This is a genomic window from Kitasatospora sp. MAA4, from assembly GCF_029893355.1.
Taxonomy (GTDB): domain Bacteria; phylum Actinomycetota; class Actinomycetes; order Streptomycetales; family Streptomycetaceae; genus Kitasatospora.
Genome location: NZ_JARZAI010000010.1, coordinates 56153 through 113372 on the forward strand (window position 1 = coordinate 56153; position 57220 = coordinate 113372).

Below are 57220 nucleotides of genomic sequence, written 5' to 3' on the forward strand. Positions count from 1 at the left end.
CCCGCTGCGTACGTCCTGCTCGCCGAGCTGCCGCTGACGCCGAACGGCAAGATCGACCAGCGCGCCCTGCCGCTGCCCACCGTGGCCGCCTCGTCCGTTGCACCTCCGCTGAGCGGTCTCGAGGAGCAGATCGCGGCGGTCTGGCGGGAGGTGCTGCGCACCGACCGGGTCGGCCCCGACGACAGCTTCTTCGACATCGGCGGCCACTCGCTGCTGCTGGTCCAGGTGCAGCGCAGGCTCGCGGACGTGCTCGGACACCCGATCCCCGGCGTCGCGCTCTTCGCGCACCCGACCGTGCGTCGGCTCGCCGCCCACCTGAGCCCTGCACAGGACAGCACCGACGCCGACGACGCCGACGACGCCGACCGCGCCGACGAGCGCCGCAACGGTCGCGCCCGGCTCCAGCAGCGCCGCGCCCGGCAGTCCTCGGGCGGTGCCCGTTGAGCACCGAGCCGCAGTACGTCGATCCGGACAGCCCCTTCCTCGCCGTCGTCGGGATGGCCGGCCGCTACCCGGGCGCCCGCAACCTGGACGAGTTCTGGACCAACCTGACCAAGGGCCAGGAGTCCATCACCCGCTTCCCCGGCGACGCCTGCGTCGACACCCCCGAGTACGTGCCCGCGCTCGGAGTGCTCGATGGCGCGGAGGAGTTCGACGCGGCCTTCTTCGGCTACTCGCCGCGCGAGGCGCTGATCCTCGACCCGCAGCAGCGGCTCTTCCTGCAGTGCTCCTGGGAGGCGCTGGAGGCGGCCGGCTACGACGCGAAGACCTGCCCCGGCGCGATCGGCGTCTACGCCGGCAGTAGCCAGACCTCGTACTTCGACACGCTGATGGCCAACCGCGAGCGGCTCGGCCCGGTGAGCGAGTGGCAGCTCCGGCTGGCTACCGGCATCGACTTCCTGACCTCGCGAGTCGCCCATCGGCTCGGCCTCACCGGGCCCGCGATCACGGTCCAGACGGCCTGCTCCACCTCGCTGGTGGCGATCCACGTCGCCGCGCAGGCGCTGCTCTCCGGCGAGTGCGACCTGGCGCTGGCCGGCGGGGCCTCGGTCAACGTGCCGCTGCGCTTCGGGGAGTACTCGGAGGGTGGCGTCATATCGCCCGACGGCCACTGCCGGGCCTTCGACGCGCAGGCGCGCGGGACGGTCGGCGCCAACGGGGTCGGCATCGTGGTGCTCAAGCGGCTGTCCGACGCCCTTGAGGACGGCGACCACATCCACGCCGTGCTGCGCGGGACCGCGGTGAACAACGACGGCCTGGACAAGGTCGGCTTCACCGCCCCGGGCGTGAGCGGCCAGGCCGAGGTGATCCGATCGGCCCACCTGGTGGCCGAGGTGGAACCGGCGAGCATCGGCTACGTCGAGGCGCACGGAACCGGCACGCCGCTCGGCGACCCGATCGAACTGGCCGCGCTCACCCAGGCCTTCCGGCGCGGCACCGACCGCACCGGCTTCTGCCGGATCGGCTCGGTCAAGACCAACATCGGGCACGCCGACGCCGCCGCCGGGGTGGCCGGCTTCATCAAGGCGGTCCTCGCCGTCGAGCACGGCCTGATCCCGGCCAGCCTCCACTACCGTGCGCCCAACCCCGAAATCCCGTTCGGGCAGAGCCCGTTCGTGGTCAACGCCGAGCTCTACGAGTGGCGGCCGGACGGCGGCGCGCCCCGGCGGGCGGGCGTCAGCTCCTTCGGCATCGGCGGCACCAACGCCCATGCCGTGCTGGAGGAGCCGCCCGTGCGACGGCGCACCGACGCCCCGCCGGCGGACCAGCTCCTGGTGCTGTCCGCCCGGACCGAGATTGCGCTCGGCACCGCCGCCGTCCGGCTCGCCGAGCACCTCCAGCGTCACAGCGAGCAGTCGACGGCCGACATCGCCTGGACGCTTCAGAGCGGCCGCCGCGCCTTCGAGCACCGCCGCTTCACCGTGGTCGCCGACCGTGCGGAGGCCGTCGAGACGCTGATCGCGTCCGAGGCGTCCGTCCGATCGGCGCCCGGCGAGCGCCCGGTGGCCTTCCTCTTCCCCGGGCAGGGCGGCCAGTACGTGGGCATGGGACGGGAGTTGTACGAGAGCGAGCCGGCCTTCCGGGAACAGGTCGACACCTGCTGCGCCCTGCTCGGGCCGGTCCTCGACCTGGACCTGCGCGAGGTCCTCTACCCCGTGGGCGAGGCCGCCATCGAGGCGGCCCGGGAGACCCTGCGGGACATGGGCGTGGCCCAACCGGCCGTCTTCGTGGTCGAGTACGCGCTCGCCCGGATGTGGCAGCACTGGGGAGTGCGGCCCGCCGCGGTGGCGGGCCACAGCCTCGGCGCCTTCGTGGCCGCGTGCGTGGCGGGCGTCATGACGCTCCCGGACGCGCTGCGCCTGGTCGCCGCGCGCGGCAAGCTGCTCCAGGGCCTGCCCGCCGGGGCGATGCTCGCGGTCCCGCTCGCCGAGCACGAGGTGTCCGAACTTCTGGTCGAGGGAATCGAGTTGGCCGCGGTCAACGGGCCGAGCCAGTGCGTCCTCTCGGGTCCGCAGGAGGCCGTCCAGCAGCTCTTCGAGCGGCTGACGACGGCCGGGGTCGACGCCCGGCGACTGCACATCGCGGCTGCCGGACACAGCGCCCTGGTCGAGCCGATCCTCACGGAGTTCGCCGCCCTGGTCGGCGAACTCGACCTGCGGGCACCGGCGTTGCCATGGGTGAGCGAGACCACCGGTGGCTGGGTGTCGATGGACGAGGCGCCGGGCGTGGAGTTCTGGACGGCGCACATGCGCGAGGCCGTCCGCTTCGGCGACGCGCTGTCGACGCTGCTCGCCGATCCCGACCGGATCCTGCTCGAAGTCGGCCCCGGGCGCACCCTGAGCACCCTTGCCCGCCGCCACCCGGCGCGCACCGAAGAGCAGTTGGCGCTGCCCAGCTTGCCTCACCCGTCCGACGACGTCTCGGCCCGGCGGACCGCCCTGGCGGCGGCGGGTCGGCTGTGGGCGGCCGGCACCGCGCTCGACTGGCCGAACCTGCACGACGGGAACCGCCCGCGCCGGACCCCGCTGCCGACCTACCCCTTCAGCCGGGACCGCTACTCACCGCTGCCCGGCACCCCGGCGCCCGCGGCTGCGGTACCGCCCGCGGCTCCGGTACCGCCCGCAGCGGCGGCCCCGACTGCCGCCGCCGAAGGCAGTACCGAGAGCCGACTGGCCGCGCTCTTCGGCCAGTTGCTCGGCCTGGCGGACGTCTCCGGGCACGACGGCTTCTTCGACCTCGGCGGCGACTCGCTGATCGCCGTCCAGCTCGCCGGCGCGATCCGGACCGCCTTCGGCGTGCGGGTGAGCGTCAAGCAGGTCTTCGGCGCCCCCACCCCGGCCCGGCTCGCCCGCCTGGTCGACGCGGCACCACGCGGTTGACCCACCGCCCCGACAGCACACCGACCTGAGAGAGGACCCCCATGTTCGAGAACGACGGCGACCGGCAGTACGACGTGGTGCGCAACGCCGAGGATCAGTACTCCCTGTGGCCCACCGGCCGTACCCTGGCGCCGGGTTGGGAGCGCGAGGGCAGCACCGGGAGCACTGCTGAGTGCCTGGCGCGGATCGAGGTTCTGTGGACCGACCTGCGACCCCTCAGCGTGCGCGAGCGGGCCGCCCGATGACGCAGACTCCGGGTGGGCTCTGGCGCCACCGGGGCTTCGTACGGCTGTGGAGCGCCCAGGCGGTCAGCGTGTTCGGGGCCCAGGTCACCGAACTCGCCCTGCCGCTGGCCGCCGTGGCCGTGCTGCGGGCCACCCCCTTCCAGGTCGGTCTGCTGGTCGCCGTCCAGTACCTGCCGTTCCTGCTGATCGGGCTGCCGGCCGGCGCCTGGGTCGACCGGCTCCGCCGGCGGCCCGTCATGATCCTCGCGGACCTGGTGCGCTTCGCGGTTCTGCTGGCCGTGCCGCTCGCCTCGCTCTGCGGGGCCCTGCGCCTCTGGCTGCTCTACCCGGTCGCCTTCGTGATCGGCGTGATGACGGTCTTCTTCGATCTCGCCGCGCAGTCCTTCCTGCCCGCGCTGGTCGGCGAGGACCGCCTGGTCGAGGGCAACACCAAGCTGCAGATCGCACAGACGGCGGGTCAGCTCGCCGGGCCGAGCGCCGGCGGCTTCCTGGTCCAGTTGGTCAGCGCGCCGCTGGCGATCCTGGCCAACTCGCTCGGCTACGCGCTCTCCGGGCTCTTCCTGCTCTCGGTGCGGGCCCACGAGGAGCAGCCGGTGCGCAGCGCCGACGCGCCCGGCCTGCTGGCGGAGGTCCGGGACGGGCTGCGGTACGTCTTCCGGCATCCGCTGCTGCGCCCGATCGCGCTCAGCGCCGGCATCGGCAACCTCTTCGGCCTGTTCGGCATGGTCCAGGCGATCCTGGTGCTGTACGCGGTCCGCGACCTCGGGCTCTCCCCCGCCGGGCTGGGCGCGGCGCTTGCGGTGGCCAACGCGGGAATGCTGGCGGGCTCGTTCGCCAACGGGCGGCTGGTGCGGCGCCACGGCGTCGGGCCGGTGATCGCGGGTGCGACCTTCGTGATGGGCTTCGCGATCCTACTGCTGCCACTGGCCTCGAAGGCCACCGCGCTGCCGGTACTGGTCACCACGATGGCCCTCTCCGGGGCCTGCGCGGCGGTCTTCAACGTCAACCAGGTCAGCCTGCGGCAGTCCGTCACACCGGCGCCGATGCGCGGGCGGATGACCGCGACGCTGCGCTTCGTGGTGTGGGGCGTGATCCCGGTCGGGACCTTCCTCGGCGGCCTGCTGGCCGGCCCGCTCGGCCTGCGCGGCGTGCTCTGGCTGGCCGGCGCCGGCAGCGTGCTCGCCGGGCTCCCGCTGCTCTCCTCCGCCGTCCGGGCGCTGCGGGTGATCCCGCAGGCCGCACCGGCCGGCCGTCCCGACCCCCAGGAGGCCGTCCATGCCTGATCCTCTCGACCACCCCCCGCGCTGGCTCGTCACCCGGCGCCGACGCCCCGAGGCCGCCGTCCGGCTGTACTGCTTCGCCCACAGCGGCGGCTCGGCGGGGGAGTTCGTCCGCTGGGGCGACGACCTGCCCGAGGTCGAGGTCTGGGGCGTCCAACTCCCCGGGCGCGGTTCGCGGTTCGACGAGGCGCCGTACACCAGGGTCGCGCCGCTGGTCGACGCGCTGGTCGAACAGGCCGCCTTCGACGGGCCGTTCGCCTTCTTCGGGCACAGCCTCGGCGCCCTGCTGGCCTACGAGACCGCCCGCGCCCTGCGCGAGCGCGGCCTGCCGCAACCCGAGCAGCTCATCCTCTCCGCCTACCCGGGCCCGCAGCTGCCCCGCTCGATCCCGCCGATCCACCACCTCAGCGACCGCGAGCTGTTCGCGGCCATCCAGGGCGGCTACGGCTCGCTGCCCGCCGAACTTGCCGACGACCCCGAGCTGTTGGCGCTGGTGATGGCCTCGCACCGGGCCGACTTCGAGATCGTCGACACCCACCGGCACCGCGCGGGCGAGCCGCTGGACCAGCCGTTCCACGTCGTCGGCGGCATCGAGGACCGCCTGACGGCCGAGGACCTGGCCGGCTGGCAGGAGCACACCCGGGTCCCGCTGAGGCTGAGCCTGCTGCCCGGCGGCCACTTCTACCTGCGCGATCAGCGCGCGGCCCTGCTCGACCTGATCCGCGACGCGCTGTTCACCGGCGCCCCCTCCGACCTGTGAAGGCAGCCATGACACACCCCACCACCACTGCCACGGGCTTCCTCGCCGAGCTGCACCTCGGCCGGCTGCGCTGGGACCTGCTCACCCCCTTCCCCGAGCAGACCGAGGCGGACCGCGCCCAGGGCGACGCCGCCGTCGCCGAACTGATGCGCTTCCTCAAGGAGACCCTGGACCCCACCGAGGTCGACCGCACCGCACAGCTCCCGGACGGCTTCCACGACGCCTGCGTCGCGCGCGGCTACTTCCGCCTGCAGGACGACACCGCGGTGGGCGGCCTCGGCCTCTCCGCACTCAACGCCTTCCGGATGATCCAGGCCGCCGCCAGCTGGTCGGTGACCGCCTGCTACGCGATGTCCGTCCACCTCGGCCTGGGAGCGGGCGCCTACCTGCCGATGCTGGCGGACGGCGAGCTGAAGGACGAGCTCACCCGCCTGCTGGAGGCGGGCGCGATCTCCGGCGACGCGGACACCGAACCCGCCGGCGCGATCAACCGCTCACGCGCCACCACGGCGGTGCCGACCGAGGACGGCACCGGGTTCCTGATCAGTGGCGAGAAGGTGTTCATCCAGAACGGGCCGATCGCCGGGCTGCTGCGGGTCTCGGCCACCGTCCACGAGAACGGGCGGGAGCTCATCCGGCTCTTCTTCGTCGACACCGCCGACCCCGGCTTCCACGTGAAGTCCTGGCACGAGTACCTGGGGCTCAAGGGGCTGCCCAACGCGGCGCTCACCTTCGACCAGGTCTTCGTCCCGCACAGCCGGGTGTTCAGCCTCAAGGGCCTGAAGTCCGAGGGCGAGTGGCGCCAGGCGCCCGAGCTGCACACCGTCAGCGTCCGCGGCCGGATGTACCCGATCTCGGCCCCGGCGCTGGCCATCGGCCGGCTCTGCCTGCACTGGTCCAGGGAGTTCATCCAGCGGCGCCGGGTCGAGGGCCGCGGCCTGGAGCAGTACGACGAGATCCAGCGGATCGTCGCGGCCACCCTGGCCGAGGTCTTCGCGATGGAGAGCGTGGTCGAGTGGTGCCTGCTGGCCGAGCAGCAGCACCCGGGCATCGACCTGGACGCGGAGCAGACCGTCGCCAAGAACATCAACTCCATGACGAGTTGGCGCATCGTCGACCGGACGCTCTCGCTGCTCGCCGCCGAGGGCTTCGAGACGGCGCGCAGCAAGGCCCGGCGCGGCGCGCAACCGCTGCCGGTGGAGCGGTTCTTCCGCGACGCGCGCGCTCTGCGGGTGGCAGGCGGCGTGGACTTCATGGTCGACCACTGGGCGGCCCGGCGCCTGCTCTCCCGGCACTATCCCGAGCCGCAGGCGATCGCCGAGGCTCCCACCGACCTTGCCGGCCAGGACCGTTCACTCTCCGAGCGCAACCGGCGGCACCTGCGCTTCGTCGCCGAGCAGTCCGTGGAGTTCGCCGTGCTCTGCCGCTCCCTGACGGACCATCATGGCGATCCGGAGGAACTGTTCGCCAGGGAGCGGACGTTGATCCTGCTCAACCAGATCTCTGCGGAGATGTTCAGCATGTCCGTGGTGCTGGCCAGGGCCGCCCGACTGCACCCCGAGGGCAGCGGCCCGGCCCAGGATCTCGCCGACGTGTTCTGCGCCGAGGCCCGCCACCGGATCGCCGACGCCCGGCGCCGCCTGGACGACGAGCAGCAGCCCGAGCACGCCGGGCTCTGCGCCCAGTGGCTGCACGGCGACGGCCTGGAGTTCCTGCTGCGCGACACCGTCACCGACACCCCGCCCGTGACCTGCGACGACCTCCGACCCGGAATGAGCCGATGATGTTCAACCTCTCCCGCTCGCAGGAGATCGTCTGGCTGCACGGGGAGCTCTTCCCCGACAGCCGCGCCTACAACTTCACCGCGGCCCTCGACCTGCGGGGACCGCTGGACGAGCCGGCCCTGCGCCGGAGCCTGCGCACGGTCCTGGACCGCCACGAGGCCTTCCGGCTGGAACTCCTCCCGCAGGACTTCCCACCCAGGCAGCGGGTCAGCCAGGACTGCGAACTGCGCTACCGCCGCCACGACCTGAGCGGCGCGGCGGACCAGGCGGCGGCCTTCGAGCGGCTCTGGCGCGAGCAGCACGACGATCCCTTCGACACCGCCGACGCCCCTATGGTGCGCTGGGGCCTGGTGCGCCTGGGCGAGGACCACCACCGCCTGCTGCAGACCGAACACCACCTGGTGCACGACGGCTGGTCCTTCGGGCTGGTGCTGCGCGACGTCTTCGCCACCTACCGCGAGCTGGTCCAGGGCGTCCCCGCCCAGCTGCCCCCGGCCCGCTCCTACGCCGAGCACGTCCAGGAGTCGGTGGCCGCCCAGGCCTCGCCCGACCACCAGCGCGAGGCGCTCGCCTACTGGCGCAGCACCCTGGACGGCGCCGCCTTCGACCTGCCGCTGCCGGGTCTGGTGGACCCCGGGCGCGTTCGCGACGTCCCGCACGGCGAGCAGCTGCGGCAGCTGCTCGCACCGGAGTTGGCGCAGCGGCTGCGGGCTGCCGCGCTGCGCGACGGGCACACCCCGTTCGTAGTCCTGCTCACCCTCTTCGCCGAGCTGCTGCGCCGGCACAGCGGTCGGACGGACCTGGTGGTCGGCAGCGCGGTGGGCAACCGTCCGCCGGGCTTCGACGAGACCGTCGGCATGTTCGTGAACACCATTCCGCTGCGGATCCGGCTCGCCCCCGCGGACAGCGGGCTGGACGCGGTGGACGAGGTCACCGACGTGCTGTTCCGCTCGCTGCCGCACCAGGGCGTCCCGATCCAGGACCTGGCCCGCGAACTCGGGCTGCACTCGACGGCCGGCCTGGACAACCCGCTGTTCCGGGTGATGTTCAGCGCCCACGACGCGCCGATCCCGCACGTCGAGGGGCTCGAACTCGAGGTGTCCATCCACGAGGGCTACAACACCGGCACCTCCCGCTTCGACCTCGACGTGGTGCTGATCCCGGACTCGCGGCGCACCGTCAACGCCCGCACCGAGCCCGGCGGGATGCTGCTGATCTGGGACTTCGCCACCGACCTCTTCGACGTCCCGCAGATCGACGCGCTGCACGCGCAGTTGATGGCGCTGCTGGAGGCGTATCTCGCCGGATCGGACGCGGCGTTGTCGGACCTGGCCGCCTGACCGACCCCGACCGACCCCGACCGACCGAAAGGGAAGACATGATCACCGAGACGCTCAGTATCACCCACGGCCCCGCACCCGCACCCGCCCCCGGGGAGGGCGCCGGGCCACTCGACTGGTTCGACAGCTGGCTCGCCAGGCAGCCGGACGCTCCCGCAGTCGTCGACGGTCCGGCGGTCTGGAGCTACCGCGAGCTGGACGCCGCCGCCGAGCGGCTCGCGGTGGCCCTGTGCGAGCTGGTCGAGCCCGGCGAGCTGGTCGGCGTCTGCCTGGAGCGCTCCCCGCTGCTGGTCGCTGCGGCGGTGGCGGTGGCCCGGATCGGCGCGGTCTACCTGCCGCTCGGCGCGCAGCCGGGCCAGGAGCGCCTGCGGGCGCTCACCGAGGACGCTGGGATCGGCTGCCTGCTCACGGACGGCGCCCTGGCACCGCCGTCCGGTTGGAGCGTGCAGCCGGTGGACGGCCTGGACGGCGCCGGTGTCGCGGTGCGTCCCCCGGGGCCCGAGACGCGGATCAGCGACGCCTTCTACGCGGTCACCACCTCCGGCAGCACCGGCCGGCCCAAGATCGTCCTGGTGCCGGAGCGGGCCCTGGTCAACCTGGTCGGCTGGACCTGCGACCGGCTCGACCTCGGTCCCGGCGCCCGGGTCAGCCTGCTGATCGGCACCACCTTCGACCCGCACCTCAAGGAGCTGTGGTCGGCCCTGTGCTCGGGCGCCGCGCTGCACGTCGCGCCCCAGGAGGCCCGAGGGTCCACGGCCGAACTCTTCCAGTGGTGGCGCGAGTCGTCGATCACCCACTGCATCCTGCCGACCCCGCTCGCCGAGCTGGCGTTCGCCCGGCCATGGCCCGAGGGCCTGGCCCTGACGCACCTCAGCGTGGGCGGCGACCGGATGCGGGTGCGGCCGCCGGCCGACTGCACCGCGACCGTCCACAACATGTACGGCCCGGCCGAGGCCACCGTGGTCACGACCACGCACGAGGTCGGGCCTGCGACCGACGGCCCGGCGCCCGCCGTGCCGATCGGGCTGCCGATGAGCGGCGTCACGGTGCTGGTCACCGACCCCGACGGACGCCTGCTGCCGCGCGGTGAGGCCGGCGAACTGCGGATCGGCGGCGCCGGGTTGGCGCTCGGCTATCTGGATCCGCAGCGCACGGCCGAGCGGTTCGGTCCGGCGCCGGCCGAGCAGGGCGTAGTGGACCGGGTCTACCTGACCGGCGACAAGGTGGTGATGCGCGCGGACGGGCTGCTGGAGTTCCTCGGGCGGCTGGACGACCAGGTCAAGATCAGCGGCGCCCGGATCGAACCGGCCGAGGTCGAGGCCGCGTTGGAGGCGCACCCGTCGGTACGGCACGCCGTCGTGGTGGCCGTCCCCGGCGCGGGGGGAGGTCTGCGGCTGGCCGCCTTCCTGTGGTCGGCCGAGGGTGCTGCCCAGGACCGGGCAGCCGTCCTGCAAAGCGCACGCGCCCGGCTCATCGAGCAGGCGGTGCCCGCTGTGGTGCGGTTCGTCGACGAGTTCCCGCTGAACGCCAACGGCAAGGTCGACCGGACCCTGCTGGCCGGCCAGGTCTCCCCGACGGCCGCCGAGCAGCAGAGTGCGAAGGAGTGCGACGGCGCCGGCGACACGGAGCTGTTCCTGCTCGCCACCTGCCGGCAGCTGCTGGACCAGAACGGCCTGGCGCTCGACGACAACTTCGCGACGGCGGGCGGGACTTCGCTGGCCGCCGCCCGGCTGCTCGCGGCGATCGAGAGCACCTACCGGATCCGGGTCAAGGCAGCGGAGGTGATGCGTCAGCCCGACCTGCGCACCCTGGCCGCCCTGATCGCCACCCGCCGATCGGCCGCATCCGCGCAGCACTGAGAGGACTCCCCCGATGGACCGCTCCACCCTGACCGAGCTGTACCTCGCCCAGGTCCGCGCCCACGGCGCTGTGGCGTCCGAACTGATCGGCCGCCAGAGCGAGATCGAGCTGCTCACCCGCAACTACCGCACCGGCTTCCTGTCCCGGCCGCTCTTCCTCGGCCACCAGGAGCGCGAGCAACTGACCGCGGACCTGGCGGTCTTCCGCGGCGCGTTGCTCAGCCTGCCGGACAAGCTGTTCGACGGTGACCTCGGTGCCTTCGCCCGGGCTGCCGGGATGGCCGAGGTGCAGGTCGACGCGATGCTCCGCAGTCGTGGCAACTCCCTGACCAGGATGACCCGTTCGGACCTGTGCGTCGACGAGTCGGGCTTCCGGCTGCTCGAGGCCAACATGAGCAGCGCGCTCGGCGGCATGGACAACGCGGTGATGGCCCGGGCGCTGCTGGAGCACCCGGTGCTCGCCGACTTCGCCGAGCAGCACAACCTCGGCGTGCTGGACAGCATGGGCGAACTCGTCCGCACCATGTACGCCGAGACCGGCTTCGCGCCGGACGCGACCCCGGTGGTGGCGATGGCCGACTGGCCCAGCAGCTACCTGAACTCCTTCGGTCCCTACCTGGAGGAGTACTGCGCCCACCTGCAGGCGATGGGCGTCGACGCCCACCCCTGCCACATCGGGCAGTTCGAGTACCGCGACGGCCGGGTCTGGCTCGGCGAGCGTGCCGTGGACATCATCCTGCGGATCTTCATCAACGAGGACCTGCTGGAGTCGCCGGAGGCCGCCGCGGTGATGGACCCGGTGCTGAACGCGGCGGCGGCCGGCCAGGTCCACCTGTTCGCCCCGCTCGACGCCGAGCTGTTCGCCAGCAAGGCCGCGCTCGCGATGCTCTCGGACGAGCGGAACCGGCACCTGTTCAGCCCCGAGGAGCTGGCCGTGCTGGACCGGCTGCTGCCCTGGACCCGGATGCTCAGGCCCGGCAGCGTCACCCTGGAGGACGGCAGTCGGGTCGACCTCCTCCAGTACGCGCTCACCCACCAGGAGGAGCTGGCGCTCAAGCCGACGGTCTCGAGCGGTGGATCGGGGATCGTGCTGGGCTGGGACGCGGCCCTCACCCCGCAGCAGTGGCACGAGCAGCTCACCGCCGCGCTCGACGGCCCGTACGTGCTGCAGCGCCGGATCCGCCCGGTCACCGAGCTGTTCCCGGACGAGAACGGAGAGCTTCAGCCGTGGCTGATCGTCTGGGGGGTCTTCACCATGGCGAACGGCTTCGCCGGCGTGATGGCGCGCGGCACGCTGCTGGAGGACGGGGTGGGGGTGGTGAACATCGCCAACGGGGCACTGGCGGGGACGGCGCTGTACGAGCTGGCGCCGGCCACCCGCAGCTGACCGTCGATACTGGGGGGACATCGTGCCATCCGGCGCCCGAGAGCCAGTGAGGAAAGTCAGCGTGCAGATCCTGTTGCTGGGCCCCGTCGAGCTGTGTGCCGAGGACGGCACCCCGCTGGACATCGGGGGCGCCAAGCGGAGGGCGGTCCTGGCCGCACTGGCGCTGGAGTTCGACCGTGTGGTCCCGGTCAGCGGACTGATGCAGCTGGCCTGGGAGGGCGAACCGCCGCCTCGGGCCCGCGCCGCCCTGCAGGGACACATCGCCGCTCTGCGCAAGGCCCTCGGCGACCAGGGGCTGCAGCTGCTGACCCAGGACGCCGGCTACCTGCTGACCGGGGACGCCCAGCGGATCGACGTGCACCGCTTCGAGACCCTGGTCACCCGGGCGAGCGCCACCGACGAGCCGCGGATCAAGGCGGGGCTGCTGCGCGACGCGCTCGACCTCTGGCGCGGCAGCCCGTTGGCGGACCTGCCGCCGACCGACTGCCGGGAGACGGTGGTGGGCCGCCTGCACGAGCAGTACCTGCGGGTGATCGAGGCCTGGGCGGAGTGTGAGCTGGGCCTGGGGCGGGGCGGTCGGGCGATTCCCGTGCTGGACACGGCGGTCCGGGCCGAGGGCCTGCGGGAGTCACTGGTCCGGGTGCTGGTCCTCTGCCTCTACCAGGACGGCCGTCAGGCCGAGGCGCTGGACGTGTACCACCAGGCGCGCGAACGGCTGGCCGACGAGCTCGGTGTCGAGCCGGGTCGGGGCCTGCGCGAGGCGTTCGAACAGGTGCTGCGGGCCGTCCCCGTCCCGTCGGCCGCTCCTCCCGCTGCCTCTGCGGCCCTCCCCGTGGTCGTCCCCGCAGCGCGTCCGGAGCCCGCCCCGGCCGGTCGGCCGGTGCCGCGCCAACTGCCGCGCGCGGTCGGCGGATTCGTCGGGCGCACGGACGCCGCCCAGTGGCTGGACGAGGTCGAGGCGGCCGAGCCCGGCGAACCAGCGCTGGCCGTCGTCGTCGGCCCGGCCGGCGTCGGGAAGACGGCGCTGGTGGTGCGCTGGGCCCACCGGGCCGCCGAGCGCTACCCGGACGGGCAGCTCTTCGCCGACCTCCAGGGGTTCGACGAACGTGCGCCCGAGGAGCCCGGCACCGTGCTGGGCGGCTTCCTGCGCGCGCTCGGCGTCCCCGACGCCGAACTCCCGGCGGGCTGCGCCGAGCGGTCCGCGCTGTTCGCCGAACTCACCCTGGACCGAAGGCTCCTGGTGATCCTGGACAACGTCCGCGACGCCGATGACGTCTGTCCGCTGCTGCCGGCGGGCGGCGGCTGCACGACCGTGGTGACCAGCCGCTCCGCGCTGACCCGCCTGATCGCCCAGGAGGGCGGGGCCTGGCTCTCGCTGCCCCTGCTCGCGCCGGAGGAGGCGGTGCAGCTGCTGGCGGCGGCGATCGGCGTCAACCGCGTCGAGGCCGAGCCCGAGACGGCCCGGCAGCTGGTCGACCTCTGCGACCGGCTGCCGCTCGCGCTGCGGCTCTCCGCCTCCCGGCTGGCGGCCCGCCCGGGCTGGCCCATCGCCCACCTGGTGCACGAGATCGCCGACGAGCAGGGGCGCCCGGGCAATCTGGAGCACCCGGGCGGAGCCGGCGTCGCGGCCGCGATCGGTCTCACCTGCCGACTACTGCCGGGCAACGCCGCCCAGTTGTTCGCGCTGCTCGGCGCCCACCCCGGTGCGGAGGCCGACACCTACAGCGCGGCCGCGCTGCTCGGCTGCGGTGTGGTGGAGGCCCGCCGCGCGCTCGGCAGCCTGGCCGGCCGTCACCTGGTCAACGAGTCCAGGCCCGGCCACTACAGTCGGCACAGCCTGGTCGAGCTGTACTGCCAACAGCAGTTGGCACAGCAGTACGGACCGACCGGACAGCAACTGGCGGTGGCCCGACTGCTGGACTACCACCTCGCCGCCTCCGCCGCAGCCGCGAGGCAGCTGTCTCCCTATCCGTGGCTGCTGGCGGGCCCGGTCGAGCACCATCCGGTCGATCTTCCCCCGATGCCCACCAACGCCGCCGCGCTCGCCTGGTTCGCCGACCAGGAGCCGATCATCCGGGCGCTGGTGAGCACCGCCCTGGAGCACGGCGAGGCCGACCGGGTCTGGAGGCTGACGGAGAACTGCTGCACGCTGTACTACCACCTCGGCCACCAGGGGCGCTGGAAGGCAGCCGCCGCTGTCGGACTGCGGGCAGCGGAGCGCGCAGGCGATCCACGGGCCGTGCTGCAGATGAACCGGGTGCTCGGACTGGCCGAGGTCGGCGCCCGCTCCACCGCCGCCGGGCTCGCCCACCTGGAGAGCGCGGTACGGGCAGCCGACGGCGACGACTGGCGCCTGCGGCTGCCCGCCGTGATGACACTGGGACAGGGCCTGCTGGTGGCCGGACAGTCGGCGTCCGCCGTGGCGCCGCTGGAGGAGGCCATCCGACTGGCGAACGGAGCCGCCGAGGCCCGCACCGCCGCGGCCGCCCACTACCACCTGGCCGGGGTGCTGATCGCCGCCGGCGACCCGCAGGCCGCCCTGGACCACACCCGGCAGGGCCAGCGGCTGATCCGCGACTGCCCCGAGGCGGACCAGGTCTGGCTGGTGTACACCGAGGCGCGCGCACTGCACGCGCTCGGCCGTGCGGAGGAGGCGCTGGTGCCGGCCCGTCGGGCGCTCGACCTGAGCGACCGGCACGGACCGGTCAGCCAGGAGGCGGAGATCCGGCGGCTGCTCGCGCGCCTCCTGGTCTCCCTCGGCCGACGGGTCGAGGCCGCCGACCACCTGGTCCGGGCCGTCGCCCTGCTTGACGCGGCCCCCTACTCGGCCAGGTCCGAGGCACGCCGGGAACTCGCGGCGCTCGTGGAGGCGGTCGCAGCTCGGCCCTCCTGGACCGACCGGTCCTAACGCCGGCAGCTCGCCTCGATCCGGGACTTCAGCCCCTCCACCGGCCGTCCCTGGCCGGCTGACAGGTCCAGCGCGCGCTCCCAGTACGCCCGCGCCTCCTCGCGCCGACCCTGGTCGAACAGCACCTTGCCGACGAACTCCGCGCAGTACGACTCGACCCGCAGGTTGCCCTGCGCGCGTCCCAGTTCCAGCGCGCGCCGGCTCTGCGAGAGCGCCGCGTCGGCCTGGCCGAGGCCGTGCAGGGCCTCGGCGTAGGTCTGGGTGGAGATGACCAGGAACGGGTCGGTGGTCCGGCCTGCGAGTCGCCGCAGCGACTCCTGCGCGTACTCCAACGCGGCTGCGGGCCGGTCCAGTCGGAGCCAGGCGTTGGCCAGGTTGTTGAGCGACTGGGCGATCAGCCGGTCGTCGCCGAGCTCCCGGGCGGCGGTCAGCGCCGAGTCCAGCTGCGGGACCGCCTGTTCGGGAGCCCCGGACGCGACCAGGCCGTTGGCCAGCCGGTTGCGCAGGAGGTGGCGCAGCGCGGGATCGGACGAGCGGTCCGCCAGCAGGCAGGCGCGCCCGAACCGGCTGACGGCCCGTGCGTGGTGCCCCTGCTCCAGCAGCGCCACGCCGTGGTCGGAGTGCAGCCGCGGCCACTCGCCGGAGGTTCCTGCGGCCTCGGCCGCCTCGAGCGCGCGCCCGGCGGTCAGCTCCCACTCGCGCAGCCGGGCCCCGTCGTCGTAGTAGAGGAAGCCCGCGTTGTCGGCCAGTCGGCAGCCGTCCCGGTGGAGATCCCACCCGGCGCTCAGCGTCACCAGTTCGCGGATGGTCGGCTCCTCCCGCCGGAACCACTGCAGGGCGTGTACCGGGCCGGCGAACGGCGGCACGCCGGCGGGCAGCGGGCGGGCGGGCTGATGGCACCCGGCGCTCGGGCGGGCGGTCAGGGCGGCAGCCGCCGTGGCCGCCAGGTAGTAGTCCAGCAGCCGCCTGCGCGCGTTCTCCCGGACGGCCGCCGGAAGGTCGTGTGCCGCCTGCCGGGCGTAGAGCCGGACCAGGTCGTGCCGAGCGTAGCGGCCGGGCACCGTCTCCTGGACGAGGTGCGCGGAGTCCAGCGCGAGCAGCCCTGTCCGGACGGTGCGCAGGTCGGTGTCGGCCAGCGCGGCCGCGGTGTGGGCGTCGATCTGCTGGCCCGGGTGCGTCCCGAGCAGCCGGAAGAGCTGCGCGGTCGGCTCGGGCAGCGTCCGGCAGGTGAGTTCGAGGGCCGCTTCGATGCTCAGCGGTCCCGAGGCGCAGAGGGCGGCGAGCCGTGACTGCTCGTCGGCCAGCTCCTCGGCCAGCGCGCCGAGCGACCAGCTCGGGCGCGTCGCCACCCGCGCCCCGGCGATCCGCAGCGCGAGCGGCAGCCGTTCGCACATTTCGACGATCCGGTGGGCCGCCTCCGGCTCCGCCTCCAACCGCTGCCGGCCGGCCACCCTGGCGAGCACGTCCAGGCCCTCCTCGGCCGACAGCACGTCGAGTGCCAGCACGGCCGCCCCCTCCTGCGCGACCAGCCCGGACAGGCGTTCGCGACTGGTCACCACGGTGACGCAGCCGGGCTCTCCCGGCAGCAGCGGGAGCACCTGCTCGGTGCTGCGGGCGTTCTCCAGGACGATCAGCGCCCGCCGGTCCGTCAGCACGGTCCGGTAGAGCGCGATCCGGTCCTGCAGGGTGGCCGGTACCGCCGTGTCGGCCACCCCGAGCGCGCGGAGCAGGCCTGCCAGCGCCTCGGTCGGCTCCAGCGGCTCGGTCTCGTCGAATCCGCGGAGGTTCACACAGAGCCGGCCGTCGGGGAAGGTACGCGCGAAGCGGTGGGCCCAGCGCAGCACCAGTGCGGTCTTGCCGACCCCGGCCGGGCCGGTGACCAGCAGCAGCCCGTCACCGCTCGCGCCGCCGCGCACGCTGCCGTGCTCGTCGAGCCAGGCCAACTCGGCGCCGCGGCCGATGAAGCCGCCGGCCTCGCGCGGCAACTGAAGGGGGCCCTGATGCGACTGCCGCGCCGCGCCGTTGCCGGTGGCTGTCTCACCCGTCCCCGTCCCCTCACCGCGCAGCACTTCGGCGAAGGCGGCCTGCAGGTCGCCGCCGGGGTCGACGCCGGCCTCCTCGGCCAGCCGCGCCCGCAGGCCGTGATAGGTCGCCAGGGCCTCCGCCTGCCGACCCTCCCGGTGCAGCGCGAGCATCAGCAGCCGGGCCAGCGACTCGCGCAGCGGATGGGCCTCCAGCGCCTGCGACAGCTCGGCCGTGACCAGCTGCACCTGGCCGGCCCGCAGCAACCGCTCGGCCAGCTGCTCCAGTGCGCGCAGCCGGGTGCTCTCCAGACCCTGCACCGACGCCTCGCGCAGCGCGGCCGATCCGCAGTCGGCCAGCGCCGGCCCGCGCCACTGCCCGAGCGCCTGGCGCAGCAGACGGACCGCCGTGGGGTCCTCCGCCGCGTCGGCCCGGGCCAGCAGCGCGCGCTGGTGGTGGGCGTCGATCCGGTTGGGGTCGGTCTGCAGCACGTACCCCGGCTCGCGGGTGACCAGCCGTACGGTGTCGTCGAACATCCCGCGCAGGCTTGCCACATGCCCCTGGAGCACGGCCTTGGCGCTCGGCGGCGGTGCCTGGTCCCAGACCATGTCCAGCAGCCGCTCGACCGGAACGACCCGGTTCACGTCCATCGCCAGCGCGGCCAGCAGTGCACGGCGCCTGGCACCCCCGACGTGCACGACCGAACCGTCGTGCGTCCGAAGCTCAACCGGACCCAGCAGCATGATCTGCACGCGGACTCCCGCCCTTCCCTGAACTCGTTCCGTGGAACGGGCGGGCTGTCCTCCGGGTCCCGGCACGACGCTTGCCCGACCGGCCTGTAAGGAAACCTAACTCACTGTTCACGTTCGGGAATGTACGGCGAGTAAACACATGGTGTACTGCCGGTTCCCACCCCGGACGAGTAGCGGACTGCCGTCTCAGTTCATCAGCTCGGGCGCGAAGTAGTCACGCAGGCGAGCGATCTTCCCGTCGCGGACGCGGAAGATCTGCACCAGCGAGACAGACACCTCGGCTCCGTCCCCGTCGAAGACGGTGTCGATCTCGGCGATGAACACGTCGGGGTCGGCGGTGGTGTGCAGCACGTATCCGGACTTCTCGAAGTTCGGCGAGCCGGCGCCCTTCACCGGTTGCTCGTAGTACGCCGCCATCGCGGTGCGGATCTCCTCGCGGCCCGCCATCCTCCTGGGGAAGGCGCGGTCGGCGGGCATGAGCGGCGCCTCGAAGACGCCGTCCTCGGTGAAGCAGTCAGCCAGGGCATCGGCGTTGCGGCTCAGGGTCCCGGCGTGGATGTAGCTCTGGAAGATCTCCTGCGGCGTTCGGGACACGGCGGCCTCCATCGACTCGGAGGGCCAGACAACCACAAGGACGCGGCGACTGTCCGTAGGACCTGGCACGGTGGAGGCATGTGCGGTCGCTTCGTCTCCACCACCACTCCCGCGGACCTGGTCACCCTGTTCGGTGTGAACCACTGGGACGCCGAGGAAACCCTCGCGCCCAACTGGAACACCGCTCCCACCGACAGCGTGTGGTCGGTCCTGGAACGGGTGGACCACGCCACCGGCGAGCTCACCCGCCAACTGCGGCCGCTGCGCTGGGGGCTGGTGCCGTCCTGGGCGAAGGACCCGGGCGTCGGCGCCAGGATGATCAACGCGCGGTCGGAGACCGTCCACGAGAAACCCGCCTTCCGCAAGGCGTTCGCCTCGCGGCGCTGCCTGCTCCCAGCCGACGGCTACTACGAGTGGGTCGCCGTCCCGGCCGCCGACGGGCGCAAGGCGTTCAAGCAGCCGTACTTCATCACGCCGTCGAGTGGCGGTCTGCTGGTGATGGCCGGGCTCTACGAGTTCTGGCGCGACCACACCCGCCCGGACGACGACCCGCTCGCCTGGCTGACCACCACCACGATCATCACCACCCGGGCCACCGACAGCGCCGGGCGGGTCCACGACCGGATGCCGCTGGCGATCGACGGCGCCGATACCGACGCCTGGCTCGACCCCGCCCGCACCGACCCCGCCGAACTCCACCGGCTGCTCCACACCCCCGGCGGCGGCGAGCTCACCGTCCGGCCGGTGTCCACGGCCGTCAACTCGGTGCGCAACAACGGCCCCGAGCTGCTGGACGAGGTCCCGGACCCCGCCCCTGGTGCAGCGCCGCGTTGATCCTGTTGCCAGCGCCCGGGCCGAGGCCGGAAGGTTTCCCCGTCCAGGGTCCGGACTCCGACCGGTACCGGACAGCCCTTGCCGACCCGCTCCACGTGCGACGGTGCTCGCCCGCAACCCCGGGCGGGAGGATGTCACAGGCTCGAACCGGCCGCGGTATCAGGCTTCATGGATTCGGTCCTGCGGCCGGGTCGGAAGGAGTGTCCCGTCGCGGTGATCCAGACGAGCGCCGCGCACGTGAAGGCCACACCGGCGAACACCAGCGGGCGCGCGATGGAATCCTCGCGCCCGCTCGCCGGCAGCGCTGCTGCCGCGGCGAGGGCCAGCGGCGGCAACGCGCGGGAGCGGCGTGTGCCGCCCCGCTCGCCACGTTCGCCCCGCTCACCCTGCTCGCCGCGTGGGAGCAGGGCGGTGGCCGTGGCGTGGCAGACGCAGGCCAGCAGGGTGGCGCCGAGGACGTCGCTGGGCCGGTGCCAGGAGAGTGCTTGCACGGCGCCGGCGGTGCCGGCGAGCCAGAGTGCGCCGAGGGCCGCGACGTACGGTCGGGCACTTGGGGAAACGACGACTGCGGCCCCGAGAGCGAGTCCGGCCGTGATGGCGGTGGTACCGCTGGGGAAACTCGCGCCGGTGAGTCCCTGCGACGCTGAGACGAGCCCGGGACGGGGCAGGACGGCGTGCAACGTCATCGTGGTCGCTACGGTGGCCACCGCGATCCCGATACCGGCGACACCCTCGCGCCAACGTCGGCGTAGCAGCGCTACCGCCGCGATCAGGACGACGCCCGCGGCCAGCGCCGCCGACCCCCGCTTCAGCGGCGGCAGGCCGGCTGCCAGGCTCCAGTGGAGGATCGACGCCCGGCCGGTCTGCCCGGCGACCAGCGCGTTCTCCGTTGACTGCCCGATCACGCTCCAGACCGCGAGGCCGTAGAGGCCGGCGAGCGCGAGCAGGAACCACAGGGCCGGTTTCAGTCGGGTGACCCGCCTGTGGAGCGAAGCCGACTCATTTCGACGACCCGATCCGGCACTAAGCCCCGCCGACGCGGCGTCGGATCGCGTTTGGGTCGCGATGGGCTGTTCCTGGTCGTGCATCGTTACCTACTCCTCGTCTGTTCGACGCGGACAGTCCTGGCCAAGCCCTACCGCTGGACCTACGACGGCACCCCGCTCAATCCCACATGATCCCCGAAGGGGGAACGCGGCACTGCACTAGCCCGCAGTAGGGCGCCCAGGGAACCACCAGTTGGCGCGGCCGAGCAGGGTCATGGTGGACGGGACGAGCACCATGCGCACCAGCGTCGCGTCGATGACCACGCCGGCGGCCAGGCCCATCGACAGCATCTTGATCACGACGGTCGGGGAGGAGGCGAAGGAGAGGAAGACGGCCGTCATGATGACGGCGGCACTGGTGATCACCCGGGCGGTGCGGGCGAGTCCACTGCCCACCGCCTCGGTGTTGCCGCTTCCGCCGTGCCAGGCCTCGGCGATGGAGGAGAGCAGGAAGATCTCGTAGTCCATCGACAGGCCGAAGACGATGGCGAACATCATCATCGGCACGTAGGACTCGATCGGCACGGCCTCGTGCACGCCCAGCAGCGGGCCGCCCCAGCCCCACTGGAAGACCGCGACCAGCACCCCGTAGGAGGCGGCCGTGGTGAACAGGTTGAGCAGCACGGCCTTCAGCGGGATCAGCAGGCTTCGGAACACCAGCATCAGCAGCAGGAAGGAAGCGGCCAGGACCAGCCCGATGATCAGCGGCAGGCGTCGGGAGATCGTGTCGCGGAAGTCGAGCTGCCCGGCGGTAGGGCCGCTGACGTATCCGGTCGCCTGCGTGCCGCGCAGGGTGTCGGGCAGCGTGTGGTGCAGGAGTTGCTCGTACAGGGCGCTGGTCGCCGCCGACTGCGGGTCGGTGGCGGGGGTGACGGTGCTGGTCAGGACGGTGCCGTCGGCGCTGGGACGCGGCGCGGTGGCGCCGGCGACGCCGGGTGTCGCGCTCAGCGCGCCCGACAGCCGGGTGGATATCGTCGCGGCCGGCTCGCTCGCGCCGCGCAGGTCGACCACGACGGTGAGCACGCCGTCGGCGCCTGGTCCGAAGCCGGGGCCGTGCGCGTCGGCGACCAGGTCGTAGGCCGTGCGGGAGGTGGAGCCGACCGGGTCGGCGCCGGCGTCGATGTGGCCCAGGCGCATGGCGCCCAGCGGCAGGGAGAGCGCAGCGATCACGGCCAGGCCGCCGACCAGGAACAGCACCGGCCGGCGGGCGACCAGGGCGCTGTAGCGCTGCCAGCCGTCCTCCTCGCCGGAGGTTTCGGCCACCGGTCGGCGCACGGCAAGCCGGTCGATCCGGCGCCCGATCAGCCCGAGCCCGGCCGGGACCAGCGTGACGGCCGCCGCCGCGGCCACCACGACGCTGATCGTCGCGGCCAGTCCGAGCCGTCCGATGAAGGACAGGCCCGCGCCGTACAGGCCCAGCAGCGCCACCGACACCGTGGCGGCGGCCAGCAGCACGGCGTGCCCGCTGGAGGCGATCGCCCGTCCGGCGGCCCGTTCGGGGTCGTCGCCCTCGACCAGGTGCGCGCGGAAGCGGGTGGTGACGAAGAGGCCGTAGTCGACGCCCACGCCCAGCCCGATCATCGCCGCCAGTGTCGGCGCGGCGGTGGCGAGGTCGACGGCGGCGGCCACCAGGCCCACCACCGACAGCCCGGTGGCGACCGCGACCAGGGCGCTCGCCAGCGGCAGGACGGCGCCGGCCACGCTCCCGAAGGCGAGCAGTAGGACGCCCAACGCGGCTGCCAGGCCGACCAGTTCCGCTGCGCGGTCGTTGCCGGCCGGGCGGGTCAGCTCGTCCAGATCGCCGCCGTAGGCAACCTGGAGGCCGGCCCGGCGGACGGCGGCGGTGGCCCGGTCGAGTGCGGCCGGGTAGCCGCCGCCCAGCGTCTTGGGGCGGACGTCGAAGTCCAGCCGCCAGTACGTCGTCGCGCCGTCCGTGCTGGTGAGCAGGGACGAGACGGAGGTGACGTCGGGCAGCGCGGCCAGCTCCCGCGCGGTGTCCGCCGTGGCGCTGAGCTGCCCACCGACGCTGCCGGTCGGGGCGTGCAGGACCACCAGGCCGCTGTACTTGGTCGCGCCGGGGGTGGCGCGGGCGAGCAGCGTGCCGCCGGTGTCCGACTGGCTGCCGGGCAGGCTCACCGCGTCGCTGTAGGTCGGGTGGGCGAGGTGCTGCCCGGCCAGGGCCAAGCCGAGCGCCAGGAGCCAGAGCACGACCACCGGGATCGGCCGCCGGGAGCAGGCGGCGCCGAGCCGGTGGAGCGGGGAGGGGCGGGTGGGCATGGGCGTCCTCACGGTCTGCTGCGGAGTGCTTCGGGGTGGGCGGCCGGGCCGGGCGACGCCACACAACCAAGAAAGTGGCAGAACTGTCAATTGACAGTCATGACAGGTTTGCTACCATCGCGTCCATGAACGACTCCCCCGCCCCCGAGACCGGACTGCGCGAGCGCAAGAAGGCGCAGACGCGCGCGCTGCTGCGCGACACGGCGCTGCAACTGTTCGCCGAACGCGGTTTCGCCGGGACCACGGTCACCGAGATCGCCGAGCGCGCCGGGGTCTCGGACCGCACGTTCTTCCGCTACTTCGACAGCAAGGAGAGCGTGCTGCTGCCCGACCTGGTCGACCTCTTCGACCAGGTCGAACAGGAGCTGGACGCAAGGCCGTCGGACGAGGCGCCGGCCGCCGCGGTGCGCGCCGCGCTGCTGGCGGCGGTGCGGAGCCCGGCGGCCTGGCGGCTGGCCGCGTTCGCACACCCGGGAGAGGACGTGCAGGCGCTGGTGGCCGCGCGGCTGGTCGAGGAGTTCGTCACCTTCGAGGAGCGACTGACCGCCGCCGTCGAGCGCCGCCTCCCGCCGGGCCCCGACACCGACCTGCACGCCGCCGTCGTGGCCGGCACCGCGCTCGCCGCCGCGCGCGCCGTCATCCGCACGGCGCGCCGGCGACGAAGCGAAGGCCCCTACCCGGTGGGGGCGTTCCTGCCGCTGCTGCCCGTCGCGTTCGACCTGATGACCGACTCCTGACTTCAGCCTCGCCGGCCGTCCGGCGGCGCAGGCGACGGGGGGAGCGGGCTGTCGGGCTGCGGCCTCGTGAGCTCGGCGGCCACGGTGGCCAGGGTGGCGCCCAGGGGTAGCGGGACGGTGGCGCTCGCGTAGGCATCCCCGCGGGTCGGGCCCTGGTTGACGATCACCACGGGCTTGCCGGCGCGCGCCGCGTGGCGCACGAAGCGCAGGCCCGACATGACCGTCAGCGAGGACCCGAGGACCAGCAGCGCGCGGGCGGCGTCGACCAGGGCGTAGCACTGCTCGACGCGCGGCTTGGGGACGTTCTCGCCGAAGAAGACCACGTCCGGCTTGAGGATGCCCCCGCACCGCGCGCAGGGCGCGATCCGGAAGGCGGCCACCAGCGCGTCCGGGAGTTCGGCGTCGCCGTCCGGGTTGAGTTGCGCGGCCCGGTCCCGGAAGGAGCCGTTCAGCGCGTGCAGGCGCCGGTCGAACTCCTCGCGCCTGCTGGTGCGCCCGCAGTCCAGGCAGATCACCCGGTCCAGGCCGCCGTGCAGCTCCACGGCCTCGACCGTGCCCGCCGCGCGGTGCAGTCCGTCCACGTTCTGGGTGATCACCGCCGAGACGTGGCCGCTGCGGCGCAGCGCCTCCACGGCCCGGTGGCCGGCGTTGGGCTCGGCCCGGGCGATCGCGCGCCAGCCCGCGTGGCTGCGGGCCCAGTAGCGGCGGCGGCCGTCCTCGCCGCCGACGAACTCCTGGTACGTCATCGGCGTGCGCCGGCGCAGACTGCCGGTGGCACCCCGGTAGTCGGGAATGCCGGACTCGGTGGACAGGCCCGCGCCGCTCAGGACCGCGACGCCCCCTTGGGTCAGCAGGTCCGCGACCGCCTCCGGGCCGACGGCCCTCGGGACCGGTCCCGCGACGGCCGGAGCGTTCAGCATCGGATGCACGCGCATGCCGCCAGGTTACTCAACCGGGACGGCGCAAGGGCTACTTGCGCTTTCTCTTGACCACGCTGCTGAGCAGTTCCAGCACCGGGTTCAGCGCCCGGATCCCCTCGTCGTCGAGTTCGGCGACCCGCCGCATCGCCACCTTGCGCGCCCCGACCTCCTTGAACACGCTCAGCAGGGCGAGATCCTCGGCGACCAGGGCGGCCGCCTTGTCGTCGAAGAAGAAGTAGTCGGCCGGCACGCCGGACGCGACGGCGAACTCGCGCAGCCGCTCGCGCATGCCCTCGCCCCACCGGTCGGCTCGCAGGGCGGCGATGCAGGAGAGGGTGATCCGGCCGCCCCGCGAGCGGATGGCCTCGGCCAACTCCTCGTCGCTCGAAGGAGCCTGTCCCCTGGGCTGCACCGCGCTCAGCAGCGTCATCAGCCGGCCGACCACCACCTCGCCGTGGGGCGTACCGACCTCGGTGGAGGAGGCGGCGGCCGGCTGCGGTTTGGCGGCCAGCAGGCTGTCCGGCCCGTGCTCGAAGAAGTACGTGACGGGGACGCCGTAGACGTTGGCCAGCGCCTGCAGGGCGTTCACCCCGACATTGGTCACGGTGCCCTTGCGGATGTTCAGCACGGCCTGGTGACTGATCGTCGGGCCGCCGTGCGCGGCCGCGTAGGCGTGACTGGCCCGCGCGATCGCGTGGTAGTCGGTGGGACCCTTCCCGTCCGGATGCCCGGTCCTGATCAGGTGGTCCAGCTGGCCCGCTATCGACCCGCCGCCGGGCGCGGTCCCGCTGCTGGCGGGTGTGGTCTCAGCCATTGACCTGCATCACTCCCCTGGGCGGTGGAACCTCGCGGAGTATGAATCTACTCCACTAGATGCCCGAGCCCGGACACCTACCCGATATCTAGTGCACTTGACAGCATGTGGCTCGGATCTGCACGATCATATCCACGCCGTCCGGCCCACCGGACGGTTCGAGTCACCGGGCGGACACGCTCGGTTCCCGGGTTTGCGCTGTCACGGGGGTGCAGCGCAGACCCGGCTCCCTGCGCGTGCCCGCTGCGGACGGCGCGCCGAGCGCAGCGCGATGTGCCACGGTGGAGGCGGGGGCGCAAGCAGCGCGGCGAGAGGAGAGGCCATGTCATCCAAGCGACGCCGTAAGAAGAAGGGCCGCCGCAAGCACGCGGCCAACCACGGTCGGCGGCCCCAGTGCTGAGCACGCACGTCTGAGCATGCACGCGTGAGCGGGGTCGGCCGGGCGCCCGGCCGGCCCCGCTCCACGCGGTCAGCGGCGGGCGAAGGAGCGGACGAAGTCCGCGGTCGCCGAGCCGAGACCGGTGGCGTCGTCGTAGCCCGGTGCGGCCTTCAGCGTGCTGTCCTGGTCGAACAGGGACAGGAAGGTGAGGAACTTGCCCGGGTGCTCCCAGTCCGCCTGGTAGGTCTGCACCCAGGGGGCCTGGCCGGCCGGGGCCGGCACGATGTCGCGGATCGCCGGGGTGTTGCGCAGCTTGTAGAGCAGCGGGTTGGCGAAGCCCAGCGCGTGGCCCGAGGCCTGGGCCGCATCCACCTCCAGCGCGGCGATCAGCGGGGACGAACCGCTGGTACCGCCGCCCATCGCCTCCGCGTACGAGCCGCTCGCGGGGTCGGTGTAGCCGGTCAGCCAGCCGCTGGCGGGGTCGGCGTCGGCCGAGATGTCCGGCTGCTCGCGGTGGGCCGGTGCGGTGCCGCCGGCCGTCGTCAGCGCCGCGGGGACGACGCCCTTCTGGTACCAGGGCTCGGCGATGACGGCGCTGCGCCCGCCGGTCGAGCCCATCTGGAACGTCCCGGGCGGCGGCGTCAGGTAGCCGGTGCCCTGCGGGTCGAGCTGCGCCGCGTCGTTGCCCCAGGCGAGTTCGCCGGTGACGTGGCCGGCCTTGCCGATCTCCAGGGTGGTGCCGCCGACGGAGGTCGCCCACTGGTCGCCGGCCGGGAACACCACCATGGGCGGGGTGCCTGCGGGCTCGCCGGTCATCCCGTCGCCGAAGTCGCCGGAGGCGTAGTCGAAGCCGATCCCCTCCAGGGCGCCCTGCTCGAACATCTGGTCCCAAGCCGCCATCGTGGTGGGCGTGGTGGAGCTCTCCGCGGTGCTGAAGGAGTCGGTCGCCACATCGGCGAGGTGCTGGTCGACGATCCGGGTGGTGGCGTCCAGGAAGGCCAGCGACCCGCCGCCGTAGCCCTCGTCCTCGCCGCAGTCGGCGCCGACGTAGACCACCTTCGCGTCCGGGGCGGCGATATGGATCGTCTCCACGTCCAGTGCCTCCTCCTGCGCGTCGGCGCTGCCGCGGCAGCTGGCCGCGAAGGTCGGCGCGAGGTTCTCGCTGTACTGGCCGGGGGCGAAGCCGGGCACGCCCTGGGAGGCGAAGAAGCGGTCGGCGTCGGCCTCCATGGTGGGCAGCTCGCCGTCCAGCACCACGGCCACCGTGCGGCCCTTGCCGGTGTACGGGCTGTTCGTCACGCCGTAGGCGTCGCGGATCTGCTGCGGGGTGTAGCCGCAGACCTGGTCGACGGCGGTGGTGCGGCCGCCCGCGGCAGGGATCGTGGAGCTGTTCTGCCCCCACCACTGCGAGCACGGCTGCGGCTCGGGGCCGGTGACGGCCGGTGGCGCTGCCTTGACGGTCCGGGACCTGAGCGGTGCCGGGGCGGTGGGGGTGGCCGACGGCTCGTTGGCCGACGGGTTGTCGAGGCCGATCACCGTGCTGATGTCGTGCCCGAGCGCGGCCGGCACCGACACCCCGCTCACCGGGGCGTAGCCGACGCTCCACGGGTGGGCGTAGCCGTGCAGCGTGGTGGCGAACGCGCGCTGCGCCTCGTCCACGGTGGCGGCGACCGTCAGGTAGTGGGCATCGGCGCCGGTGACGTGCATGCCGAAGCCGGTGAGCCAGGTGCTGACCTTCGCCGTCTGGGCCTGGTCGGTGCCGTAGCGCTGGACCGCCTGAGCGGGCGTCAGATAGTGGGCGTAGTCGGGACCGGACGGGTCGGAGACCGCCCGCGCCGCCCGGGCCAGGCCCGCCGGGTCCTTCCCCGCCAGGTAGACCCGCAGCGACAGGGTCCAGCTACCCGGGGCCGCGCCGGTGTCGGTGGGCGCCTGCTGGGCCGAGACCCAGCCCGGGACGGCGGACGGCAGGTCGGTGCGGGCCGGGGTCGCGGCGCCGGCGGCCGGCGCCACGGCGCCCGCCAGGACGAGCGCGGCGGCCGCGGCGGCCGTCATCGCGCCGGTCCGTCGGGCGTGCGGGGAGGAGGGGTGCTGGTAGGGCAAGGTCTCACACTCCGTCAACAGGCTTCGGGCCGCCCCGGGAAGGGCCGACCGAGGCCAGGGACGTATCGGCCCGGTGGTTTGGTCACATCCGGTCGCCGGGGACGGCGAGGTAAAGGGTTGGCCGCGGGCTGCCGTCCGCTGGCATGCTGGCCTGGTGGAGAGACCGGAGATAGGGATCAGCTTCGCCCCCGAGCTGCGACTTTTCGTCGCGGCGCCGCGGCGGGAGGGGCGCTCGACGGTCACGACCGACGGCGCCTCGACGCTCGGGCACGTCGTGGAGTCGCTCGGGGTGCCGCTCACCGAGGTCGGCGCCCTGCTGGTGGGCGGACGGCCGGTGCGGCACGCCCACATCCCCGACGGCGGCGAGGAGGTCGCGGTGCACGGCGTGCCCAGGCCGCAGCCGCTCGCCGGGCCGCCCAGGTTCCTGCTCGACATCCACCTCGGGACCCTCGCGCGGCGGCTGCGCCTGCTGGGCGTCGACGCCGCCTACGAGAACCCGGACGTCGGCGACGCGGCGCTGGCCGCGCGCTCGGCCGCCGAGCAGCGCGTGATGCTGACGCGCGACCGCGGCCTGCTGCACCGGCGGGAGCTCTGGGCGGGCGCGTACGTCTACAGCCACCGGCCTGCCGAGCAGCTCCGGGACGTGCTGTCGCGCTTCGCGCCCCCGATCCTCCCGTGGAGCCGGTGCACGTCCTGCAACGGCCTGCTGCGCGAGGCCGCCAAGGACTCGCTGCACGGGCGGCTGGAGGACGGCACCGAGCACGCGTACGACGTCTTCGCCGAGTGCGCCGACTGCGGGCAGGTCTACTGGCGCGGCGCCCACCACGCCAGCCTGAACGCCATCGTGGAGGCGGCGGTGCACGAGTTCGGCACCGGGACCGTGCGGGTGGGCTAGCCCGCCGGTGCGGTGCGTCGGCGGACTGCGCCGGAGCGCCGACCCTACGATCGGGGGCTCCGACACCGTCCGTTCACGTACCGGGAGAAGCCAGGTGCGCGGTTGATCGCGCTGGTCCTCAGCATGGGGGCGCTGTTCGCCTGGGCTCTGGTGGCCGGACGGCTGACGCGCTGGAGCATCACCGCGCCGGTGGCGATGACGGTCGCGGGCGTGGCCCTGACGGTCGGGCCGCACCCGCTGGTCCGGGTCGGCCTGAGCACCTCGGACGCCGAGCGCGCGGTCGAGATCATCCTCGCCGTCCTGCTGTTCATCGACGCCACCGAGGTACCGCCCGGCATCATCCGCGCCCAACGCCGCCTGCTGACCCGGCTGCTGGTCCTCGCGCTGCCGCTGACCATGGCGGCCGGGACGCTGCTGGGCGCGCTGCTGTTCCCGTCCGGCGGCTGGTGGACGGCCGCCCTGTTCGCGGCGGTGACCGTGCCGGTGGACCTGGCCCCGGCCGCCGAGCTGATCCGCGACACCCGGCTGCCGTCCTGGCTGCGCGGGGTGCTCACGGTGGAGAGCGGGCTGAACGACGGCATCCTCGCCCCGGTCTTCCTGCTCTGCCTGGCGGGCACCGAGCTGCACGGCGCTGTGCACGATCCCGTCTCCGAGTCGCTGGGGGAGGCGGTCAACGCACTGCTCTGGGCCGTGCTCGCGGGCGTCCTGGTCGGCAAGCCCGGCGGCCGGCTGCTGCAACGCGCCTGGCGGGCGGGCTGGACCGGTCCGGCCGCGGTCCGGCTCGGGATCGTCGCGCTGCCGCTGATCGCGTACGGTCTCGCGGTCGTGCTGGACGGCAACGGCTTCGTCGCCGCCTTCGTCGCGGGCGTGTGCTTCACTCCGCACTCCCGCGCGCTGGCGCCCAGGAGCCTGGGCCTGGTCGAGGACGTCGGGACGCTGCTCTCGCTGGCGCTCTGGTTCGTCTTCGGGCAACTGGTCACCCAGGCCTTCACCGGTGACTTCGACAGCCGCGTGATCGCCTACGCCGCGCTGTCGCTGACCGTGGTGCGGATCGTCCCCGTCCTGCTCTGCCTCGCGGGCAGCGGCCTGGACCTCGCCGACCGGCTGCTGCTGGCCTGGCTGGGCCCGCGCGGTCTGGCGTCCATCGTCTTCGGCCTGCTGGCCTTCATCAGCCTGGCGCCCTTCGACCCGCACACCGCCGACCTGGTCGGCCAGGTGATGACGATGACGGTGCTGATGAGCCTGCTGGTGCACGGGCTGACGTACGGTCCGCTGGCCGAGCGGTACGCGCGGGCACGTGAACGGGCGGGTGAAAGGGCGGGCGGGTGAGCGGGGTCGGCGGCCGGTTTGCTCCTACGCTCGGCCCATGACCGAGAACGAGATCGAACTCAAGGCGATCGCCGCACTCACGGCCCTGCGCGGCGGAGTGGGGACGGACTACGTCTCGGATCTGCTCGGCGAGGTGATCCCCGAGTACTTCGTGGTCCCCGCCGACGGGGACGCCAAGGCGGTCGGGCTGTCCGTGCTGGGCCAGCTCTCCGACCCGCTGAGCTCCCTGATCACCGGGTTCGTCATGGCGTTCCAGGCGGTCGCGGACGCGTACGACGAGGTCGGGCCGGAGTTCGGACCGTCCACGCAGGAGATCCTGCAGGCCCTCGCCCTCGACCTCGCCCGCAGGGACGAAGGCGAGGACGACTGACGGGGGCGCTCATGGGGCGAGGTCGCGGCGGGCGAGCAGGCGGAACGCCGCGGCTGTCCCGAGGGCGCCCACCGCCGTCAGGACGGCGAGTGAGCCCCAGGGGATGGTGCCGTGGGCCAGCGCGTCGCCGGGTGTGTAGTAGTGGAACGGGCTGACGAAGCGCAGTCCGGCCGCCTTCGACCAGGCCAGCGCCACGAAGTTGACGGCGAAGCCCACCGCGCCGAAGCTGATCGTCGCCCCGATCACGTACGCACGGCGGCTGGTCGCGGCGGAGACCGCGAGGGCGGGGCCGGCCAGGCAGAGCGTGAAGGCGAGGCCCAGCAGTCCCGCGACGAACACCCCGCTGAGCGATACCGCCTGGTGCAGCCGCGGTGAGAGCACCACCCCGATGGCCACCACCGCGGTAGCCACCGCGTTCAGCGCCACCGAGGCGAGGGCCAGCGCGGCCGTCCGCTCGGCCAGCAGGCGGTTGCGGGAGATCGGGCGGACCATCAGCAACTCGATGGTGCCGGACTCGACGTCGGCGGCCACCGCCGCCGCGGCGAGCGAGCCGATGACGGTGAGTTGCAGGGCGATCCAGAACGGGTGGACCAGCCCACCGCCCAGCAGGCCGGGGTAGCTGGCGATCGACACGTCACCGGTGGATCCGCTGAAGGCCTTGAAGGCGCCCGGCGGCTGGCGGCCACCGCCCGCGAAGATCTCCTGGGGCGAGACGGTGACGGTGATGACCACGATGAGGGTTTCGAAGACCGCCATGCCGATCAGCAGGGCGACGAGCATCCGGCGGCGGCGGTGCAGGGCCAGCCAGAGCAGCGGATAGCGGTGCTTCATGAGTCCTCCTCCGGCTGCTCGGTCGGTGTGCGGTAGAGGTCGAGGAAGGCCTCCTCCAGGCCCGCCTCCTCCACGGTCAGGTCCTCGACCGGCAGGCTCAGCAGCCCGCGCAGCGCGCCCACCACCTCGCGCGGCGGGATCAGCAGCTCGACCCGGTCGCCGCGCCAGTGCGGCGACCAGGCGTCCGCGGCCCCCAGCGGGCGCGGCCCGGCGCCGTCGGCGAAGGTCAGCCGGACCCGGCGGGCGCGGGCCTCGCGCAGCGCGGCGACGCTCTGCACCGTCACCAGGCGCCCGGCCCGGACGATCGCCACCCGCCCGCAGGCCCGCTGCACCTCGGGCAGCACGTGGCTGGAGAGCAGCACCGTCCGCCCGGCCGCCGTCGCCTCGGTGAGCAGCGCGAAGAAGGTCTCCTGGACCAGGGGGTCGAGTCCCTCCGAGGGCTCGTCCAGGACCACCAGTGCCGGGTCGTGTTGCAGCGCCTGGACCAGTCCGAGCTTCTGCTTCATGCCGCGGGAGTACTCCCCCACCGCGCGCCGCAGGTCGGCGGCCGACAGGCCGAGGCGCTCGCAGAGTTCGGCGCGCCGCGGGGTGGGCGCGCCCTGGAGGTCGGCGAGCAGCCGCAGGGTCTGCTCGCCGGTCAGCTCGGGGTAGAGCCGCAGCTCACCGGGCAGGTAACCGAGGGAGGGGGCGAGCCTGCGGTGGTCGGCCACCGGGTCCAGTCCCAGCACCCGTACGCGCCCGGAGGTCGGGCGCAACAGGCCGACCAGGCAGCGGATGGTGGTGGTCTTGCCCGCGCCGTTCGGTCCCAGGAATCCGAAGACCTCCCCCGCCGCGACGCTGATGTCCAGCTCCTCCACGCCCACCGTCGGCCCGTAGCGCTTGGTGAGCGCGCCGACGTCGATCACGGCCGAATCGGACACAGCTCCTCCTCACCCTCGCTTCCGGGTCTGACCACAGTGCCACCGGTCATGCCCGAGTCGGAAGTTGCGCCGCGCGAAGCCGTCGGGGAAATCCTGGTCGGGTGCCTTGCGGCCCCGCCCGGCCGGTCGTTCCATGTGTGTGGGCCCGTGGCGGGCGCGGCACGCGGGCCTCTCCAGGCGGTGGGGCCCGCTCGGACGGAAGTGGACGGCTGTGGCGATAACGAGCAGTGGTACAGCGGGCTCCGGGACCTCGGGGCGGCTACGCAGGGATGTCGGCTTCTGGGGACTGCTCTTCGTCTCGCTCGGATCGATCATCGGATCAGGCTGGCTGCTGGGCGCCCTGACCGCGGCGTCGGTGGCTGGGCCCGCCTCGCTGCTCTCCTGGATCCTGGCGGCGGCGATGCTGACCGTACTGGCTCTGGTGCACGCCGAGTTGGGCGCGGCGTATCCGGTGGCGGGCGGGACGGCGCGGTTCCCGTTCTTCGCCTTCGGCCCGCTGGCGGGGTTCGCGGCCGGGTGGATGGCCTGGGTGCAGGCGGTGACCATCGCGCCGATCGAGGTCGAGGCCACCCTGTCGTACACCTCGCACATCGGCTGGGTGCACGACAACGTGACGATCCTGCACGCGGACGGCACGCTCACCGGTGTCGGGCTGCTGATCGCCAGCGTCTTCATGCTGGCCTTCACGGTGATCAACCTGGTCGGGGTGAAGCTGCTGGCGCACACCAACTCGGTCACGGTGATCTGGAAGACCATGGTGCCGCTGCTGACGGTCGTGGTGCTGATGTCGCTGACCTTCCACAGCGGGAACTTCACGGCCGGCGGCGGGTTCGCGCCGTACGGCGCCCACGGCGTGTTCGCCGCGCTTCCGGCCGGCGTGGTCTTCGCCCTCCAGGGCTTCGAGCAGGCGATCCAGATGGCCGGTGAGGCGCGCGATCCGCAGCGCGACATCTCGCGGGCGGTGATCGCGGCGATGGCGATCGGCGCCGTGGTGTACCTGCTGCTGGAGGTCGCCTTCATCGCGGCCATCAACCCCGCGGACGTGGCGCACGGTTGGGCCAACCCGGTGGGCAAGGGCGACTTCGGCCCGTACGCCACGCTCGCGACGGCCGCGGGCGCCGGGTGGCTGGCCACCGTCCTGTACATCGACGCGGTGGTCTCCCCCGCCGGCACCGGTCTGGTCTACGTGGCCACCGCCTCCCGGCTCTCGTACGCGATGGGCCACGAGCGGGCGATCCCCCGGCCGGCGGCCCGGATCAACCGGCTCGGCATCCCGATGTTCTCGGTGCTGCTGGCCTTCGTGGTCGGCGAGATCGCCTTCCTGCCGTTCCCCAGCTGGCAGTCGCTGGTGGGGCTGGTCACCTCGGCGACGGCGATCATGTACGCCTTCGCGCCGGTGGCGCTGCACGCGCTGCGCCTGCGGGACGCCGACCGGCCGCGTCCGTACCACCTGCCGGCCTGGCGGGTGCTGGCGCCGGTCGCCTTCGTCTCCGCCAATCTGATCATCTACTGGTCGGGCTACCAGGCGGACTGGAAGCTCGGGTTGACCATGGTCTTCGGCCTGCTGGTCTTCGCGGCCACCCGGCTCGGCACGCCCGCCGAGGAGCGGCAGGCGCTGCACGGGCGGGAGTCGATCTGGGTCTGGCCGTGGCTCGGCGGGCTGGTGCTGCTCGGGCGGCTGGGCCGGTACGGCGGGGGCAACACGATCCCCGAGTGGTGGGACCTGGCCGTGGTGATCGCCTTCGCGCTGGCCGTCTACGCGGTCGCCGTCCGCACTGCGATGACCAGCGCGGACGTCGCCGAAGCGGTTGCGGTGGAGGAGCAGACCGAGTTCGTCTGAGGCTGTGAGGATGTGCCCTGCTCCTGCCCCGCGAGCGCGGGCAGGAGCAGGGCGGCGTGAGCTGGTGCGGCGTCAGCTGACGTTGACGGCCGCGTCGTCGAGCACGAACGAGGTCTGGTCCTGGCCGTCCTCGGTGCCGGTGAACTTCAGCGTGACGGTCTGTCCGGCGTAGGCCGACAGATCGAAGGTGTGCTGGGCGTACCCGGTGACGTGGTCGAGGTTCGAGTAGGTGTGCAGCGTGCCGAGCACGGTGCCCGCACTGTTCAGCACCTGGACCTTGAGCGTGTCGTAGGCCGTGGTGGTGCTGGTCTCGGCCGTGTCCACGTGCAGCCAGAAGCTCAGCTGGTAGCTGGAGCAGCCGCTCGGGACGGTGACGCTCTGGGACAGGGTGTCGGTGTGCGCGGTGCCGTAGCCGTCCAACCAGGCGTCCCAACTACCGCTGTGCGCCGGCTCGCTGCTGTCGTTGCTGATGACGCTGGAGCTGGCGGTCCAGGGAGAGGCGGTGCCCGTCTCGAAGCCCGGGTTGCCGAGCAGCTGGGCCGCGGTGCAGCCGCCGCCCGAGGCGGGGTTGACGGTCCAGCCGAAGGTGGTGGAGCCGGAGGCGTTGGTGGTGTCCTTCGCGGTCACCGTCACGTTCGAGGTGCCGGCGGCGGTCGGGGTGCCGGAGATCAGACCGGTCGCCGAGTTGATCGACAGGCCGGCCGGCAGACCGGTGGCGGCGTAGGAGAGGCTGCCACCCGCGCTGTCGGTGGCCGAGATCTGCAGGCTCGCGGCCGTACCGGCGGTGCCGCTCTGGGCGCCCGGGTTGGTCACCGTCACGATGTTGCCCGCAACCGGGTTCACCGTCCAGCCGAACGCGGCGGAGCCGGAGGGGCCGGTGGAGTCGGTCGCCGTGACCGTGACGTTCGAGGTGCCGGCGGCGGTGGGGGTGCCGGAGATCAGACCGGTCGCCGAGTTGATCGACAGACCGGCCGGCAGACCGGTGGCGGCGTAGGAGAGGCTGCCGCCCGCGCTGTCGGTCGCCGAGATCTGCAGGCTCGCGGCGGCGCCGACGGTGCCGCTCTGGCTGCCGGGGTTGGCCACGTTGACGCCGGCGCTGCTGGTCTGGTTGAAGTCGGCGCTGATCGTCGACTCCAGGCCGTTCACCACGCCGGAGTCGCTGACGATCAGGCCCAGCTCGCGGTTGTGGTTCAGCGAGTTGTCGGAGAAGTTCTCCGAACCCGCGAACGCCTTGGCGGTCGAGGTGCCGTAGTCGGCGACGATCGCCTTGGCGTGGACGTAGAAGCCGGTCGAGCTGGTGTACGTGGTCACCTTGCCGCCCGCGGCGGTGATCTCGTTGAGGTCGGTGGTGTAGGTGTTGTTCTCGTTCTCCGCCACCACCCGGACCGTGACGCCGCGCTGCTCGTCGGCGACGATCGCGTTGATCAGCGCGGTGTCGCCGAACTCCTCCTCCTGGACGTCCAGCGTGTGCTGCGCACCGCTGATCAGGTTCAGCAGCCGGGTCTGCGAGTCGGTGGGCGACCAGACCAGGTCGTCGCCGTCGGAGGGGGTGATCGCGGTCTTGGCGTAGTCCGCGGCGAAGACCTGCTCGATCGCGTTCACGTCGTTCGCGTCGGTGTCGAAGACGCCGTAGTCGCGCGAGGTGGCGTAGTACACGGTGTCGAAGTTGCCGGTGCTGATGTAGGACTTGGCGCCGTCGACCGTGATGGTCTTCTGGTGGGTGTAGACGTAGGCCGAGGACGAGTAGGTGACACCGACACCGCCCGCGGACAGCGCGGTGTAGGCGGCGCCGTCGATCGACGAGTGCTGGGAGTCCAGGATGACGCGGACCGCGACGCCCGCCTTCTCCTTGGCCACCAGGTCGTTGACGAGTGTGGTGTCGCGCAGCTCGTAGATCGTCACATCGATCGACTTCGTCGCGGAGTTGACGAAGTTGTAGATCGCGCTCTCACCCTGGTCCGGCAGGATCACCAGGGAGTAGGTCCCGGCCGCGGCGTGCGCGGCGCTCACCGGTACGAGGGCGGCGGCGGCAGCCGTTGCCCCGGCGGCGAGAGTGACTAAGGCGCGACGGGTGAGTCTCATGCAGGTCTCCGTGGGGGTAGACGGGGAGCGGGGTTACGCGCGTAGCTTCGAGGTGTGCGACGCGTGTGCGACGCGCGTAGAGCACCCAGTAAGTCACAGCCTCGGTGACGCGTGAAGGCTGCGCACATGACAACTGGCTTAACAAAATCTGGGCGCCGCTTGCACATTCGGGTGGTCTTGACGGTGATGTCGTGTCCTCGACGAGCCGGGGCCGGTTGAGCGGGTGATTCCGACTTCCTGCTTCCGATGTCCCTGGAGTTCTCATGGACCTGTCCACCAGTCAGCCCGACCCCACCCCGGGGCGTCCTCGCCCCTCCCGGCGTGCCGTACTCGGTTCGGCGGCCGCCGTCGCCGCCGTCGCGGGAGGTGCCGGGCTTGTCGGCCGGGCCTCGGCGCAGCCGTCCGCGACCGGGCCGAGCAGCAGCAGCGGAGGGGCGGACGAAGCCCAGGGCCGCGACCTGGCACGCAAGATGCTGCTCGTCTCGGACGACGAGCAGAGCGACCTGAAGCTGGATTATCTGAAGATCCTGATCGACGGCAAGATGCCGGCCCGGGCCGCGCGCAAGAAGGTGCTGATCGTCGGCGCCGGCGTCGCGGGGATGGCGGCCGCCGGCCTGCTCAAGGCGGCGGGGCACGAGGTGGTGATCATCGAGGCCAACGGCAGCCGGGTCGGCGGCCGGGTCAAGACCTTCCGCGGGATCTTCCAGGACAAGGCGCTGCACGCCGAGGCCGGCGCGATGCGGCTGCCCGACTTCCACCCGCTGGTGCTGGCGCTGGCCGACAAGCTCGGCCTCAAGCGCCAGTTGTTCTACAACGTGGACGTCACCCCGGGTGCGAACGCCACCGGCGACATCCCGCCGGTCTCCTACCGCTCCTTCACCGGCGAGACCTGGAGCAACGGCGACACCGGGCGCCAGCGCGCGCCGTTCACGCCGCCGACCGCCAACTTCCGTACCAAGATCTCCGTCAACGGCGCGCAGAGCACCCGCGCGGCGTACGCCCAGTCCCCGCGCGCCGTCAACGCCACCTTCGGCACCAAGCTGGACAGCACCACCTCGGCCGCCGTCGACCGGGCCTTCGCGGGCGTCACCGTCCCCGACGGCCCGATCGGCGACCAGCTCGCCGCCTGGTCCACGATCTTCCAGAAGTACGACGGCTACTCCACCCACCGCTTCCTGGTGGAGGAGGCCGGCTGGGACCTGCCCACCGTCCAGGCCGTCGGCACGCTGGAGAACATGACCTCCCGCCTGCACTACTCCATCGTCCCCACCCTCATCGACCACTCGATCATCAGCCCCACCAACCGCTACTGGGAGCTGGAGGGCGGCACCGACACCCTCACCCAGGCGATGGCCGCGCCGCTTCAGGGCGAGCTGCGGATGAACCGGCGGATGACCCGCCTGGTGCAGACCGACACCGGCGTGCGCATCGAGACCACCTCCGAGAGCGGCGACGAGGAGTCCTGCGACGGCGCCCCCACCGACCCCACCGAGGTCTTCGAGGGCGACTACGCCATCATCACCGTCCCGTTCAGCGCCCTGCGCTTCTGCGACATCCAGCCGCTGATGAGCTACCAGAAGCGGCGCGCTGTCAACGAGTTGCACTACGACTCGGCCACCAAGGTGCTGCTGGAGTTCAAGACCCGCTTCTGGGAGAACGGGCAGGGCGGCTTCACCGGCGGCGGCTGCGTGGCCGACAGCGCCAGCCGCTTCACCTACTTCCCCTCGCACGCCCCCGACGGCTCGCCGGGCGGCGTGGTGCTGGCCGCCTACACCTGGTCGGACGACGCGATGCGCTGGGACTCCCTGACCCCGGGCGAGCGCTACGCCTTCGCACTGAACGACATGGAACGCCTCTTCGGGCCCAAGGTCCGCACCGAGTTCACCGGCGTCGGCGCCACCCAGTCCTGGGCCCGCGCCCGCTACGCGCTCGGCGAGGCGGTCATGTTCACCCCCGGCCAGCTGCACGAACTGCACCCCGCCGCGCGCACGGTGGAGGGCCGGGTGCACTTCGCCGGTGAGCACACCAGCCTCAAGCCCGCCTGGATCGAGGGCGCGCTGGAGTCCGCCGTCCGGGCCTTCCTGGAGGTCCACCCGCGCTGAGCCCTGCGGAGGGCGCGCCGGCGGGGAAATCCGCTGGCGCGCCCTGCTGGGCACGTGCTTTCTTGGGGGGATGGAGATTCGCGAGCTCAGGCCCGCCGACAGGGCCGAGGACCTGGCCGCCGTGCTCCCGGTCGCTCAGGCGGTGCTCGCCGAGCAGATGCCCGGCTTCCCCGCCCTGGCGGCCGGCACGCTGCGGCTGTGGTGCCTGGCCGACCACCGGGCCGGGGTCAGGGTGTTCGCCGCCTTCGCCGACGCTGAGGCGGTTGTCGCCGAGGGGATGGCGATCGCGGAGTGGGAGGAGGAGGCCAACCTCGACCTGCTGACCGTCTCCGTCTGGGTCTCACCGCAGGCCCGCCGACGCGGTGCGGGTTCGGCGCTGTACGCCGAAGTGCTGGCGGCGGGCGCGGAGTTGGGGCGCTCGCGGGTGATCGTCATCAGCGCGTCCGCGCTGCCCGCGGACGCGCTGATGACGGCGCGCGGAGGCCGCCGGGTCGAGGTGGCGATCAGGTCCGTGCTCGACCTCGCGGGCGTCTCGCGGGACCGGCTGGCCTCGGCCGCCGAGCCCTCGCAGCTCAACGCCGGGTACACGCTGGCGCGTTGGACGGACCACTGCCCGCCGGAGCTGGCCGAGTCCTTCTGCGCCGCGATGGCGGCGATGGACGACGCCCCGCAGGGGGACCTGGTGTACGAGCACGCCGCGCACGACCTGGAGCTGCTGCGCGAGCGCGAGCGGCTGTCGGTGCTGGCGGGTGTGCAGCGCAACGTCCTGGCGGCCGTGACCGCGGCGGGCGAGGTCGCCGGGTTCACCATGTTCGTCAGCGCGGCGGATGGGGCACAGGCCCTGGACATCTGGGACACCGGGGTGGTGCGCGCCCACCGCGGCCGGGGACTCGGCCTGCGCCTGAAGGCCGCGCAGACGCTGTGGATGCTCGACGGGTTCCCCGCGGCGCGATGGGTGCAGACCTTCAACAACGACGACAACACGCACATGCTGGCCATCAACCGCGCCCTGGGCTACCGGGCGGCGGAGGAGTGGAGCTGGTACGAGTTCGATGTCCAGCAGACTTCAGGCGAGTAGGGCCGAGCCGAGGTGGTCGCCCGGCGCCCTGACGCCGGGCAGGGCGAAGAAGTAGCCGCCGCCGGTCGGCGAGATGTAGTCGACCAGCGGCTCGCCGGCCAGCCGCTGCTGGACGGTCGCGAACTGCCGTGCCACGTCCTGCTGGTAGCAGCAGAACAGCAGGCCGACGTCCAGGTTGCCGTCCTTGTCCAGCCCCCGCTCGTAGTTGTAGCCGCGGCGCAGGATCTGCTGGTTCGCGGTGTCGGTGGTGCGCGGGTTGGCGAGGCGGATGTGGGCGGTCATCGGGGTGAGCAGGCCCTGCGGGTCTCCCGCGTAGTTGGGGGTGTCGGACTCGGTGGTGCCGTCCAGCGGTGCGCCGGAGTCGCGGCGGCGGCCGATCATCGTCTCCTGTTCGTGCAGCGAGACCCGGTCCCAGAACTCGACCAGCATCCGGATGATGCGCACCACCTGGTACGAGCCGCCCTCCACCCAGGCCGGCTCGCCGTTCGCGCCGCCGTGGGTCCACAGCACGGCGTCCGCGACGGACCCGTCGGCGGTGTCGGGGTTGGCGATGCCGTCCTTGAAGCCCAGCTGGTTGCGCGGGGTGCCGGACGGGCGGGGGGCGGCGTGGAACCCGTCGATCTTCCAACTCGGTTGCAGGGAACCGCGGGTGTGCTTGGTGATGTCGCGCAGGGCGTGCATCACGGTGTCGCGCGAGTCGGCGCAGATCTGCAGCGAGAGGTCGCCGTGCAGTTCGGTCGAGCCGGCCATGTCGTCGTCCGGGAAGACCGGCATCGCCACCAGCTGGGCGGGCCTGCGGGCGGCCAGCCCGTAGCGGCCGTCGAAGAGCGAGGCGCCCACGGCGACGGTGACGGTCAGCCCGTCGGCCGGCAGCACCGGACCGAGCGTGGAGCTGTCGGTGGGCGGCGAGGCGAGGTCGGTGGCCGGCACCGGGCCGCCGGCGGTCAGGAAGCGGATGCGCTCGGTCAGCGTCGCGAACAGGGCCGCCAGGGCTGCCCGGTCGGCGGCCAGGACGGTGAACGAGACGATCGTTGCCGCTGCCTGGGGCGGCGTGGTGATGCCCGCCTGGTGCGGGCCGAAGAACGGGATGGACCGGCCGGACGCACCGGCGGCGGAGCCGGCGACGGCGGTGGCCGCGAACGCGCCCGCCAGCGCGCCCGCACCGACGCCGGCCCCGATCGCGGCCCGGCGCAGGAAGGCGCGCCGGCCCTGCGTCGGCGGGCCGGCCTGCGGCGCCATCGGGCACTGGGCGGGGAGGGGCTGGGCGTCTTCGGGCGCGGTCACGCGTGATTCCTCGGGGTGAGCAGGTTGGGGAGGACGGCGAGTTGCTCCAGCAGCTGCCCGAGGTCGGAGTCGAGGTGGGCGTGCTGGGTGGGGGTCGGCCGACCGCCGGAGGCTTGGTCGGAGGCCACTTCGGCTGCGTAGGCGGGGAGTTCGCTGTTCAGCCGGGTGAGCAGGGCCGGGTCGCGCGGGCTGATCACCGGGGTGAGGACGGTGATCAGCTCCTCGGTGCCCTGGATGTTGGCCCCCAGGGTGGCCAGCGTGCTGCCGCTGCCGTAGTCGGCGATGCCGGTGAGCTGGAACTGGAGGGCGTTCTCCAGGATCTCGTGGGCGCGCAGCGGCAGGTCGCCCGGGTCGGTGTCCTCGCTGGGGAAGTCGTCGATCAGGTTGGCGAGGTCGCTGACCAGTTGGCTGCTGAGCGGGCGCAGCTGGTCGGCGGAGCGGCCGTGCCACAGGCCGTACTCCAGCGCGAAGAAGCCGGTCCAGTCCGGGGTGTCGACGCCCTGCGGCAGGCCGTTCGCCATCGCGTTCAGGGCGTCGTCGAAGTCGCCGAAGGAGTGGTAGGCGGCGCCCAGGCGCTCGTAGTCCAGGTGCGCGGTGAGCCAGTCGGTGCGGGCCGCCGCCAGGTCGCCGCGCGCCACGTCCGCGTCCAGGGTGCGGCCGGCCGCCAGCAGGGCGGGCAGCGCCTGCTCGACGTAGGCGCGGTAGGCGTTGACCGGCGCGGTCAGCTCCTTGTCGGACATCGGCAGGTAGCCGGCCACCGCGTCGGCGGCGGTGCCGTCGACCTGCACGGCGCCGGTGGTGACCACCGGGCCGCTGGAGAAGACGCAGCGGATCGCGTACCGGCCGCCCGTCAGCGTGGTGGCCAGCGGGAGGGTCTTGTACGGGCCGAGCCAGGGGATCTCCGCGTAGGCGAGGCTCGCGTCGGCCGAGACCACGAAGACCGTCGCGTAGACGTTGGAGCCGTTGGTGACGTCGAAGGAGATCCGGCCGGCCGGGAGACGGGCGGGGGCCGTGCCGCAGCTGGTGGTGGTGATCTTGAGGGCGCCGCCGGGCAGCGGCGGGGTGCTGTCGGCGGGCGCCGAGCCGGACAGTGCGGCGGAGCCCAGCACCAGTAGGCCGATCAGCGCGGTGCGCAGCCGGGGGCGGGGGGAGGGGGTCAGCGGCATCGGGGTGGGGTCCCTCGGTCGGGCCGGCTCGCCCCGGCCACCCGCGTGGGGTGGCCGGGGCGAAGGGGCGGGCTTGCCGGTCGGCCTTAGTTCCAGATGTCGCTGATCGTGGCAGCGGTGCTGCTGGAGCCGGCCTTGGGCAGGCCGTACATCTGCTCCAGGGTGGCGAGCAGGTTGTAGTGGTTGATCGTCTCGCTGTACTGGCCCTGGGCCACGTGCGCACCGACGACGATGGTGGGGATCTGGTTGCTCTCGGTGTAGTCGTCCTCGTCCCAGGTGACGATCAGCAGGCTGTTGTTCGCCGCCGCCCAGGTCGCGTAGTTCGACAGGTTGCTCTGCAGCCAGGAGTCGCCGTCGGCGATGGTGCCGTCGTGCATGTCGTCGTTGAGGTTCGGTATCACGAACGACACGGTGGGCAGCGAGTTGTAGCCCGTGGAGTCCGCGGGGAAGGCGCTGAAGGGCTGCTGGTCGGCGGCCGGGATGTTGCTGAAGTTCGCCCACGGCGCGTGCTTGCGCGCGTAGCCGCCCGTCGCGGTGCACTTGGTGGAGCCGGCCGAGGGCAGGTTCTCGGAGTAGCTCTTGAAGGTGTCACCGGCGGCGAGCAGTTCGGAGCCGAGGTTGGCCTTGCTGCCCTCGGAGACCGGGCAGGCGTCGGAGCTCAGGCCGAAGGTGCTGCCGCCGAACAGGGCCATGTAGTTGGGCTCGCTGGGGTGGCTGACACCGAACGAGGAGGTCATCAGCGCGCCCTGGTCGGCCAGCGAGTTGATGTAGGGGGCGTCGGCGGTGTCGCCGATGATGTCGTCGTAGGAGTGGTTCTCCTCCACCACGACCACGACGTGGGACGGCAGCGGCAGGGCGTTGGCCGTCACGGCGGGGGCGGCGACGGAGCTGGTGGTGGTCATGGCGGTGGACAGCGCGACGACACTCGTCATGGCGACGGCACACAGCCCGGCGAGACGTGACCTCGAACGCATGGGGACTCCAGGAGGGAACGAGCCGGGCCTGGCTGCCGGCTCAGGGGAGGGAGACGGACACGGACACGCGGGAGCCCGCCACACCGACCCGTGGGTCCATGGTGTGACGGCGGAGCGGTGGGGGCCACCGGGCGGGGTGCAGCCCGGGCTTCGGTACGGCGGTGCGGTGGTTCGGGTTCAGAGTAGGGGCGCGGAGTGAGCCGACGCTTGTCCGTGGACTGGCGAAAAGGTGAACTTTTCACGCGCGGCACGGCGGACCGGAAAGTGCTCGGTGAACATCCCAAGTCCCGTGCTGTTAAAGCTCGTTCATTTACCGGACGGCAGTGGCGGATGAGGCCGGGGATTCGGGGCCTTGCCAGGAGACATACCGTCAGCAGCCGATTGTTTACGTGGACATGAAGACTTCTGGAGGCCGTTCCCAGCAGTGCTGACAGGACGTCACACTCCTGGCATGAGAAACACCTTCCGTGCCCCGAGGGCACGCGCCGCCTCCGTCCTCACCGCCGCCCTGCTCGCCCTCGCCCCCGTCGTGGGCTTCGCGGGCGTCGCCCATGCCGACGTCAGCGGCAGCGTCTGCCAGAGCGCGCTGCCCAGCCAGGCCGACGACACGCTCTCCCTCATCGCCAGCGACGGGCCGTTCCCGTTCAGCCAGGACGGCGTGGTCTTCGACAACCGCGAGGGCGTCCTGCCGGACGAGCCGGTCGGCTACTACCACGAGTACACCGTGATCACCCCGGGTGCTCGGACCCGCGGCACGCGCCGGATCATCACCGGCGAGGGCAGCCAGGAGGACTACTACACCTCCGACCACTACGTGACCTTCTACTCCGTCGACTTCACCTGCTAGGACCGGCGGCAGACCGGGCGGTGGGGAAGCGCAGCCGGAACAGCGCCCCGCCGCCCGGAGCGCGCTCGGCGGTGAGCTCGGCGCTGTGCGCCTGGGCGATCTGCCGGGCCATCGCGAGCCCGAGTCCGGAGCCGGGCAGCGCGCGGGCGGCCGACGCCCGGTAGAACCGGTCGAAGACGTACGGGAGGTCCTCGTACGCGATGCCGGGGCCGTGGTCCCGGACGGTGAGTTCGAGCAGGTCCAGCGGGGAGCCGGTCAGCGTCACCTCGACCGGTCCGCCCGGTGGGCTGAACTTGGCCGCGTTGTCCAGCAGGTTGGAGAGCAGCCGGGCCAGCCGCGCGGGTACGCCCGGCAGGGCGAGGTCGACGGTCTCCGGCGCGAGGACCAGGTCGAACGCCACGCCGGGCCAGTGGTCCTGGGCGGCGGACACGCAGTGCTCGACCAGTGCGGCCGGGCGGACCTGCTCCAGCAGCGGCTGCGGCTCCTCGTCCCGGGCCAGCTCGATCAGGTCGTTCACCAGGCCGGTCACCTCGCGCAGCTGGCGGTGCAGCCCGGCCGATGCCCGCTCCCGCTGGGCCGGCGTCAACCGCTCGGCGCGGGCCAGGAGTTCGGCGTTGGTGCGGAGCGCGGTGAGCGGGGTGCGCAGCTCGTGGGAGGCGTCGGCGACCAGTCGGCGCTGGGCGGCGACCGACTGCTCCAGCTCGCCGAGCATCGTGTTGAAGCTGACCGCCAGCCGGGTCACCTCGTCCTCGCCGCGCCCCGACGGCGGCCCCGGCGGCAGTTCGATGCGCAGGCCGGCGTCCCGGGTCGCGGCGATCCGCTCGGCCGTCGCGGTCAGCCGGGCCACCGGCGCCAGGCCGGTGCGGGCCAGCACGTAGCCGAGCGCACCCGCGAGCAGCACGCCCGCGCCCGCCACCGCCGCCATCAACTCCCCCGCCTGGCGCACGCCCTGCTCGACGGCGTCCGAGCGCAGCGCGACCTGGACCGCCTGCCCGGCGGCGAACGGCGCGCTGTACATCCGCGCCGGGTGGCCGCTGACCTGGACATCCGTGTAGTACGCGCCGCGGCGGTGGGCCGCCACCTGCCGGGTGGCGGCGGTCACCGGCAGCAGGTACGACGCGGCCACCGGGTCGGCGGCGGCGGACGCGGGCACGATCTGGGTGCAGGCGGGCGCGGCGAGGTAGCCGCACTCGCCGTAGACGACGCCGGGCGCGCGGTTGCGGTCCTGCTGCTGGAGCAGGGTGACCTGCTGGACGAGGTGCAGGTCGAGCTGGTGGCGCAGTTCGTAGCGGACGATGGTGAAGGCCGCCGCGCACACGCCCAGCGCCACCAGGGCGACGGCGGCCGAGCCGGCCAGCGCGAGGCGGGTGCGCAGCGGGCGGCGGCGGCGCCAGCGGGCGTGCGCTCTCACGCCGGGTCCAGCGACGGGTCCAGCCGGTAGCCGACGCCGTGCACCGTGTGCACCAGGCGCGGCTCGCCGCCGGCCTCCAGCTTGCGGCGCAGGTAGCCGATGTAGACGGCCAGCGAGTTGGAGTCCGGGCCGAAGTCGACGCCCCAGACGCGCTCCATGATCACCTCGCGCGGCAGCACCTGTCCCGGGTGCAGCATCAGCAGTTCGAGCAGGGCGAACTCGGTGCGCGAGAACTCCAGAAGTCGGCCGGCCCGACGTCCGGTGCGGGTGGCCGGGTCGATCGTCAGGTCGCCGGCGGCGATCGTGCCGTCTGCTCCGGGTGTGCCGGGTGTCGCGCCCGACAGGTCGGGGGCGGTGCGGCGCAGCAGCGCGCGCAGGCGGGCGGCCAGCTCGTCCAGGGCGAAGGGCTTCACCAGGTAGTCGTCCGCGCCGGCGTCCAGGCCGTCCACCCGGTCGCTGACCGAGTCGCGGGCGGTGAGCACCAGGACGGGTGTGCGGTCGCCGATGGCGCGCAGCCGGCGGCAGACGGCGAGGCCGTCCAGCACCGGCATCAGCACGTCCAGGACGAGTGCGTCGGGCTGCCAGCGGCTCAGTTCGGTCAGGGCCGCCAGGCCGTCCGGGGCGCCGCGCACCGCGTAGCCCTCGACCGCCAGGCCGTCCTCGACGGCGCCGCGCACCTCCGGGTCGTCGTCCACGACCAGGATCCTCAGCTGGTTGCTCATGGGGACAACCCTCTCAAACAGCGCTATTAGAACTCTCTTAGGCCCGCTCGCCAGGCTGCGGAGCATGCGGACCGAAGAACCGACAGAACGACGATCCGACCCGCCCACCCTCTCGGTGGTGATCGGCGCCGGTGGCACCGGCGGGCACATCTACCCCGGCCTCGCGCTGGCCGAAGCGCTGCGCCGAGTCGAACCGAGAGCAGTGATCTCGTTTGTGGGCACTGCTCGCGGACTGGAGACCCGACTGATCCCGGAGGCCGGCTACCAGCTGCACACCGTGGACATGATCCCCTTCGACGCGGCGCTCGGCCTGCGCCGCTACCTGCTGCCCGCGGCACTGCTGCGATCCGGGCGCCAGTGCCAGGAGCTGCTGCGGGCCCAGGGCGCCCAGATCGCGGTGGGCATGGGCGGCTACCCGAGCGCCCCGGTGATCGTCGGGGCGAGGCTCGCCGGACTGCCGAGCGTCATCCACGAGTCCAACGCCGTCCCCGGCCGGGCCAACCGCTTCGCGGCCCGGCTCACCCCGCACGTCGCCCTCGCCTTCGACCGGACCCGGGCGCACCTGCCCTCCGGTACCGCCGCCGAGACCGTCGGCATGCCGCTGGTCGGCGCGGTCGCCGCGCTGGACCGAGCGGCACTGCGGGCCGAGGCGCGCCGGGCCTACGGCGTGCCGCCGGGCGCCCGGCTGGTGCTGTTCAACGGCGGCAGCCTCGGCGCGACCCGGCTGACCGAGGCCGCCGTCGCCCTGGCCGAGCGCTGGCGCCACCGCACCGACGTCCACCTGCTGATCAAGACCGGCCCCGCCGCCTACCCCGACGTCCGCGCCCGGCTGGCCGACTCGCCGATCGCCGCGCCGGTGCCCTACCTGGACCGGATGGACCTCGCCTACGCCGCCGCCGACCTGGTGGTCTGCCGGGCGGGCTCGTCGACCGTCGCCGAGCTGTGCACGGTCGGTGTCCCCGCCGTCCTGGTCCCCTATCCGCACGCGCCGCACGACCACCAGACCCACAACGCCCGGGTCCTCTCCGACGCCGGCGCGGGCCTGCTGCTCGCCGACGCCGAGTGCACCGGCGAGCGCCTGGCCGAGCTGGCCGAACCGCTGCTCGCCGACCCGCGGCGGCTGGCCGCGATGGGACAGGCGGCCGACCCCGGCACCCACGCCCAAGCGGCGGACCTGCTCGCGGCCAAGGTGCTGCGCACCGCGGGCCGGCCCGCCCGCACCCCTTTCGAAACCCACGCATGAGCACGGAGGAAGACATGAACACGAACGACGAGCAGTACTGGAACGGCCGCAAGGTCCTGGTCACCGGCGCCGAGGGCTTCATCGGCAGCACCCTGGTGGACCTGCTGGTGGCCCGCGGCGCCCGGGTGCGCGCCCTGGTGCACTACAAGCCGTACGCCGAGCGCGGCTACCTCGCCCGCTACCTGGCGACCGGCGAGGTGGAGATGACGGCCGGCGACGTGCGCGACGCCGGCCGGGTGCTGGACGCGGTGGAGGGCTGCGAGACCGTCTTCCACCTCGCCGCGCTGATCGGCATCCCGTACAGCTACCAGGCGCCCGAGGCGTACGTGCAGACCAACGTGGTGGGCACCCAGAACGTCGCGAGCGCCTGCCTGCGCCACGGCGCCCGCCTGGTGCACACCTCCACCAGCGAGGTCTACGGCACCGCGATCACCGCGCCGATCAGCGAGCAGCACCCCCTGCAACCGCAGTCGCCGTACTCCGCCTCGAAGATCGGCGCGGACATGATGGCGCTCTCCTACCACCACTCCTTCGAGCTGCCCGTCTCGGTGGTGCGCCCCTTCAACACCTACGGCCCGCGCCAGTCCGCCCGCGCGGTGATCCCCGCGATCCTGGCCCAACTGCACTCCGGGGCAACCGAGATCCGGCTCGGATCGCTCACCCCGACCCGGGACTTCACCTACGTGGGCGACACCGCCGAGGGCTTCCTCGCCGTCGCCGCCAGCGACCGGACGCTGGGCGAGGTGGTCAACCTCGGCACCGGCAGCGAGGTCTCCATCGGCGACCTGGCCCACGCCCTGATCGCCGCCTCGGGCCGACCGGCCCGGGTCGTGGTGGACCCGGCCCGGCTGCGCCCGTCCGGCAGCGAGGTCGAGCGGCTGCTCTCGGACAACTCCCGGGCCCGCGAACTGGCCGACTGGAAGCCCCGGGTGGAGCTCGCCGAAGGCCTGGAACGCACCTCGGCCTGGGTCGCCGCCAACCTGGACGCCTTTGCGCCGGACCGCTACCAGGTCTGACGGGGACGACGGCACTGGCTGCGGTCGGCGGCGTTGGCCTCGCCCGGGCGGCCGGGCAGGCGGAGAATGCAAGCGACGCCGCTTCGGCGACAGAGGCAGCGGACCAGGACGCGGAGGAGCCGCCATGACCAGCTCGGCCGTGCCGGGATATCGGACCGGCAAGATCTGCTACCTGGAGATTCCGGCCGTCGACGCCGAACGGTCCGCCGACTTCTACCATCGCGCCTTCGGCTGGGCGGTCCGGCACGACAGCGACGGCCGGGTCGCTTTCGACGACACCGTCGGCGGGGTCAGCGGCCGGTGGGTGGTCGGCCGGGCCCCGGCGACCGAGCCCGGACTGGTGGTGTCGATCATGGTCGCGGACGCGGGCGCCACCGTCGTGGCGATCACCGCCGCCGGCGGCGAGATCGTCCGCCCGGTCGACGAGGACGCCGAGGTGCAGTTCGCCTGGTTCCGCGATCCCGCGGGGAACGTCCTGGGGATCTACCAACAGCCCGGCCTGGCGGCGGCCGAGGCGGATGCGGAGTTGGTCGACATGCCCGAGTCCAGCAAGCCGATGACGAGGTGGTTCTGACCGAGAGTCAGCTGACGCAGGATCAGAGGCCGATGTCCTCGTTCCAGAGGTCGGGGCGGGCCGCGATGAACTCCTGCATCAGGGCGGCGCATTCGGGGTCGTCCAGGATGACGATCTGCACCCCGTGGTCGGCCAGCCAGCCGTGGCCGCCCTCGAAGGTGCGGTTCTCGCCGACGACGACCCGGGATATGCCGAACTGGCGGACCAGGCCGCTGCAGTACCAGCACGGCGACAGGGTCGTCACCATCGTGGTTCCGCGGTACGAGCGCCGGCGCCCGGCCGCGCGGAAGGCGGCGGTCTCCGCGTGCATCGACGGATCGCCGTCCTGCACGCGGCGGTTGCGGCCGCGGCCGAGCAGGGTGGCGCCGTCGGGCCCGTAGAGCGCGGCCCCGATCGGGATGCCGCCCTCGGCGAGGCCCGCGCGTGCCTCCTCGACCGCGGTCCGGAGCATCAGGCGATCCGCTTCCAGGGACATGACCTCAGTCTTCCCCGGATCCTGTCGGTCGGCTCAGCCGAAGTTGAGACTGGACGCGCTGGTACGGCCCTGACAGTGGTACCGCGGTACCAGCCGGGGGTGGAGGTGCACCCCGGGGTACTACGGTTCGCGGTTGTGCGGCACCTAGCGTGGTGAGTGGACGGCCGGGGTCCGGCGGTCCGGGAACCACCACCGGAGCTCTGCGGAGGTCGGCATGAGGACCGTCAATCGAGTCGTACGGGCTGATCGCGGCGTGGTGCACGCCGAGTGGGCGAAGCGGACGGGGTGGGCGGCCACGCCGCGGTGCGGCTGCGGTGCCTGTTCCCGTGCCGCGCTGGTGCGGGCGTGGGCGCCGTGGTGGTCGTCCGGGAAGGGATGAAGAAAGGGGCTCGGCGCGCTGACGCGTGCCGAGCCCCTTCCGTTCTTCGCCCCGGGAGCCCCTGTCCGACGCCCGGGGCGCCTCAGGAGTGGCTTGGGGGGACAGGACGACCGTACCTATCGCCGCGGACTACTGCCCGCGGCGGTGAGGGCCGATCAGTACCAGTGGTGGTTCTGCCAGAACGCCCAGGCAGCGTTCGGGCTGCCGTAACGGGAGTTCATGTAGTCCAGGCCCCACTTGATCTGGGTGGCGGGGTTGGTCCTCCAGTCCGCGCCGGCCGAGGCCATCTTGGAACCGGGCAGCGCCTGGACCAGGCCGTACGCGCCGGAGGAGGCGTTGGTGGCCGAGACGTTCCAGCTGCTCTCGTGCGAGACGATCTGCTCGAACGAGGCCAGCTGGTTGGCCGGCACGATCTGCGCGGCGATGGCCTGCGCGGAGGAGGCCGGGGTGGCGGCACTGGCGACGGCGGGGGCGACCACGCTGCCGAGGGTGGCGATACCGGCGGCGGAGGCGAGCAGCGCGACCGAAGTGCGCAGACGGGTGGAGAAAATTCGCATGGAGAAGTAAGCCTCAATCGGTTGGCTGCGCTCCCGTCCACCAGGACCAGCGGCCGGACAGGGGCCGAAGGATCGGGACGGGGCGCGGGGCGCCTCATGGAGCGAGGGCCTGAACGGGCGCCGCAGCGTGACAGGTTGCTGCGGCGTCTGACGACTTCGCCATTGTTAGCGGGCCGCTCGCCAGCTGCCAAGACCCGTTGTTACGACGCTCGGTCGTAGTAAACATCGGATTTCCGGTGGTTCTGGAGCTCGCCGGGGAGGGCACTCTGGGTGTTCTAAACCTTCTAATCTGGTGCATTTCGGACATTTTTTTGAGCTCTGGCAGGTTTGGAACCCGGTAGCACCCCGCACGGGCACCCGCCGCGACCCCGAACCCCCCAGCTGCGGGGTCGGCCAGCAGCGGACCGTGAGAACGATCAACTACCGGGGATCGTAGGTCTCCAAGGGCGTGTGAGCACGCTCACCGTCAGAATGGGCGCATGCTGCTGCAACAGGTCGCCGCCGCCTCCCGGGCGACGGCTGCGGAGCCGGCCCGCACGGCGAAAACCGCCCTGCTCGCCGAGCTGCTGCGCGGTCTGCCACCCGCTGATCTGCACGCGGCGGTGCTGCTGCTCTCCGGGGAGTCCCGCCGGCTGCGGATCGGGGTGGGCCCGGCGACGCTGCCCGAGCTGCCGCCGCCGGCCGAGCGCGCACAGCTCGGCATCGCCGAGACCGAGGCAGCGCTGCTCGCCGTCGCAGGCGTCCACGGACCCGGCTCGCAGCCCGAGCGCCGCCGGCTGCTGACCCTCCTCTTCTCCCGCGCCACGGCGGACGAGCAGGACTTCCTGCGCCGGGTGCTGGGTGGCGACCTGCGCCAGGGCGCGCTGGACGCCGTACTGGGGGACGCCGTCGCCGCGGCGGCGGGCGTCCCGGCCGCGGACGTCCGGCGGGCACTGATGTTCCGCGGCTCGGCGGCGGCGGTCGCCCGGGCCGCGCTGGAGGGAGGTACCCCGGCGCTGCGCGCGTTCGGCCTGGAGGTCGGGCACCCGGTCCGGCCGATGCTCGCCGCCGCCGCGCCGGACGTCGCGAGCGCGCTGGAGCGGATCAGCCCCGCCGCGCTGGAGTGGAAGCTCGACGGGATCCGGGTCCAGGTGCACCGCGACGGCGGGCGGGTCAGCGTGCACACCCGCAGCCTGGACGACATCACCGCCCGCGTCCCGGAAGTGGTCGAGGCGGCACTCGGCCTGCCGGTGCGCTCGGCCGTCCTGGACGGCGAGGCCATCGCGCTGGGCGCGGACAGTCGGCCGCGGCCCTTCCAGGTCACCGCCGCCCGCACCGCCTCGCAGCGCGACGCCGAGGCGCTGCGCGCCGAAGTCCCGCTCAGCGTCTTCTTCTTCGACCTCCTGCACCGCGACGGCCGCACCCTGCTCGACCTGCCCGGGGAGCAGCGGTTCGCGGAGCTGGCCGAGGCCGTCCCGCCGGAGCTGCGGGTGCCGCGGCTGGTGACGGACGACCGCGGCGAGGCCGAGGCCTTCTTCCGCGACGCGCTGGCGCACGGCCACGAGGGCGTCGTCGTCAAGGACCCCGGCGCCCGGTACGCGGCCGGGCGCCGGGGAGCCGGGTGGATCAAGGTCAAGCCCCGGCACACCCTGGATCTGGTGGTGCTGGCCGCCGAGTGGGGCAGCGGGCGGCGCCGGGGGTGGCTGAGCAACCTGCACCTGGGAGCCCGGCGGGACGGCGCGGGCGGGCTGGCCGAGGGCACCGGCGAGTGGGTGATGCTGGGCAAGACCTTCAAGGGGCTCACGGACGAGATGCTCGCCTTCCAGACCCGCGAGCTGCTGCTGCGCGAGGTCGGGCGGGACGCCCGGACCGTGCGGGTGCGGCCGGAGCTGGTGGTGGAGGTCGCCTTCGACGGGCTGCAGCGCAGCCCCCGCTACCCGGCCGGGCTGGCGCTGCGCTTCGCCCGGGTGCTGCGCTATCGCACGGACAAGACGGCGCAGGAGGCCGACACCATCACGGCCGTCCGGGCACTGGCGCCGGCGGACCTGTAGAGGCGAACGCAATCCATCACGAATCAACATCGTCGCGCACAGGGACTGTTGATGTGTGACATGTGCCATTACGCTGCAACGCACGACAGCCCCTTGCCGGTCAGGGTTTCGCACCGGGCGAGGGCTCGCGTCCGCGCTGTTCGTTTTTGTTCCCACCCCCCGGAGTCGTCCTTGCGCGCATCACGAAGAATCCGCCGCCTGCCCAGCGTCCTGCTGACGCTGGCCCTGACCGTCCCCGGGCTCGCCGTCAGCGTCGGGGCGGGTGCCCTGGTGGCGGCGACCCCGGCCGCCGCCCTGGACAACGGGACCGCGCTCACGCCGCCGATGGGCTGGAACTCCTGGAACAGCCTGGGGACGGGCGTCACCGAGCAGCAGGTCTCCGACACCATCGACTACATGTCGGCCAACGGCCTGGTGGCGGCGGGCTACAACACCGTGACGATCGACGACGGCTGGTCGCTCTCGCACCGCAGCGACCAGAGCACCGACCTGGTGAAGAACGCGTACAACGCCATGCAGTTGTACGACGGCAACGGCAACCCGGTGCTCGGCACCGACGGCACCGGCAACGACCCGACGTCGGGCCACCTGGTCCCCAGCCCGGACCGCTTCCCGAGCCAGGTCGTCAACGGGCAGACCGTGAACGGCATCCAGTACCTGGCCTGGTACGCGCACAGCAAGGGCATGAAGTTCGGCCTCTACGGCACCGACACCTACACCACCTGCCAGGGCCACCCCGGCAGCCTGGGCCACGAGAGCACCGACGCCACCGACTTCGTGTCCTGGGGCGTCGACTACGTCAAGTACGACGACTGCCCCTACGGCCCGCAGATCGTCGGACCGGACGGGCACAACTACTACACGCAGGGCGAGGGCAAGGAACTCACCGAGTCCATGTACGCCCGGGTGCAGACCTTCCAGAAGGATCTGGACGCCGCCTCCGCCGCGCAGGGCCGCCCGAAGGTGGTGATGAGCGTCTCGGCGCAGCCCGTGCACAGCGGCGTCCCGTACCTGCTCAACGCGAACGACCCGGCCCGCACCGACCCGGTGATCCTGGCCGCCGGCACCCCGCAGTACAGCTCCCCCGGCTACGCCCCCACCGGCACCTGGTGCGGCCAGGTCGCCAACCTCTGCCGGATCGGCGGCGACCGCGACAGCGAGATCAGCGGCGTCCTCTACAACGGGCAGCTGCAGACCGCGCTGCTGGACTCGGGCAACGTGCGGCCGGGCAGCTGGAACGACATGGACATGATGTTCACCGGCTGGAACGACCCGTACGGCGTGTACGGCGTCACCGACAACGACGTCCGTGCCAAGTCGTTCACCGACGACGAGTCGCGCACCGAGGTGTCGATCCTGTCGATGATGGCCTCGCCGCTGATCTCCGGCGCCGACCTGCGCACCGCCGCGCAGTCCCAGCACAGCTACAACGGCGTCAACTGGTCCACCGGCATCAACGCCGACTCGTTGGCGATCTACAAGAACGCCGGCGTGATCGCGGTCGACCAGGACGCTCTGACCAAGCCCGCCACCCTGGTCGGCAGCGCGCCCAACTCGCCGACCGCGCCCGTCGTTCTCAAGCGCCAGCTGGCCAACGGTGACACCGCTGTCCTCCTGATCAACCAGGACCCGGCCAACAGCCAGACCGTCGGCACCAGCCTCGGCGCGCTCGGTCTGACCGGGCCCGGCTACAACGCCAAGGAGCTGTGGAGCGGCACCTCCGCCAACGTCACCGCCTCCGCCGGCGGCACCCTCAGCGCCTCGCTGGCCCCGAGCGCCGTGGCCATGTACCGGCTCAGCGCGCTGCCCAGCACGATCCCCGCCACCGTCGTCGGCGACGGCAGGTACCACAGCATCAGCGCCGGTGGCACCGGCGGCCAGGTGCTGGAGGTCGCCGGCACCTGTAGCGCCGCGCTCGGCGCCAACGCCGACGTCAACGCCTGGGACCCGACGCACACCTCCGAGCAGTGGACCTTCACCGCCAATCCCGACGGAACCGTCCGGATCAGCGACAACTGCAACACCGGCACGCAGGTCCACACCGTCCTCGCCGGCGGCGGCGGAGTCGGCAGCGCCTACCTGCTGAACTACTCGGCAGGCAACCCCTGGCAGGAGTGGCGGGTCGTACAGAACACCGCGACCGGCGCGCTGGGCATCACCAACGTCGGCACCGGCCTGGCGCTGGACGCCTCCGGCACCGCCGCCGGCTCCACGGCGGTGACCGACCCGGCCAACGCGGCCGCGCCCGGCCAGTCCTGGACGCTGAAATCCTGACGCAGCATCAATGAGGGCTCTGGACGCGGACGGCGACGGTGTAGAGCGGATAGCCGTAGCGGTCCTGGTGTCCGCGGACGGCGTCGAAGCGCTCGTCGGCGGTGAGCAGCGCCGCGACCGACTCGGCGTGCAGATGGCCGTGTTCGAGGACGAGGCTGCCGCCGGGCGCCAGCAGCCGGCCCGCGGTGTGCACGGTCTGGCGGATCACGCGCAGGCCGTCAGGGCCGCCGAAGACCGCCAGTTGCGGCTGGTGGACCCCGAACTCCGGTGGGAGCTGGGCCTCGTCGGGCATGAAGGGCGGGTTGGCCAGCACCAGGTGCACGGTGGCGTCCAGTGCGGACAGCAGGTCGGGGTCGGCGAGGTCGGCCTCGTGCAGGACGATCGGGGTGTCCCCGAGGGCGGTGCGCCGCGCGCTGTTGCGGCGGGCGAACGCGAGCGCGTGCGGGTCGCAGTCCACCGCGTGCACGGTGGCCTCGGGCCGCCGGTGGGCCACCGCCAGTGCGAGCGCCCCGGATCCGGTGCCGAGGTCGACCACCAGCGGGGCCGCGAGGTGCTCGGTGGTGCGAAGGCCATGGTCGAGCAGCGCCTCACTCTGCGCCCGGGGCACGAACACCCCGGGCCCGACCTCCACCTCGATGCCGCCGAGCGCGGCCACCCCCGTGAGGTGGCCCAGCGGCACCCCCTCGGCCCGCTGGCCCAGCAGGTCGGCGAAGCGGGCGGCCGCCGCTTCGCCGGGTCGGCCGTTCGGGGCGAGTGCCGCCGGGTCCGCGCCGAAGACGTGAGCCGCCAGAGCCTCCGCCTCCTGCCGGGGCGCGATCACGTTTCCCGTGCCGACGAGAACCTGGATCGCGTCCTCGATGTGCTCTGTGAAGGTTGTCGGCTGCATGGCGGGCCCTTCTGCTTGCTCGTCGCGCCCCGCGTTCGCGGCGTCGCGAGGCCACATCATGCAGCGAAAACGCTGGGGAAAACCCGAGACTTTCCCGCTGTCACAATGGCGGCCATGGCTACCGTCAACGGAGTACCGGCGTCCCTGGACGCGCTGCAGACCCTGGCCCTGATGAACTACGGGCACTTCACCACCATGCTGGTGACCGACGGCGCGGTGCGCGGCCTCTCGCTGCACCTGGAGCGCCTGGTCCGCGACTGCCAGGCCGTGTTCGGGGCGCGGCTCGACCCCGAGCGGGTGCGCGGGTACCTGCGCCGGGAGGTCGGCGTGCGGCCCGGCACCCTCACCGCGCGCGTCACCGTCTTCGATCCGGCGCTCGAGCTGCTGCGCCCCGGCGCGGACGCGGACCCGGTGGTCCTGATCACCACCCGCGCCGCCGCCGGCTCCACCCCGCCGCCGCTGACGGCGAAGAGCTTCACCTTCAGCCGCGACCACGCGGCGGTCAAGCACGTCGGGCTCTACAGCCAGGTCCGGCTGCGCAGGGAGGCGCAGTTGGCCGGCTTCGACGACGCGCTGCTGGTCGAGCGCGACGGCCGGATCGCGGAGGGCAGCACCTGGAACATCGGCTTCGTGGACGGGCGCGGCCAGGTGCGCTGGCCGCAGGCGGACGTGCTGCCCGGGATCACCATGCGCCTGCTCAAGGAAGCGAGCGGGGGCGACGTCACGGTTCCCGTCCCGATCGGTGAACTGCCCTCGATGCGCGCCGCCTTCGCCACCAACACCTCGATCGGCGTCCGCACGGTCAGCGCCGTCGACGCGGTGGGGTTCCCGGGGGACGAGGCGGTGCTCGACGAACTTCGCGCACGGTATGCCGCGGTCCCGTACGACATTCTGTAAGGAATCCACCAGTGGTGGATCCATAGACTGCGCTGGTGATCGAACGCATTCTTCCGTCCGGAGTGGTGAGTTCCGAGTCCTTCGGCGATCCGGCGCAGGTGCGGCTGCATCCCAGGGAGGCCCTGGTCGTCCGGGACGCCGTGGAGTCGCGGCGCCGCGAGTTCGCCACCGGACGCTGGTGCGCCCGCCGCTCGCTGGCCGAACTCGGGCTGCCGCCCGATCCGTTGCTGCCCGGTCCGCGCGGGGCACCGCGCTGGCCCGACTCCGTCGTCGGGAGCATCACGCACTGCGTCGGCTACCGGGCGGCGGCCGTCGCGCGCTCGGAGCGGATCAGCATGATCGGCATCGACGCCGAGCCGCACTCCGCCCTGCCCGAGGGGATCCTGGAGACCGTATCGCTGCGCGAGGAGCGGCTCTGGGTACGGCAGTTGGGGAGAAGCGCGCCGGGGACGCACTGGGACCGGCTGCTGTTCAGTCTCAAGGAGGCGGTGTACAAGGCGTGGTCCCCCGCCACCGCCCGTCCGCTCGGCTTCGAGGACGCCAGGATCACCGTCGATCCGGCCGCCGCGACCTTCGAGGCCCACCTCCTGGTGCCCTCACCGCTGTTGCGCCACGGCCGGCCGCTGCACCGGCTGCGCGGCCGCTGGCTGATCAGCGGCGGGCTGGTGCTGTGCGCCATCGCCGAGCCCGCCGGCGCGGACCTGCCGTCCGGTCAACCCCCGTCGGCAGCAGGCCCGTTGGGCATCGCTACTTGACGTAGTCCGGGACCACCTTGGGCGGCCAGACGCCGACCTTGAGCACGCCCATCGAGTAGGCCCGGGAGACCAGCGCGGCCCGGTTGGGGACCCGGAGCTTACGCAGCAGGCAGGTCACGTGGTACTCGACGCCCTGCCGGCTCAGGTAGAGCCTGGCCGCCAGCGGGACGGTGGAGACGCCGGCGGCTATCCCCTCCAGGATCCGCGCGTCTATCTCGCTGAGGATCTTCTTGCGGCTGCTGGCGACCCCCGCGCCCGCGGCGGGCGCGCCGTCCTCCTGAGCGGTCATCATCACCAGGATCGCGGTGACGTCCGGTGAGCCGTCCCGCACGGCAACGGCCGCCAGCGGCACGGTGAATGCCGTGTCGTCGGCTCCCACCGCGATCACCTCGGTGGCGAAGCGGTCGCGCCGGCCCTCCAGCAGGCCGGAGAACTGGCGCTGCAACGGCTGCTGGACGCTGGGGTGCACCAGGTCGCTGAAGGTACGTCCGCACAGCTCCACCGAGGAGCGGCCGAACCTGCGGAAGAACTCCTGGTTCGCCTGCTGGATGGTCAGCGACCGGTCCAGGCAGGCCATGTCCAGGTCGGGCCGCCCGACCTGCCCTGCGCCCTGCGCCGTTCCGCCGGGCTCCTGTGCCAGCGCCTGCGCCAGATCGACCAGTTCGGGAGCGAAAATCGTCAAGGAACTCATTCTCCTCATGACATTGGGCTGCTCGGAAACGAGCCTTCGCGACATCGTCACCCGTGGCTGGGAATCCGCTCTTCGGGTGAGGTCTGTAATTAACCCTAGATAGGTTGAGGCAAGGTGGTCAATGCCACTCGGGCCGCCACCGCCAACCCCGTGGTCGCCCGCCCCGGGGGTTCG

The 57220-nt window shown here is 72.9% G+C and carries 45 protein-coding genes (1 of these 45 only partly in view); 26 read left to right on the top strand and 19 right to left on the bottom strand.

Annotated elements, in window-relative coordinates; translation table 11 throughout:
• The 10 genes from P3T37_RS15550 to P3T37_RS15595 form a co-directional block, all read left to right on the top strand.
• Positions 1-444, top strand: the end of a protein-coding gene (locus P3T37_RS15550; RefSeq protein WP_280724228.1) for a non-ribosomal peptide synthetase. It extends 1461 nt beyond the left edge of the window; only the last 444 of its 1905 coding nucleotides appear in the window; its start codon lies beyond the left edge, outside the window; it ends in the stop codon at positions 442-444.
• Positions 441-3380 carry a type I polyketide synthase gene (locus P3T37_RS15555; protein ID WP_280724229.1) on the top strand — a complete coding sequence of 980 codons (2940 nt, stop codon included), beginning with the start codon at positions 441-443 and terminating at the stop codon, positions 3378-3380. The genes P3T37_RS15550 and P3T37_RS15555 overlap by 4 nt, the downstream gene beginning before the upstream one ends.
• Before the next feature lie 41 nt (positions 3381-3421).
• On the top strand, positions 3422-3625 hold the full coding sequence (locus tag P3T37_RS15560; RefSeq protein ID WP_280724230.1) for an MbtH family NRPS accessory protein: 204 nt from the start codon (positions 3422-3424) through the stop codon (positions 3623-3625).
• Complete coding sequence (locus P3T37_RS15565; protein WP_280724231.1) at positions 3622-4908, top strand: MFS transporter; 1287 nt, start codon at positions 3622-3624, stop codon at positions 4906-4908. Before P3T37_RS15560 ends, P3T37_RS15565 begins: the two co-directional genes overlap by 4 nt.
• Positions 4901-5665, top strand: coding sequence for an alpha/beta fold hydrolase (locus P3T37_RS15570; RefSeq protein WP_280724232.1), 765 nt, complete (start codon positions 4901-4903; stop codon positions 5663-5665). Before P3T37_RS15565 ends, P3T37_RS15570 begins: the two co-directional genes overlap by 8 nt.
• Before the next feature lie 8 nt (positions 5666-5673).
• Complete coding sequence (locus P3T37_RS15575) at positions 5674-7449, top strand: acyl-CoA dehydrogenase family protein (protein ID WP_280724233.1); 1776 nt, start codon at positions 5674-5676, stop codon at positions 7447-7449.
• Positions 7446-8789: a condensation domain-containing protein gene (locus tag P3T37_RS15580; RefSeq protein ID WP_280724234.1), complete on the top strand. Its 1344-nt coding sequence runs from the start codon at positions 7446-7448 to the stop codon at positions 8787-8789. The genes P3T37_RS15575 and P3T37_RS15580 overlap by 4 nt, the downstream gene beginning before the upstream one ends.
• Before the next feature lie 38 nt (positions 8790-8827).
• Positions 8828-10648, top strand: coding sequence for an amino acid adenylation domain-containing protein (locus tag P3T37_RS15585; protein ID WP_280724235.1), 1821 nt, complete (start codon positions 8828-8830; stop codon positions 10646-10648).
• Between the two features lie 13 nt (positions 10649-10661).
• The gene (locus P3T37_RS15590) at positions 10662-12035 is read left to right on the top strand and encodes a hypothetical protein (RefSeq protein WP_280724236.1); all 1374 of its coding nucleotides are present in this window, start codon (positions 10662-10664) and stop codon (positions 12033-12035) included.
• Positions 12036-12096: 61 nt separating this feature from the next.
• The gene (locus tag P3T37_RS15595; protein WP_280724237.1) at positions 12097-14943 is read left to right on the top strand and encodes a BTAD domain-containing putative transcriptional regulator; all 2847 of its coding nucleotides are present in this window, start codon (positions 12097-12099) and stop codon (positions 14941-14943) included.
• Here the strand turns inward: P3T37_RS15595 and P3T37_RS15600 are convergent.
• Both P3T37_RS15600 and P3T37_RS15605 read right to left on the bottom strand, forming a co-directional pair.
• On the bottom strand, positions 14940-17708 hold the full coding sequence (locus P3T37_RS15600) for a BTAD domain-containing putative transcriptional regulator (protein WP_280724323.1): 2769 nt from the start codon (positions 17706-17708) through the stop codon (positions 14940-14942). The genes P3T37_RS15595 and P3T37_RS15600 overlap by 4 nt on opposite strands.
• Positions 17709-17903: 195 nt before the next feature.
• On the bottom strand, positions 17904-18311 hold the full coding sequence (locus tag P3T37_RS15605; protein ID WP_280724239.1) for a nuclear transport factor 2 family protein: 408 nt from the start codon (positions 18309-18311) through the stop codon (positions 17904-17906).
• Positions 18312-18389: 78 nt separating this feature from the next.
• On the opposite strand from P3T37_RS15605, the gene P3T37_RS15610 reads away from it, so the two are divergent.
• Positions 18390-19145: an SOS response-associated peptidase gene (locus tag P3T37_RS15610; RefSeq protein ID WP_280724240.1), complete on the top strand. Its 756-nt coding sequence runs from the start codon at positions 18390-18392 to the stop codon at positions 19143-19145.
• A 134-nt stretch (positions 19146-19279) separates the two neighbouring features.
• Here the strand turns inward: P3T37_RS15610 and P3T37_RS15615 are convergent, their stop codons facing one another.
• A complete protein-coding gene (locus P3T37_RS15615) occupies positions 19280-20233 on the bottom strand; it encodes a prepilin peptidase (protein WP_280724241.1) in 954 nt (317 codons plus the stop codon).
• Between the two features lie 117 nt (positions 20234-20350).
• On the bottom strand, positions 20351-22468 hold the full coding sequence (locus tag P3T37_RS15620) for an MMPL family transporter (protein ID WP_280724242.1): 2118 nt from the start codon (positions 22466-22468) through the stop codon (positions 20351-20353).
• Between the two features lie 125 nt (positions 22469-22593).
• Between P3T37_RS15620 and P3T37_RS15625 the strand changes: the two genes are divergently transcribed.
• Positions 22594-23205, top strand: a complete 612-nt coding sequence (locus tag P3T37_RS15625) for a TetR/AcrR family transcriptional regulator (protein WP_280724243.1) — start codon at positions 22594-22596, stop codon at positions 23203-23205.
• Between the two features lie 2 nt (positions 23206-23207).
• Here P3T37_RS15625 and P3T37_RS15630 read toward each other — a convergent pair whose 3' ends face one another.
• The 3 genes from P3T37_RS15630 to P3T37_RS15640 form a co-directional block, all read right to left on the bottom strand.
• A complete protein-coding gene (locus P3T37_RS15630; protein WP_280724324.1) occupies positions 23208-24125 on the bottom strand; it encodes an NAD-dependent protein deacetylase in 918 nt (305 codons plus the stop codon).
• A 49-nt stretch (positions 24126-24174) separates the two neighbouring features.
• Positions 24175-24939 (bottom strand): hypothetical protein, encoded by a 765-nt coding sequence (locus tag P3T37_RS15635; protein WP_280724244.1) that lies wholly within the window; start codon positions 24937-24939, stop codon positions 24175-24177.
• Positions 24940-25408: 469 nt separating this feature from the next.
• Positions 25409-27418 (bottom strand): S53 family peptidase, encoded by a 2010-nt coding sequence (locus tag P3T37_RS15640; RefSeq protein ID WP_280724245.1) that lies wholly within the window; start codon positions 27416-27418, stop codon positions 25409-25411.
• A 154-nt stretch (positions 27419-27572) separates the two neighbouring features.
• On the opposite strand from P3T37_RS15640, the gene P3T37_RS15645 reads away from it, so the two are divergent.
• From P3T37_RS15645 to P3T37_RS15655, 3 genes are all read left to right on the top strand, one after another.
• On the top strand, positions 27573-28313 hold the full coding sequence (locus P3T37_RS15645) for a Mut7-C RNAse domain-containing protein (protein WP_280724246.1): 741 nt from the start codon (positions 27573-27575) through the stop codon (positions 28311-28313).
• A 102-nt stretch (positions 28314-28415) separates the two neighbouring features.
• The gene (locus P3T37_RS15650; protein ID WP_280724247.1) at positions 28416-29642 is read left to right on the top strand and encodes a cation:proton antiporter; all 1227 of its coding nucleotides are present in this window, start codon (positions 28416-28418) and stop codon (positions 29640-29642) included.
• A gap of 37 nt (positions 29643-29679) precedes the next feature.
• Entirely contained in the window at positions 29680-30012 is a 333-nt protein-coding gene (locus P3T37_RS15655; protein WP_280724248.1) for a hypothetical protein, read from the top strand.
• Positions 30013-30021: 9 nt separating this feature from the next.
• Here P3T37_RS15655 and P3T37_RS15660 read toward each other — a convergent pair whose 3' ends face one another.
• Together P3T37_RS15660 and P3T37_RS15665 are read right to left on the bottom strand one after the other, a co-directional pair.
• On the bottom strand, positions 30022-30843 hold the full coding sequence (locus P3T37_RS15660) for an ABC transporter permease subunit (protein ID WP_280724249.1): 822 nt from the start codon (positions 30841-30843) through the stop codon (positions 30022-30024).
• Positions 30840-31763, bottom strand: a complete 924-nt coding sequence (locus P3T37_RS15665) for an ABC transporter ATP-binding protein (protein ID WP_280724250.1) — start codon at positions 31761-31763, stop codon at positions 30840-30842. The genes P3T37_RS15660 and P3T37_RS15665 overlap by 4 nt, the downstream gene beginning before the upstream one ends.
• Positions 31764-31974: 211 nt before the next feature.
• Here P3T37_RS15665 and P3T37_RS15670 point away from each other — a divergent pair, with 211 nt between their 5' ends.
• A complete protein-coding gene (locus P3T37_RS15670; protein ID WP_280724251.1) occupies positions 31975-33603 on the top strand; it encodes an APC family permease in 1629 nt (542 codons plus the stop codon).
• A 72-nt stretch (positions 33604-33675) separates the two neighbouring features.
• Here P3T37_RS15670 and P3T37_RS15675 read toward each other — a convergent pair whose 3' ends face one another.
• The gene (locus tag P3T37_RS15675; RefSeq protein ID WP_280724252.1) at positions 33676-35685 is read right to left on the bottom strand and encodes a putative Ig domain-containing protein; all 2010 of its coding nucleotides are present in this window, start codon (positions 35683-35685) and stop codon (positions 33676-33678) included.
• 263 nt (positions 35686-35948) lie between these two features.
• Here P3T37_RS15675 and P3T37_RS15680 point away from each other — a divergent pair, with 263 nt between their 5' ends.
• Positions 35949-37787, top strand: a complete 1839-nt coding sequence (locus P3T37_RS15680) for an FAD-dependent oxidoreductase (protein WP_280724253.1) — start codon at positions 35949-35951, stop codon at positions 37785-37787.
• Between the two features lie 70 nt (positions 37788-37857).
• The gene (locus P3T37_RS15685; protein WP_280724254.1) at positions 37858-38865 is read left to right on the top strand and encodes a GNAT family N-acetyltransferase; all 1008 of its coding nucleotides are present in this window, start codon (positions 37858-37860) and stop codon (positions 38863-38865) included.
• Here the strand turns inward: P3T37_RS15685 and efeB are convergent.
• The 3 genes from efeB to P3T37_RS15700 all read right to left on the bottom strand — a co-directional run bounded on the left by efeB (position 38854) and on the right by P3T37_RS15700 (position 42247).
• Entirely contained in the window at positions 38854-40104 is a 1251-nt protein-coding gene (gene efeB, locus P3T37_RS15690) for an iron uptake transporter deferrochelatase/peroxidase subunit (RefSeq protein ID WP_280724325.1), read from the bottom strand. The two genes, P3T37_RS15685 and efeB, sit on opposite strands and share 12 nt — an antisense overlap.
• Before the next feature lie 41 nt (positions 40105-40145).
• A complete protein-coding gene (locus P3T37_RS15695; protein WP_280724255.1) occupies positions 40146-41315 on the bottom strand; it encodes an EfeM/EfeO family lipoprotein in 1170 nt (389 codons plus the stop codon).
• An 86-nt stretch (positions 41316-41401) separates the two neighbouring features.
• On the bottom strand, positions 41402-42247 hold the full coding sequence (locus P3T37_RS15700) for an alkaline phosphatase family protein (protein ID WP_280724256.1): 846 nt from the start codon (positions 42245-42247) through the stop codon (positions 41402-41404).
• Positions 42248-42740: 493 nt separating this feature from the next.
• On the opposite strand from P3T37_RS15700, the gene P3T37_RS15705 reads away from it, so the two are divergent.
• The gene (locus P3T37_RS15705; RefSeq protein WP_280724257.1) at positions 42741-43136 is read left to right on the top strand and encodes a ribonuclease domain-containing protein; all 396 of its coding nucleotides are present in this window, start codon (positions 42741-42743) and stop codon (positions 43134-43136) included.
• Here P3T37_RS15705 and P3T37_RS15710 read toward each other — a convergent pair.
• Positions 43126-44547 carry a HAMP domain-containing sensor histidine kinase gene (locus P3T37_RS15710; protein ID WP_280724258.1) on the bottom strand — a complete coding sequence of 474 codons (1422 nt, stop codon included), beginning with the start codon at positions 44545-44547 and terminating at the stop codon, positions 43126-43128. The genes P3T37_RS15705 and P3T37_RS15710 overlap by 11 nt on opposite strands.
• Positions 44544-45269, bottom strand: a complete 726-nt coding sequence (locus P3T37_RS15715) for a response regulator transcription factor (protein ID WP_280724259.1) — start codon at positions 45267-45269, stop codon at positions 44544-44546. The genes P3T37_RS15710 and P3T37_RS15715 overlap by 4 nt, the downstream gene beginning before the upstream one ends.
• A 64-nt stretch (positions 45270-45333) precedes the next feature.
• On the opposite strand from P3T37_RS15715, the gene P3T37_RS15720 reads away from it, so the two are divergent.
• From P3T37_RS15720 to P3T37_RS15730, 3 genes are all read left to right on the top strand, one after another.
• Positions 45334-46512, top strand: a complete 1179-nt coding sequence (locus P3T37_RS15720; protein WP_280724260.1) for a UDP-N-acetylglucosamine--N-acetylmuramyl-(pentapeptide) pyrophosphoryl-undecaprenol N-acetylglucosamine transferase — start codon at positions 45334-45336, stop codon at positions 46510-46512.
• A gap of 14 nt (positions 46513-46526) precedes the next feature.
• Positions 46527-47528: an SDR family NAD(P)-dependent oxidoreductase gene (locus P3T37_RS15725; protein WP_280724261.1), complete on the top strand. Its 1002-nt coding sequence runs from the start codon at positions 46527-46529 to the stop codon at positions 47526-47528.
• A gap of 124 nt (positions 47529-47652) precedes the next feature.
• Positions 47653-48102 carry a VOC family protein gene (locus tag P3T37_RS15730; protein WP_280724262.1) on the top strand — a complete coding sequence of 150 codons (450 nt, stop codon included), beginning with the start codon at positions 47653-47655 and terminating at the stop codon, positions 48100-48102.
• Between the two features lie 22 nt (positions 48103-48124).
• Here the strand turns inward: P3T37_RS15730 and P3T37_RS15735 are convergent, their stop codons facing one another.
• Both P3T37_RS15735 and P3T37_RS15740 read right to left on the bottom strand, forming a co-directional pair.
• Positions 48125-48577 carry a nucleoside deaminase gene (locus P3T37_RS15735; protein ID WP_280724263.1) on the bottom strand — a complete coding sequence of 151 codons (453 nt, stop codon included), beginning with the start codon at positions 48575-48577 and terminating at the stop codon, positions 48125-48127.
• 534 nt (positions 48578-49111) lie between these two features.
• Complete coding sequence (locus tag P3T37_RS15740; RefSeq protein WP_280724264.1) at positions 49112-49513, bottom strand: transglycosylase SLT domain-containing protein; 402 nt, start codon at positions 49511-49513, stop codon at positions 49112-49114.
• A 479-nt stretch (positions 49514-49992) separates the two neighbouring features.
• Here P3T37_RS15740 and P3T37_RS15745 point away from each other — a divergent pair, with 479 nt between their 5' ends.
• Positions 49993-51543, top strand: coding sequence for an ATP-dependent DNA ligase (locus tag P3T37_RS15745; protein WP_280724265.1), 1551 nt, complete (start codon positions 49993-49995; stop codon positions 51541-51543).
• 171 nt (positions 51544-51714) lie between these two features.
• The gene (locus P3T37_RS15750; protein WP_280724266.1) at positions 51715-53817 is read left to right on the top strand and encodes an alpha-galactosidase; all 2103 of its coding nucleotides are present in this window, start codon (positions 51715-51717) and stop codon (positions 53815-53817) included.
• A 7-nt stretch (positions 53818-53824) separates the two neighbouring features.
• On the opposite strand, the gene P3T37_RS15755 is transcribed toward P3T37_RS15750, so the two are convergent.
• Positions 53825-54703: a HemK/PrmC family methyltransferase gene (locus P3T37_RS15755; protein ID WP_280724267.1), complete on the bottom strand. Its 879-nt coding sequence runs from the start codon at positions 54701-54703 to the stop codon at positions 53825-53827.
• Positions 54704-54817: 114 nt separating this feature from the next.
• On the opposite strand from P3T37_RS15755, the gene P3T37_RS15760 reads away from it, so the two are divergent.
• Both P3T37_RS15760 and P3T37_RS15765 read left to right on the top strand, forming a co-directional pair.
• Positions 54818-55600: an aminotransferase class IV gene (locus tag P3T37_RS15760; RefSeq protein WP_280724268.1), complete on the top strand. Its 783-nt coding sequence runs from the start codon at positions 54818-54820 to the stop codon at positions 55598-55600.
• 35 nt (positions 55601-55635) lie between these two features.
• Complete coding sequence (locus P3T37_RS15765; RefSeq protein ID WP_280724269.1) at positions 55636-56355, top strand: 4'-phosphopantetheinyl transferase superfamily protein; 720 nt, start codon at positions 55636-55638, stop codon at positions 56353-56355.
• On the opposite strand, the gene P3T37_RS15770 is transcribed toward P3T37_RS15765, so the two are convergent.
• On the bottom strand, positions 56348-56932 hold the full coding sequence (locus P3T37_RS15770) for a PAS domain-containing protein (protein WP_280724326.1): 585 nt from the start codon (positions 56930-56932) through the stop codon (positions 56348-56350). The genes P3T37_RS15765 and P3T37_RS15770 overlap by 8 nt on opposite strands.
• Positions 56933-57220: the final 288 nt, after the last annotated feature.

Excerpts from the sequence above, each read along its gene's own strand:
- P3T37_RS15560 (WP_280724230.1), top strand. The coding sequence starts at position 3,422 with ATGTTCGAGAACGACGGCGACCGGCAGTACGACGTGGTGCGCAACGCC.
- P3T37_RS15565 (WP_280724231.1), top strand. The coding sequence starts at position 3,622 with ATGACGCAGACTCCGGGTGGGCTCTGGCGCCACCGGGGCTTCGTACGG.
- P3T37_RS15570 (WP_280724232.1), top strand. The coding sequence starts at position 4,901 with ATGCCTGATCCTCTCGACCACCCCCCGCGCTGGCTCGTCACCCGGCGC.
- P3T37_RS15575 (WP_280724233.1), top strand. The coding sequence starts at position 5,674 with ATGACACACCCCACCACCACTGCCACGGGCTTCCTCGCCGAGCTGCAC.
- P3T37_RS15580 (WP_280724234.1), top strand. The coding sequence starts at position 7,446 with ATGATGTTCAACCTCTCCCGCTCGCAGGAGATCGTCTGGCTGCACGGG.
- P3T37_RS15585 (WP_280724235.1), top strand. The coding sequence starts at position 8,828 with ATGATCACCGAGACGCTCAGTATCACCCACGGCCCCGCACCCGCACCC.
- P3T37_RS15590 (WP_280724236.1), top strand. The coding sequence starts at position 10,662 with ATGGACCGCTCCACCCTGACCGAGCTGTACCTCGCCCAGGTCCGCGCC.
- P3T37_RS15600 (WP_280724323.1), bottom strand. The coding sequence starts at position 17,708 with ATGCTGCTGGGTCCGGTTGAGCTTCGGACGCACGACGGTTCGGTCGTG.
- P3T37_RS15610 (WP_280724240.1), top strand. The coding sequence starts at position 18,390 with ATGTGCGGTCGCTTCGTCTCCACCACCACTCCCGCGGACCTGGTCACC.
- P3T37_RS15615 (WP_280724241.1), bottom strand. The coding sequence starts at position 20,233 with ATGCACGACCAGGAACAGCCCATCGCGACCCAAACGCGATCCGACGCC.
- P3T37_RS15620 (WP_280724242.1), bottom strand. The coding sequence starts at position 22,468 with ATGCCCACCCGCCCCTCCCCGCTCCACCGGCTCGGCGCCGCCTGCTCC.
- P3T37_RS15625 (WP_280724243.1), top strand. The coding sequence starts at position 22,594 with ATGAACGACTCCCCCGCCCCCGAGACCGGACTGCGCGAGCGCAAGAAG.
- P3T37_RS15630 (WP_280724324.1), bottom strand. The coding sequence starts at position 24,125 with ATGCTGAACGCTCCGGCCGTCGCGGGACCGGTCCCGAGGGCCGTCGGC.
- P3T37_RS15635 (WP_280724244.1), bottom strand. The coding sequence starts at position 24,939 with ATGGCTGAGACCACACCCGCCAGCAGCGGGACCGCGCCCGGCGGCGGG.
- P3T37_RS15655 (WP_280724248.1), top strand. The coding sequence starts at position 29,680 with ATGACCGAGAACGAGATCGAACTCAAGGCGATCGCCGCACTCACGGCC.
- P3T37_RS15660 (WP_280724249.1), bottom strand. The coding sequence starts at position 30,843 with ATGAAGCACCGCTATCCGCTGCTCTGGCTGGCCCTGCACCGCCGCCGC.
- P3T37_RS15675 (WP_280724252.1), bottom strand. The coding sequence starts at position 35,685 with ATGAGACTCACCCGTCGCGCCTTAGTCACTCTCGCCGCCGGGGCAACG.
- P3T37_RS15680 (WP_280724253.1), top strand. The coding sequence starts at position 35,949 with ATGGACCTGTCCACCAGTCAGCCCGACCCCACCCCGGGGCGTCCTCGC.
- P3T37_RS15685 (WP_280724254.1), top strand. The coding sequence starts at position 37,858 with ATGGAGATTCGCGAGCTCAGGCCCGCCGACAGGGCCGAGGACCTGGCC.
- efeB (WP_280724325.1), bottom strand. The coding sequence starts at position 40,104 with ATGGCGCCGCAGGCCGGCCCGCCGACGCAGGGCCGGCGCGCCTTCCTG.
- P3T37_RS15695 (WP_280724255.1), bottom strand. The coding sequence starts at position 41,315 with ATGCCGCTGACCCCCTCCCCCCGCCCCCGGCTGCGCACCGCGCTGATC.
- P3T37_RS15700 (WP_280724256.1), bottom strand. The coding sequence starts at position 42,247 with ATGACGAGTGTCGTCGCGCTGTCCACCGCCATGACCACCACCAGCTCC.
- P3T37_RS15705 (WP_280724257.1), top strand. The coding sequence starts at position 42,741 with ATGAGAAACACCTTCCGTGCCCCGAGGGCACGCGCCGCCTCCGTCCTC.
- P3T37_RS15715 (WP_280724259.1), bottom strand. The coding sequence starts at position 45,269 with ATGAGCAACCAGCTGAGGATCCTGGTCGTGGACGACGACCCGGAGGTG.
- P3T37_RS15720 (WP_280724260.1), top strand. The coding sequence starts at position 45,334 with ATGCGGACCGAAGAACCGACAGAACGACGATCCGACCCGCCCACCCTC.
- P3T37_RS15725 (WP_280724261.1), top strand. The coding sequence starts at position 46,527 with ATGAACACGAACGACGAGCAGTACTGGAACGGCCGCAAGGTCCTGGTC.
- P3T37_RS15730 (WP_280724262.1), top strand. The coding sequence starts at position 47,653 with ATGACCAGCTCGGCCGTGCCGGGATATCGGACCGGCAAGATCTGCTAC.
- P3T37_RS15735 (WP_280724263.1), bottom strand. The coding sequence starts at position 48,577 with ATGTCCCTGGAAGCGGATCGCCTGATGCTCCGGACCGCGGTCGAGGAG.
- P3T37_RS15740 (WP_280724264.1), bottom strand. The coding sequence starts at position 49,513 with ATGCGAATTTTCTCCACCCGTCTGCGCACTTCGGTCGCGCTGCTCGCC.
- P3T37_RS15745 (WP_280724265.1), top strand. The coding sequence starts at position 49,993 with ATGCTGCTGCAACAGGTCGCCGCCGCCTCCCGGGCGACGGCTGCGGAG.
- P3T37_RS15755 (WP_280724267.1), bottom strand. The coding sequence starts at position 54,703 with ATGCAGCCGACAACCTTCACAGAGCACATCGAGGACGCGATCCAGGTT.
- P3T37_RS15760 (WP_280724268.1), top strand. The coding sequence starts at position 54,818 with ATGGCTACCGTCAACGGAGTACCGGCGTCCCTGGACGCGCTGCAGACC.
- P3T37_RS15770 (WP_280724326.1), bottom strand. The coding sequence starts at position 56,932 with ATGGCCTGCCTGGACCGGTCGCTGACCATCCAGCAGGCGAACCAGGAG.